The sequence below is a fragment of the Cupriavidus sp. U2 genome (assembly GCF_009663685.2).
Taxonomy (GTDB): Bacteria; Pseudomonadota; Gammaproteobacteria; order Burkholderiales; family Burkholderiaceae; genus Cupriavidus; species Cupriavidus necator_C.
Genome location: NZ_RCOG02000032.1, coordinates 111,887 through 168,435, shown reverse-complemented (window position 1 = coordinate 168,435; position 56,549 = coordinate 111,887). Strand labels below are relative to the sequence as shown.

General features: G+C 64.8%; 52 protein-coding genes (2 of these 52 running past the window's edge). 39 read left to right on the top strand and 13 right to left on the bottom strand.

What is annotated here, in order from left to right; all coding sequences use genetic code 11:
* From D9X30_RS25075 to map, 3 genes are all read right to left on the bottom strand, one after another.
* Nucleotides 1-689, bottom strand: partial view of a pseudouridine synthase gene (locus D9X30_RS25075; RefSeq protein ID WP_153947795.1) — the beginning only. The gene continues 1,069 nt to the left of window position 1, outside the view; 689 of the gene's 1,758 nt are visible here — the first part of the coding sequence; its start codon is at nt 687-689; the stop codon falls past the left edge of the window.
* A gap of 36 nt (nt 690-725) precedes the next feature.
* A complete protein-coding gene (locus tag D9X30_RS25070) occupies nt 726-3,299 on the bottom strand; it encodes a [protein-PII] uridylyltransferase (protein ID WP_153947794.1) in 2,574 nt (857 codons plus the stop codon).
* 82 nt (nt 3,300-3,381) lie between these two features.
* Complete coding sequence (gene map / locus D9X30_RS25065) at nt 3,382-4,200, bottom strand: type I methionyl aminopeptidase (RefSeq protein WP_153947793.1); 819 nt, start codon at nt 4,198-4,200, stop codon at nt 3,382-3,384.
* A gap of 340 nt (nt 4,201-4,540) precedes the next feature.
* Between map and rpsB the strand changes: the two genes are divergently transcribed.
* The 16 genes from rpsB to D9X30_RS24985 all read left to right on the top strand — a co-directional run bounded on the left by rpsB (nt 4,541) and on the right by D9X30_RS24985 (nt 20,523).
* Nucleotides 4,541-5,284, top strand: coding sequence for a 30S ribosomal protein S2 (gene rpsB / locus D9X30_RS25060; RefSeq protein ID WP_092600039.1), 744 nt, complete (start codon nt 4,541-4,543; stop codon nt 5,282-5,284).
* 167 nt (nt 5,285-5,451) lie between these two features.
* Nucleotides 5,452-6,330, top strand: coding sequence for a translation elongation factor Ts (gene tsf / locus D9X30_RS25055; protein ID WP_153947792.1), 879 nt, complete (start codon nt 5,452-5,454; stop codon nt 6,328-6,330).
* Nucleotides 6,331-6,634: 304 nt separating this feature from the next.
* Entirely contained in the window at nt 6,635-7,345 is a 711-nt protein-coding gene (gene pyrH / locus D9X30_RS25050; RefSeq protein WP_066735314.1) for a UMP kinase, read from the top strand.
* A gap of 108 nt (nt 7,346-7,453) precedes the next feature.
* On the top strand, nt 7,454-8,014 hold the full coding sequence (frr, locus tag D9X30_RS25045) for a ribosome recycling factor (protein ID WP_153947791.1): 561 nt from the start codon (nt 7,454-7,456) through the stop codon (nt 8,012-8,014).
* A gap of 52 nt (nt 8,015-8,066) precedes the next feature.
* The gene (gene uppS, locus D9X30_RS25040) at nt 8,067-8,837 is read left to right on the top strand and encodes an undecaprenyl pyrophosphate synthase (protein WP_153947790.1); all 771 of its coding nucleotides are present in this window, start codon (nt 8,067-8,069) and stop codon (nt 8,835-8,837) included.
* 39 nt (nt 8,838-8,876) lie between these two features.
* Nucleotides 8,877-9,698 carry a phosphatidate cytidylyltransferase gene (locus D9X30_RS25035; protein WP_153947789.1) on the top strand — a complete coding sequence of 274 codons (822 nt, stop codon included), beginning with the start codon at nt 8,877-8,879 and terminating at the stop codon, nt 9,696-9,698.
* A gap of 24 nt (nt 9,699-9,722) precedes the next feature.
* Nucleotides 9,723-10,901: a 1-deoxy-D-xylulose-5-phosphate reductoisomerase gene (gene ispC / locus D9X30_RS25030; RefSeq protein WP_153947788.1), complete on the top strand. Its 1,179-nt coding sequence runs from the start codon at nt 9,723-9,725 to the stop codon at nt 10,899-10,901.
* Between the two features lie 49 nt (nt 10,902-10,950).
* Nucleotides 10,951-12,348, top strand: a complete 1,398-nt coding sequence (gene rseP / locus D9X30_RS25025; RefSeq protein ID WP_153947787.1) for an RIP metalloprotease RseP — start codon at nt 10,951-10,953, stop codon at nt 12,346-12,348.
* Nucleotides 12,349-12,486: 138 nt separating this feature from the next.
* On the top strand, nt 12,487-14,817 hold the full coding sequence (bamA, locus tag D9X30_RS25020; RefSeq protein ID WP_368086169.1) for an outer membrane protein assembly factor BamA: 2,331 nt from the start codon (nt 12,487-12,489) through the stop codon (nt 14,815-14,817).
* A gap of 20 nt (nt 14,818-14,837) precedes the next feature.
* Nucleotides 14,838-15,368, top strand: coding sequence for an OmpH/Skp family outer membrane protein (locus D9X30_RS25015; RefSeq protein WP_092600018.1), 531 nt, complete (start codon nt 14,838-14,840; stop codon nt 15,366-15,368).
* Nucleotides 15,369-15,417: 49 nt separating this feature from the next.
* Entirely contained in the window at nt 15,418-16,524 is a 1,107-nt protein-coding gene (gene lpxD, locus D9X30_RS25010; protein WP_153947786.1) for a UDP-3-O-(3-hydroxymyristoyl)glucosamine N-acyltransferase, read from the top strand.
* The gene (gene fabZ / locus D9X30_RS25005) at nt 16,521-16,973 is read left to right on the top strand and encodes a 3-hydroxyacyl-ACP dehydratase FabZ (RefSeq protein ID WP_061958372.1); all 453 of its coding nucleotides are present in this window, start codon (nt 16,521-16,523) and stop codon (nt 16,971-16,973) included. Before lpxD ends, fabZ begins: the two co-directional genes overlap by 4 nt.
* A gap of 43 nt (nt 16,974-17,016) precedes the next feature.
* Nucleotides 17,017-17,820: an acyl-ACP--UDP-N-acetylglucosamine O-acyltransferase gene (gene lpxA / locus D9X30_RS25000; protein ID WP_153947785.1), complete on the top strand. Its 804-nt coding sequence runs from the start codon at nt 17,017-17,019 to the stop codon at nt 17,818-17,820.
* A 28-nt stretch (nt 17,821-17,848) separates the two neighbouring features.
* Nucleotides 17,849-19,042, top strand: coding sequence for a lipid-A-disaccharide synthase (gene lpxB, locus D9X30_RS24995; RefSeq protein ID WP_400394190.1), 1,194 nt, complete (start codon nt 17,849-17,851; stop codon nt 19,040-19,042).
* Entirely contained in the window at nt 19,042-19,728 is a 687-nt protein-coding gene (gene rnhB / locus D9X30_RS24990) for a ribonuclease HII (protein WP_153947783.1), read from the top strand. The genes lpxB and rnhB overlap by 1 nt, the downstream gene beginning before the upstream one ends.
* Before the next feature lie 12 nt (nt 19,729-19,740).
* A complete protein-coding gene (locus tag D9X30_RS24985; protein WP_153947782.1) occupies nt 19,741-20,523 on the top strand; it encodes a TrmH family RNA methyltransferase in 783 nt (260 codons plus the stop codon).
* Nucleotides 20,524-20,533: 10 nt separating this feature from the next.
* Here D9X30_RS24985 and D9X30_RS24980 read toward each other — a convergent pair whose 3' ends face one another.
* Together D9X30_RS24980 and ppsR are read right to left on the bottom strand one after the other, a co-directional pair.
* A complete protein-coding gene (locus tag D9X30_RS24980) occupies nt 20,534-21,100 on the bottom strand; it encodes a hypothetical protein (RefSeq protein WP_153947781.1) in 567 nt (188 codons plus the stop codon).
* Nucleotides 21,101-21,186: 86 nt separating this feature from the next.
* Nucleotides 21,187-22,119, bottom strand: coding sequence for a posphoenolpyruvate synthetase regulatory kinase/phosphorylase PpsR (gene ppsR / locus D9X30_RS24975; protein ID WP_153947780.1), 933 nt, complete (start codon nt 22,117-22,119; stop codon nt 21,187-21,189).
* Between the two features lie 258 nt (nt 22,120-22,377).
* Here ppsR and ppsA point away from each other — a divergent pair, with 258 nt between their 5' ends.
* The 3 genes from ppsA to D9X30_RS24960 all read left to right on the top strand — a co-directional run bounded on the left by ppsA (nt 22,378) and on the right by D9X30_RS24960 (nt 26,359).
* The gene (ppsA, locus tag D9X30_RS24970; RefSeq protein WP_153947779.1) at nt 22,378-24,762 is read left to right on the top strand and encodes a phosphoenolpyruvate synthase; all 2,385 of its coding nucleotides are present in this window, start codon (nt 22,378-22,380) and stop codon (nt 24,760-24,762) included.
* A gap of 179 nt (nt 24,763-24,941) precedes the next feature.
* Complete coding sequence (locus D9X30_RS24965; RefSeq protein WP_153947778.1) at nt 24,942-25,367, top strand: NfeD family protein; 426 nt, start codon at nt 24,942-24,944, stop codon at nt 25,365-25,367.
* A gap of 53 nt (nt 25,368-25,420) precedes the next feature.
* Nucleotides 25,421-26,359 (top strand): SPFH domain-containing protein, encoded by a 939-nt coding sequence (locus tag D9X30_RS24960; protein WP_153947777.1) that lies wholly within the window; start codon nt 25,421-25,423, stop codon nt 26,357-26,359.
* Nucleotides 26,360-26,415: 56 nt separating this feature from the next.
* Here D9X30_RS24960 and smpB read toward each other — a convergent pair whose 3' ends face one another.
* Nucleotides 26,416-26,865 carry an SsrA-binding protein SmpB gene (gene smpB, locus D9X30_RS24955; RefSeq protein ID WP_092599990.1) on the bottom strand — a complete coding sequence of 150 codons (450 nt, stop codon included), beginning with the start codon at nt 26,863-26,865 and terminating at the stop codon, nt 26,416-26,418.
* Between the two features lie 185 nt (nt 26,866-27,050).
* Between smpB and D9X30_RS24950 the strand changes: the two genes are divergently transcribed.
* Both D9X30_RS24950 and D9X30_RS24945 read left to right on the top strand, forming a co-directional pair.
* Complete coding sequence (locus tag D9X30_RS24950; protein WP_066735285.1) at nt 27,051-27,491, top strand: type II toxin-antitoxin system RatA family toxin; 441 nt, start codon at nt 27,051-27,053, stop codon at nt 27,489-27,491.
* Nucleotides 27,475-27,834, top strand: coding sequence for an RnfH family protein (locus D9X30_RS24945; RefSeq protein ID WP_153947776.1), 360 nt, complete (start codon nt 27,475-27,477; stop codon nt 27,832-27,834). Before D9X30_RS24950 ends, D9X30_RS24945 begins: the two co-directional genes overlap by 17 nt.
* Nucleotides 27,835-27,865: 31 nt before the next feature.
* On the opposite strand, the gene D9X30_RS24940 is transcribed toward D9X30_RS24945, so the two are convergent.
* A complete protein-coding gene (locus tag D9X30_RS24940; protein WP_153947775.1) occupies nt 27,866-28,408 on the bottom strand; it encodes a DUF4124 domain-containing protein in 543 nt (180 codons plus the stop codon).
* Between the two features lie 92 nt (nt 28,409-28,500).
* A complete protein-coding gene (locus D9X30_RS24935; protein WP_153947774.1) occupies nt 28,501-29,463 on the bottom strand; it encodes a DMT family transporter in 963 nt (320 codons plus the stop codon).
* Between the two features lie 115 nt (nt 29,464-29,578).
* Between D9X30_RS24935 and guaB the strand changes: the two genes are divergently transcribed.
* The 3 genes from guaB (at nt 29,579) to guaA (ending at nt 33,396) form a co-directional block, all read left to right on the top strand.
* Nucleotides 29,579-31,042 carry an IMP dehydrogenase gene (gene guaB / locus D9X30_RS24930; protein WP_092599978.1) on the top strand — a complete coding sequence of 488 codons (1,464 nt, stop codon included), beginning with the start codon at nt 29,579-29,581 and terminating at the stop codon, nt 31,040-31,042.
* A gap of 94 nt (nt 31,043-31,136) precedes the next feature.
* Complete coding sequence (locus tag D9X30_RS24925; RefSeq protein WP_153947773.1) at nt 31,137-31,802, top strand: hypothetical protein; 666 nt, start codon at nt 31,137-31,139, stop codon at nt 31,800-31,802.
* Nucleotides 31,777-33,396 (top strand): glutamine-hydrolyzing GMP synthase, encoded by a 1,620-nt coding sequence (gene guaA, locus D9X30_RS24920; protein ID WP_153947772.1) that lies wholly within the window; start codon nt 31,777-31,779, stop codon nt 33,394-33,396. The genes D9X30_RS24925 and guaA overlap by 26 nt, the downstream gene beginning before the upstream one ends.
* A gap of 125 nt (nt 33,397-33,521) precedes the next feature.
* On the opposite strand, the gene D9X30_RS24915 is transcribed toward guaA, so the two are convergent.
* The 3 genes from D9X30_RS24915 to D9X30_RS24905 form a co-directional block, all read right to left on the bottom strand.
* Nucleotides 33,522-34,697 (bottom strand): GGDEF domain-containing protein, encoded by a 1,176-nt coding sequence (locus D9X30_RS24915; protein WP_153947771.1) that lies wholly within the window; start codon nt 34,695-34,697, stop codon nt 33,522-33,524.
* Between the two features lie 129 nt (nt 34,698-34,826).
* Nucleotides 34,827-36,059, bottom strand: coding sequence for an amidohydrolase family protein (locus D9X30_RS24910; protein ID WP_153947770.1), 1,233 nt, complete (start codon nt 36,057-36,059; stop codon nt 34,827-34,829).
* A gap of 85 nt (nt 36,060-36,144) precedes the next feature.
* Nucleotides 36,145-37,668 (bottom strand): MFS transporter, encoded by a 1,524-nt coding sequence (locus tag D9X30_RS24905; RefSeq protein ID WP_153947769.1) that lies wholly within the window; start codon nt 37,666-37,668, stop codon nt 36,145-36,147.
* Nucleotides 37,669-37,878: 210 nt separating this feature from the next.
* On the opposite strand from D9X30_RS24905, the gene D9X30_RS24900 reads away from it, so the two are divergent.
* On the top strand, nt 37,879-38,922 hold the full coding sequence (locus tag D9X30_RS24900; protein ID WP_153947768.1) for an endonuclease/exonuclease/phosphatase family protein: 1,044 nt from the start codon (nt 37,879-37,881) through the stop codon (nt 38,920-38,922).
* A gap of 135 nt (nt 38,923-39,057) precedes the next feature.
* The gene (locus D9X30_RS24895; RefSeq protein WP_153947767.1) at nt 39,058-39,567 is read left to right on the top strand and encodes a DUF1993 domain-containing protein; all 510 of its coding nucleotides are present in this window, start codon (nt 39,058-39,060) and stop codon (nt 39,565-39,567) included.
* A gap of 92 nt (nt 39,568-39,659) precedes the next feature.
* On the opposite strand, the gene D9X30_RS24890 is transcribed toward D9X30_RS24895, so the two are convergent.
* Nucleotides 39,660-40,868: an MFS transporter gene (locus tag D9X30_RS24890; protein ID WP_153947766.1), complete on the bottom strand. Its 1,209-nt coding sequence runs from the start codon at nt 40,866-40,868 to the stop codon at nt 39,660-39,662.
* 256 nt (nt 40,869-41,124) lie between these two features.
* Here D9X30_RS24890 and queE point away from each other — a divergent pair, with 256 nt between their 5' ends.
* The 9 genes from queE to creD all read left to right on the top strand — a co-directional run bounded on the left by queE (nt 41,125) and on the right by creD (nt 50,353).
* Complete coding sequence (gene queE, locus D9X30_RS24885; protein WP_153947765.1) at nt 41,125-41,760, top strand: 7-carboxy-7-deazaguanine synthase; 636 nt, start codon at nt 41,125-41,127, stop codon at nt 41,758-41,760.
* Between the two features lie 3 nt (nt 41,761-41,763).
* Nucleotides 41,764-42,240 (top strand): 6-pyruvoyl trahydropterin synthase family protein, encoded by a 477-nt coding sequence (locus D9X30_RS24880; RefSeq protein ID WP_092599951.1) that lies wholly within the window; start codon nt 41,764-41,766, stop codon nt 42,238-42,240.
* Nucleotides 42,241-42,247: 7 nt separating this feature from the next.
* On the top strand, nt 42,248-42,844 hold the full coding sequence (gene tadA, locus D9X30_RS24875; RefSeq protein WP_228770892.1) for a tRNA adenosine(34) deaminase TadA: 597 nt from the start codon (nt 42,248-42,250) through the stop codon (nt 42,842-42,844).
* 45 nt (nt 42,845-42,889) lie between these two features.
* Nucleotides 42,890-43,810 carry a muramoyltetrapeptide carboxypeptidase gene (ldcA, locus tag D9X30_RS24870; RefSeq protein ID WP_153947764.1) on the top strand — a complete coding sequence of 307 codons (921 nt, stop codon included), beginning with the start codon at nt 42,890-42,892 and terminating at the stop codon, nt 43,808-43,810.
* A gap of 199 nt (nt 43,811-44,009) precedes the next feature.
* Nucleotides 44,010-45,632, top strand: a complete 1,623-nt coding sequence (locus D9X30_RS24865) for an ABC-F family ATPase (protein WP_249641082.1) — start codon at nt 44,010-44,012, stop codon at nt 45,630-45,632.
* 274 nt (nt 45,633-45,906) lie between these two features.
* Nucleotides 45,907-46,335 carry a hypothetical protein gene (locus tag D9X30_RS24860; protein ID WP_153947763.1) on the top strand — a complete coding sequence of 143 codons (429 nt, stop codon included), beginning with the start codon at nt 45,907-45,909 and terminating at the stop codon, nt 46,333-46,335.
* 281 nt (nt 46,336-46,616) lie between these two features.
* Nucleotides 46,617-47,366 carry a two-component system response regulator CreB gene (creB, locus tag D9X30_RS24855; protein WP_153947762.1) on the top strand — a complete coding sequence of 250 codons (750 nt, stop codon included), beginning with the start codon at nt 46,617-46,619 and terminating at the stop codon, nt 47,364-47,366.
* Between the two features lie 13 nt (nt 47,367-47,379).
* Entirely contained in the window at nt 47,380-48,819 is a 1,440-nt protein-coding gene (gene creC, locus D9X30_RS24850; protein WP_153947761.1) for a two-component system sensor histidine kinase CreC, read from the top strand.
* Between the two features lie 163 nt (nt 48,820-48,982).
* The gene (creD, locus tag D9X30_RS24845) at nt 48,983-50,353 is read left to right on the top strand and encodes a cell envelope integrity protein CreD (protein ID WP_153947760.1); all 1,371 of its coding nucleotides are present in this window, start codon (nt 48,983-48,985) and stop codon (nt 50,351-50,353) included.
* A 72-nt stretch (nt 50,354-50,425) separates the two neighbouring features.
* On the opposite strand, the gene D9X30_RS24840 is transcribed toward creD, so the two are convergent.
* Nucleotides 50,426-51,133 carry a hypothetical protein gene (locus D9X30_RS24840; protein ID WP_153947759.1) on the bottom strand — a complete coding sequence of 236 codons (708 nt, stop codon included), beginning with the start codon at nt 51,131-51,133 and terminating at the stop codon, nt 50,426-50,428.
* Between the two features lie 203 nt (nt 51,134-51,336).
* On the opposite strand from D9X30_RS24840, the gene D9X30_RS24835 reads away from it, so the two are divergent.
* From D9X30_RS24835 to D9X30_RS24820, 4 genes are all read left to right on the top strand, one after another.
* Nucleotides 51,337-52,767, top strand: a complete 1,431-nt coding sequence (locus tag D9X30_RS24835; RefSeq protein ID WP_153947758.1) for an aldehyde dehydrogenase family protein — start codon at nt 51,337-51,339, stop codon at nt 52,765-52,767.
* A 102-nt stretch (nt 52,768-52,869) separates the two neighbouring features.
* Nucleotides 52,870-55,335 carry a penicillin acylase family protein gene (locus D9X30_RS24830; RefSeq protein WP_153947757.1) on the top strand — a complete coding sequence of 822 codons (2,466 nt, stop codon included), beginning with the start codon at nt 52,870-52,872 and terminating at the stop codon, nt 55,333-55,335.
* 67 nt (nt 55,336-55,402) lie between these two features.
* A complete protein-coding gene (locus D9X30_RS24825; protein ID WP_153947756.1) occupies nt 55,403-56,122 on the top strand; it encodes a glutamine amidotransferase in 720 nt (239 codons plus the stop codon).
* Nucleotides 56,119-56,549, top strand: the 5' portion of a protein-coding gene (locus D9X30_RS24820) for an MOSC domain-containing protein (protein ID WP_502799686.1). The gene runs 301 nt beyond the window's last position; 431 of the gene's 732 nt are visible here — the first part of the coding sequence; its start codon is at nt 56,119-56,121; its stop codon lies off the right edge, out of view. Before D9X30_RS24825 ends, D9X30_RS24820 begins: the two co-directional genes overlap by 4 nt.

Below are 56,549 nucleotides of genomic sequence, written 5' to 3'. Positions count from 1 at the left end.
GAGCCTTGGCCTTCGAAGCGACGCGGGCGGTCTGAGCCCTGGCCTTCGAAGCGACGCGGGCGGTCGGAGCCTTCGCCTTCAAAACGGCGCGGGCGGTCGGAGCCTTGGCCTTCGAAGCGACGCGGGCGGTCCGTGCCTTGGCCTTCGAACCGACGCGCGCGGTCCGAGCCTTCGCCTTCAAAACGGCGCGGGCGGTCGGAGCCTTGGCCTTCGAAGCGACGCGGCCGATCCGAGCCTTGGCCTTCAAAACGGCGCGGGCGATCGGAGCCTTCGCCTTCAAAACGGCGCGGACGATCCGACCCCTGGCCTTCAAAACGACGCGGACGATCCGACCCTTGGCCCTCGAAGCGACGCGGACGATCCGAGCCTTCGCCTTCAAAACGACGCGGACGATCCGAGCCCTGGCCTTCGAAGCGACGCGGGCGATCCGAGCCTTGCCCCTCGAAGCGGCGCGGACGCTCGGTACGCTCGCCCTCGAAGCGCCGTGGTGCACCTTCGGCCGGCGCCGGCTTGCGCTTGTCTTTCTCGGCCGCGCGATCCTTGGCCTGCTTGATGCCGGTGACGACATCCTGCACGCGCTTGCGGTTCAGGTCCGACACGCGCACCGGGCGGTTCGCCTTGCGCGGTGCGCCGGTCGTGGAGGTCTTGATGCCCAGCGTCTTGCGGCCGGGGTTGTTGCTGTCTGTCATATCTTTCCAAGCGCCCGCGCGCCGGCCATCGGGGAATCAGATGGCCAGTGCGTCGAGCAAATCCTGTTCCACTTGAATCTGCAATCGGTTGTCGGCGGCCAGCGGCGAGCCGTCGACCAGGAACACGTCTTCCACGCGTTCGCCGAGCGTGTTGATGCGCGCCGAATGCACGGACACGCGATATTTGGCCAGTACGCGGGCCAGCGCGTAGAGCAGGCCGGTGCGGTCGTTGGCCGACACCGACAGCAGGTAATACTGGCCGCGTTCGTCGGGACGCAAGTCCACGCGCGGCTTGATCGGGAAGCTGCGCGACTGGCGCGACAGCCGGCCCTGCGTCGGCTCGGGCAGCGGGCACTCCAGCCGCACGCGCTCGGCCAGTTCATGCTCCACCAGCGCCAGGATGTCGCGGTAGCCGCCGTCCAGGCCGGGGTCCGTGATCTGGAAGGTGTCCAGCGCGTAGCCGTCGCGCGTGGTCTCGATCTTGGCGTCCTGGATCGAGAACGCCTTGCGCTCGAAATAGCCGCAGATGCGCGCAAACAGGTCGGGCTGGTCCTTCACGTAGACCACCACCTGCAGCCCTTCGCCGGCGGGCGACACGCGTGCCTTGACCACCGGATCGACGCTGTTCACCTTGTTGAACAGGTGCCGCGTCACCCAGGCGATGTCGCGCGCATCGTGCCGCATGAAGAACGACATGTCCAGCCGGCTCCACAGCGGCTTGGCGAGTTCGGGATCGAACGCCTTCAGCCGCAACTGCGCGATGGTGTCGTCGCGCTTCTGCGCCCAGAGCGAATGCTGGTCGATCTTGGCGCCGCCCAGCACGCGCAACGTGATGCGGTACAGGTCTTCCAGCAGCTTGCCCTTCCACGCATTCCACACCTTGGGGCTGGTGCCGCGGATATCGGCAACGGTCAGCAGGTAGAGCGCCGTCAGGTAACGCTCGCTGCCCACCAGCTGGGCGAACCCCTTCACCACGTCGGGGTCGGTCAGGTCCTGCTTCTGGGCCACATGGCTCATGGTCAGGTGGTTTTCCACCAGCCAGGCGATCAGGTCGGTGTCCTCGCGCGCAATGCCGTGCTGCTTGCAGAAGCGGCGTGCGTCGACGGTGCCGAGCTTCGAGTGGTCGCCACCGCGCCCCTTGGCGATATCGTGGAACAGCGCCGCCACCCACAGCACCCACGGCCGCTCGAAGCCGGCCATCAGCTGGCTGCAGAACGGGAACTCGTGCGTGTGCTCCACAATCGCGAAGCGGCGCATGTTGCGCACCACCATCAGGATGTGCTGGTCCACGGTGTACACGTGGAACAGGTCGTGCTGCATCTGGCCGACGATACGGCGGAAGTTGATCAGGTAGCGGCCCAGCACGCTGGTCTGGTTCATCAGCCGCAGCGCGTGCGTGATGCCCTGCGGTTCCTGCACGATCGCCAGAAACAGCTTGCGGTTGACGGGGTCGTTGCGCCAGCTGGCATCCATCACCGTGCGCGCGTTGTACAGCCCGCGCAGCGTGCGCGGCGACAGGCCCTTCACGCCCGGCGTGCGCTCGTACAGCAGGAACGTTTCCAGGATGGCGTGCGGGTTCTGCTCGTACAGGTCGTCGCTGGTGATCTCCAGCATGCCCTGGCGCTCCACGAAACGGTCGTTGATCACGCGCGTGACCTTGGACTCGCTCGGGAACAGCATCGCCTCGATGTTCAGCAGCAGCACGCTGTTGAGCTGCGTGACCGCCTTGGCGGCCCAGTAGTAGCGCCGCATCAGCTGTTCGCTGGCGCGCTTGTGGGCCGTCTGGCGATAGCCGAACGACTCGGCCAGCGCGGTCTGCAGGTCGAAGACCAGCACGTCCTGGCGGCGGCCCGCCAGCAGGTGCAGGCGCGCACGGATGGTGCGCAGCAGACGTTCGTTGCGGGCCAGTTCCTGTGATTCGCGCTCCGTCAGCAGGCCGCGTTCGAACAGTTCCTTCCAGCTGTCGCCCAGGTTCGCCGCCTTGGTCATCCACAGGATGACCTGCAGGTCGCGCAGGCCGCCGGGGCTTTCCTTGCAGTTCGGCTCCAGCGCGTAGGGCGTGTCCTGGTACTTGGCATGGCGCTGGCGCAATTCCAGCAGCTTGGCCTGGAAGAAGTCGGCCGCGTCCATGTCGGCCTGGTAGCGTGCCAGCAGCGACGCGAGCAGCGTCTTGCTGCCGGTCAGCAGGCGCGCCTCAAGCAGCGACGTACGGATGGTGATGTCGGCGGCCGATTCGCGGATGCAGTCGTCCACGGTGCGCACCGACGAGCCGATTTCCAGCCCCAGGTCCCAGCACAGGCCGATGAAGCGTTCCAGTTTGGCGGCCGTATCGCTGTCGGGCTCGGCCGGCAGCAACAACAGCACATCGACATCGGAATACGGGAACAACTCGCCACGGCCATACCCGCCCACGGCCACCAGCGCGGCGGAAGCCGGCAGTTCCAGGGCGGTCCAGGCCTCGATCAGCGCGGCATCGACGGCGCGACGCAGCTTTGTCACCAGGGGCGTGACCAGATTGTTGGCGTCGAACTCGGCAAACAGCGCCTGCTTGTCGGCCTTGAGCCTGTCGCGAATGCGCTGGCAGAGCAGCAGTTCCGGCGTGGTGTCCATGGGCGGCGGTTCGAGGGTGGGCGTGGGCACGGCTGGAAGAAGAAAGGGCGCCTTGGTGGGCGCCCTGGCGTTCGGTGCGGGATCAGGCCGCCACGGTGTCGGTGATGAACGCGGGCGGTACGGGCGAACCTGCCGACAGCGTCAGTACTTCGTAGCCAGTGTCCGTCACCAGCACCGTGTGCTCCCACTGGGCCGACAGGCTGCGGTCGCGCGTCTTGACCGTCCAGTGATCGGGCATCGTGCGGATATCGCGCTTGCCGGCGTTGATCATCGGCTCGACCGTGAAGATCATGCCCGACTTGATTTCCATGCCGGTGTTCGGGCGGCCGTAATGCAGGATCTGCGGGTCCGAGTGGAACACCTTGCCGATGCCGTGGCCGCAGTATTCGCGTACCACGGTGTAGCCGGCGGCTTCAGCGTGGGTCTGAATGGCGTGGCCGATATCGCCCAGACGTGCGCCATTGCGCACTTGCTGGATACCCTTCCACATGCACTCGTAGGTGATCTGCGCCAGGCGCCTGGCCAGGATCGATGCCTCGCCCACCACGAACATGCGGCTGGTGTCGCCGTAGTAGCCTTCCTTGGTGATGACGGTGATGTCCAGGTTGACCACGTCGCCGCCCTTGAGCACACGGTCGCCCGGGATGCCATGGCAGATCACGTCGTTGACCGACGTGCAGATGGCGCCGGGGAAGGGCGGGTAGCCCGGCGGCGCGTAGTTCAGCGGGGCGGGCACGGTGCCTTGTACATCACGCATGTAGGCGTGGCACAGGCGGTCAAGTTCGCCGGTGGTGACGCCAACCTTGACGAAAGGGGTGATGTAGTCGAGGACTTCGGAGGCAAGGCGGCAAGCCACGCGCATTTGGGCGATGTCTTCGGCGGTATTGATATGGATGCTCATGCTGCTTCGCCTGAAATGTGATGGCCCAGCCGCAGCTGCGCCTTTACTGTTCGCAAAGCGGGATTATCTCACCTTCGTGACGAGAAAGCAGGGAAATACGGTGGCAAGCCGGTCCGGCGCCGGCGGACGGGTCGTTCGCGTGCCCCGTGCGAAGGGGCTTGAGGGAAGGGCTGCTTTGTTGCTACAATCGCGGGCTGACTTGCTGATGGGCCGGAAACGGACCGCTGCGGGTCGGGAATTATCGCTGTTTTTTGTAAATCGCTGGTCCGCTCATCCGGGGTGTTCCTTTTCAGGAATGTCGGGGCGGACTTCAGAACCTAACCCTTTTGGAGTTATTCACATGTCCGTGACCATGCGCGAAATGCTGGAAGCCGGTTGCCACTTTGGCCACCAGACCCGCTTCTGGAACCCGAAGATGGCCCCCTTCATCTTCGGTCATCGCAACAAGATCCACATTATCAACCTCGAAAAGACCCTGCCGATGTTCCAGGACGCGCTGAAGTACGTGCGTCAGCTGGCAGCAAACCGCGGCACCGTGCTTTTCGTGGGTACCAAGCGTCAATCGCGCGAGATCCTGGCTGAGGAAGCCGGCCGCGCTGGCATGCCGTACGTCGACGCCCGCTGGCTCGGCGGCATGATGACGAACTTCAAGACCGTCAAGATCTCGATCAAGCGCCTCAAGGACATGGAAGCCGCCAAGGAAGCCGGCGCGCTGGAAACCATGAGCAAGAAGGAAGCCCTGATGTTCGAGCGCGAGATGGAAAAGCTGGAAAAGTCCATCGGCGGCATCAAGGACATGGGTGGCGTTCCTGACGCCATCTTCGTGGTGGACGTCGGCTACCACAAGATTGCCGTGACCGAAGCCAACAAGCTGGGTATCCCCGTGATCGGCGTGGTCGACACGAACCACTCGCCGGAAGGCATCGACTACGTGATCCCGGGCAACGACGACTCGAGCAAGGCTGTTGCCCTGTACGTGCGCGGCGTGGCCGACGCCATCCTGGAAGGCCGTGCGAACGCGGTGCAGGAAGTGGTGGAAGCCGTGCGTGGCGACGACGAATTCGTCGAAGTCCAGGAAGGCTGATTGCCCGCTGGCGCCTGAGGCCGGGACACACCGGCCGCCGGCGCCTGCCTGACGGCAACCAAGAAAAGGGGGCACATCTGGCGCCCCCTTTTTGCAAACAGATTCAGTTGTCATCCGCCGTGGATATGATCCGCCGCGGATGTAGCCAACCAATCAAGGAGTGACAAATGGCGGCAATTACCGCAAGCATGGTTGCAGAACTGCGCGCGAAGACCGACGCGCCGATGATGGAATGCAAGAAGGCCCTGACCGAGGCCGACGGCGACCTGGACAAGGCTGAAGAACTGCTGCGCGTCAAGCTGGGCAACAAGGCCAGCAAGGCCGCTTCGCGCGTGACCGCCGAAGGCATCGTGGCCACGTACATCGACGGCACCACGGGCTCGCTGGTCGAACTGAACTGCGAAACCGACTTCGTGTCGAAGAACGACGACTTCCTGGGCTTTGCCGCCAAGGTAGCCGAACTGATCGCCAAGCAGGCTCCGGCCGACGTGGCAGCCCTGTCGGCCCTGGAAATGGACGGTTCGACGGTTGACGCCGTGCGCTCGGCCCTGATCGGCAAGATCGGCGAGAACATGACGATCCGCCGCTTCGTGCGCTACGCCAACGGTGGCAAGCTGGCTTCGTACCTGCACGGCACCCGCATCGGCGTGATGGTCGAGTTCGATGGCGACGAAACCGCCGCCAAGGACGTTGCCATGCACGTGGCCGCCATGAAGCCGGTGTCGCTGTCGTCGGAACAGGTGCCGGCCGAGCTGATCGCCAAGGAGCGCAGCATTGCCGAGCAGAAGGCTGCCGAATCGGGCAAGCCGGCCGAAATCGCCGCCAAGATGGTGGAAGGTTCGGTCCAGAAGTACCTGAAGGAAGTGTCGCTGCTGGACCAGCCGTTCGTGAAGAACGACAAGCAGACGGTCGAGCAGATGCTGAAGGCTGCAAACACCAACGTGAAGGGATTCACCCTGTACGTGGTGGGCGAAGGCATCGAGAAGAAGCAGGACGACTTCGCTGCTGAAGTGGCTGCCCAGGTGGCTGCCGCCCAGAAGGGCTGATGTCCGGGTGGCCGGACGGGTTTCCCTGGCGGGATGCCCGGTCAGCCACCGTATAATGCCGAGGGGCGCCGCAAGGTGCCCCTCTGCACAAGTACGGTTGCCATGTGCGCCGTGCCAGTCAGTTTTCGCAGTCACCTGCAACAAGCGCGCCTTTAGCGGGGTGATGCCGGCAGATGACGGCGAAAACCGGCTTTCCAGCTGTCAAGCAGTCCAAATTCATGCGCGGCCGGTGCGCAGTTGCGTCGTGCCGCCCGCGCCCATCCATCCGTTCAAACGAGCGACTAGAACCTGCCCGAGGGTGAACATGCCAGCCTACAAGCGCGTCCTTCTGAAACTGTCCGGTGAAGCCCTGATGGGCGACGATGCCTTCGGCATCAACCGGGCCACTATCGAAGGCATGGTCAATGACATAGCCGAAATCGTGAAACTGGGCGTCCAGGTGGCGGTCGTCATCGGCGGCGGCAACATTTTCCGCGGCGTTGCCGGCGGTGCGGCCGGCATGGACCGTGCCACGGCCGACTACATGGGCATGCTGGCCACGATGATGAACGCCCTGGCGCTGCAGGACGCCATGCGCCACGCCAATATCGAAGGCCGCGTGCAATCGGCGCTGCGCATGGACCAGGTGGTGGAGCCGTATATCCGCCCGCGTGCCATCCGCCAGCTGGAGGAAGGCAAGGTCGTGATCTTTGCCGCCGGCACCGGCAACCCGTTCTTCACCACCGATACGGCCGCTGCGCTGCGCGGTTCGGAAATCGGCGCGGAAATCGTGCTCAAGGCCACCAAGGTTGACGGCGTCTACACGGCCGATCCCAAGAAGGACCCGAGCGCCACCCGCTACACGACAATCACGTTCGACGAAGCCATTTCGCGCAACCTGCAGGTCATGGACGCCACCGCGTTCGCGCTGTGCCGCGACCAGAAGCTGCCGATCAAGGTGTTCTCGATCGTCAAGCCGGGCGCCCTGAAGCGTGTGATCCTGGGCGAGGACGAAGGTACGCTAGTGCACGTTTAAGCAGTCCGGACCGCATCAAAATGCGGATTCGGTCTGGCCTGAGAGTAGAATGTTCCATTTTCGATCCCGCCTGACGGGATCCTGTCTGGCTGTTTTCCGGAGGTAATCATGACCGTCGCCGACACTAAGAAGAGCGCCGAGCAGAAGATGCAGAAGTCGATCGAAGCCTTCAGGGCCGATCTGGCGAAAATTCGTACCGGCCGTGCGCACACTGGCCTGCTCGACCACGTCCAGGTGGATTACTACGGCTCGCCGGTGCCGATCAGCCAGGTGGCCAACATTGGCCTGGGCGACGCCCGGACGATTACCGTGCAACCGTGGGAAAAGAAGATGGTGCAGGCCGTGGAAAAGGCAATCCGCGACGCCGACCTGGGCCTGAACCCCGCCACGATGGGCGACGTGATCCGCGTGCCGATGCCTCCGCTGACCGAAGAGCGCCGCAAGGAGCTGATCAAGGTGGTGAAGAGCGAGGCCGAAGGCGCCAAGGTAGCCGTGCGCAACCTGCGCCGCGACGCCAACGAGCAGTTCAAGAAGCTCGTCAAGGACAAGACCATTTCGGAAGACGACGAGCGCCGCGGTACGGACGACGTCCAGAAGCTGACGGACAAGTATGTCGGCGAGATCGACAGGCTCGTCGCCGAGAAAGAGAAGGAGATCTTGACGGTGTAAGGCCGTCCCGGCGGCCCGTCCGCCGGGGTTGTCCCACCCCGTCCGCGAATCCATGCAGCATATCAGTTCGACGCTCGGCGTTCCCGATACCACCTATGTGCCACGACACGTCGCCATCATCATGGATGGCAACGGCCGCTGGGCGACAAAGCGTCACCTGCCGCGCGTGGCTGGCCACACGCGGGGTCTGGACACCGTGCGCGAGATCGTGCAGGCGTGCGCCGCACGCGGCGTGCAGTACCTGACCCTGTTCGCATTCAGTTCCGAGAACTGGCGCCGGCCTGCGGACGAAGTCTCGTTCCTGATGCGCCTGTTCATGACCGCCTTGCGCCGCGAGGTGGTCCGGATGCACGCGAACAACATCCGCCTGCGCGTGGTGGGCGACCTGGCGCGCTTCAGCCCGCGCATCCAGCAGATGATCAAGGATGCCGAAGCGCGTACGGCAGGCAACACGGGCCTGACCGTGACCATCGCCGCCAACTACGGCGGCCGCTGGGATCTGCTGCAGGCCATGCGCAAGATGCTGGCGCGCGCGCCGATGCTAGACGGGGAATCGATCGACGAATCGATGCTGGCTCCGCACCTGGCGATGGCCTATGCGCCCGAGCCGGACCTGTTCATCCGTACCGGCGGCGAACAGCGCATCAGCAATTTCCTGCTTTGGCAGCTCGCCTATACCGAGCTCTATTTCACCGATACGTTCTGGCCCGATTTTGACGCCGCGGAACTCGACAAGGCCTTTGCGTCGTACCGCCAGCGAGAGCGCCGATTCGGCCGGACCAGTGCCCAGGTCGTGGCGCCGGGCCTGTCGGGAACGGCCTGAGGCCGGTCGTACCTTCATATCAACGGGAATCGCAGCCGCATGCTTCTGACCCGCGTTATCACCGCCGTATGCCTGTTGCTGTTGATCCTGCCGATCCTGTTCCTGGCGCCCCCCACGGCGCTGGCGGTGCTGGTGGCAGTCATCGTGCTGCTGGGCGGCTGGGAATTCGGTCGCCTGATCGGACTGCCGCGCCCGTGGCCATATGTCTATGCCGTGGCATGCCTGGTGGCGTTGCTGGCCTGGCATCTCGCGCCGTCCGGATTCGCTATCGACTGGCTGCTCGAGGCTTCGCTCGTGGCTTGGGGTGTGGCGCTGGTGTTGCTGGCGCGCGGCGTACGGAAGGCAACCCCCGGATTCACCGTACTGGGCGTCGTGCTCGGACTGATCATGCTGCCGGCGTTCGGCCATGCGGTCATGGCGCTGCGCGTGGCCGGCGTGGGTGTGCTGCTGACCGCCGCCGTGCTGGTCTGGGCCGCCGACATCGGTGCCTATTTCGTCGGCAAGGCCATCGGCAAGCGCAAGCTGGCGCCGACCATCAGCCCGGGCAAGTCCTGGGAAGGTGCGATCGGTGGCTGGCTGCTGGCGATGATCGTCGCGCTGGGACTGGCGGCTAGCCATGCCTTCGCCCCTACCTGGTATTCGCTGATCGCCGACAAGGTGGGCCTGGGCGTGCTGGCCATGCTGACCACGCTGCTGGTGGCGGCCAGCGTGGTGGGCGACCTGTTCGAGTCCTTGCTCAAGCGCCAGGTCGGCATCAAGGACAGCAGCCGGCTGCTGCCGGGCCACGGGGGCGTTCTCGACCGCATCGACGCGCTGATCCCGGTATTTCCGCTGGCGGCGCTGCTGCTGTCCTGGGTCTGATCACAACTGAATTCGTCTGGTTATATGCAACGCATTACGATTCTGGGCGCCACGGGTTCCATCGGCGAAAGCACGCTGGACGTGGTGCGCCGACATCCCGACCGCTACACGGTGCACGCGCTCAGCGCCCATCGTCAGGTGGACAAGCTGGCCGCTGCGTGCGCCGAATTCCGTCCGGCACGGGCGGTGGTGGGTTCGGCCGAGGCGGCGCGCGAGCTTGAAGGCAAGCTGCGTGCGGCCGGCGTCGCGACCGAAGTCGGCTACGGCCCGGAATCGCTCGAATCGATCGCCTCGGATGCACAGACCGATGCCGTGATGGCTGCCATCGTCGGCGCCGCGGGCCTGCGCTCGTCGCTGGCCGCGGCGCGGGCGGGCAAGCGCGTGCTGCTGGCCAACAAGGAATCGCTGGTGATGTCGGGCAGCATCTTCATGGATGCGGTGCAGCATCACGGCGCCACGCTGCTGCCGATCGACAGCGAACACAATGCCATCTTTCAGTGCCTGCCGACCAGCGACCCGCGCTATGGCGCAGGGGTATCGAAGGTGCTGCTGACGGCATCGGGCGGCCCGTTCCGCACCCGCGACCCGTCGACACTGCACGACATCACGCCGGACCAGGCCTGCGCGCACCCGAAGTGGGTGATGGGGCGCAAGATTTCGGTGGATTCGGCCACGATGATGAACAAGGGGCTCGAGGTCATCGAAGCCCACTGGTTGTTTGGCGCGCCGGCCGACAAAATCGAGGTGCTGATTCACCCGCAGAGCATTGTCCATTCGATGGTGGCCTATGCCGACGGTTCGGTGCTGGCGCAGCTTGGCAACCCCGACATGCGTACGCCGATTGCCTACGGCATGGCCTATCCGGAACGGATCGACTCGGGCGTGACCCCGCTGGACCTGACCGTGGCTGGCGGGCTTCATTTCGAGACGCCGGACCTGGGGCGCTTTCCGTGCCTGGGCCTGGCTTTTGACGCACTGCGCGCCGGTGATGTGGCCCCGGCCGTGCTCAATGCCGCGAATGAGGTGGCCGTGGAGGCGTTCCTGGCCGGCGGCATCCGGTTCACGGACATCGCGCGGGTCGTGGCCGGTGTGCTGGAGCAGCCCGCCGAAGGTGAAGCCGGGTCGCTCGACGGTGTGCTGGCCGCCGATGCCGCGGCACGCAAGGCCGCCCTAGCGCTGCTGAAACAACTGGCCGCCCGCTGATCGTCATCACGATCGCGGCGAGGCCCGGATCTGGAAAGAGGTGATTGCCATGCAAACCGTTATCGCGTTCGTTGTCGCCCTCTGCATCCTGATCTTCGTTCACGAGATGGGGCATTACCTGGCCGCGCGTGCGTGCGGAGTCAAGGTTTTGCGGTTCTCGATCGGTTTCGGCCGTCCGCTGGCCCGCTGGGTCAGCAAGGGGCGTGACCGCACGGAATGGACGCTGGCCGCCATCCCGCTGGGCGGCTACGTCAAGATGCTTGACGAGCGGGAGCGCGATCCGGACGCGGATCCGGCCATCGATGCGGCCGACTTGCCGCGTGCATTCAACCGTCAGCCGGTGGCCAAGCGGTTTGTCATTGTGGCCGCTGGCCCGCTGGCGAATTTCGCGCTGGCCATCGCCCTCTATCTGGTGCTGTTTGCCGGCGGCATGCGCGAGCCCGCCCCCGTGCTGGCCGCGCCGGCGGCCAGTACTGCGGCGGCCCAGGCCGGAGTCCGGGACGGCGACCGCGTGCTGTCGCTGAGCGCGAATGGCCAGACCGAGCCTGTCCGATCCTGGAACGATCTGCGGATGGCCGTGTTTGCCCAGGGTTTTGGCGAGACGCGTGCCGTCATGCACGTCCGTGGTGCCGATGGTGCCGAACGGGACGTCGCACTGGGCCGGCTTCCCGATACCGGCGGGAACCCCGATCAGGACCCGCTGGCCACGCTGGGCCTGGCCCTGAAGGGCGGGCCGGTCACCATTACCGAGATCGTCGCCGACTCGGCGGCACAACGGGCGGGTCTGCGCGCCGGCGACAAGGTGGTCGCCTGGCAGGGCCAGCCGCTGACGCAGGCCGGCGAACTGATTCGCGGCGTTCGGGCGCGCCCGGGCCAGGACGTCACGCTGGGGATCGAGCGCGCCGGCCAGCGCATCGACGTGACCGTCAAGCTCGATGCCGCACCGGGCGGCAAGGCTGGTGCCGATGGCGAGCCCGCGCCGCTGGTCGGCAAGCTGGGCGCCGCGCTGAACCAGGCCGTGCAGACCGAAATCGTGCGCTACCCGTTTACCCAGGCCCTGGCCCGTGCGGCCGATCAGGTCTGGAGCACCAGCACGCTGTCCTTGAAGCTGCTTGGCAAGATGCTCGTGGGCCAGGCATCGCTGCAGAATCTGAGCGGACCGCTGACCGTGGCCGACTATGCCGGCCGGGCCGCCAACATGGGCTGGCAGCCGTTCGTGAGCTTCCTCGCGCTGGTCAGTGTCAGCCTCGGTGTACTGAATTTGTTACCTATTCCGGTGCTGGATGGGGGGCATTTGCTGTATTATTGCGTGGAATTTTTGACTGGCAGGCCTGTACCAGACCACTGGCAAGCGATGCTGCAGAAGGTCGGCATCGCATGCATCTTGCTCCTGACCTCACTCGCTTTGTTCAATGACGTCAGCCGACTGTTTCTTGCGCGCGGCTAGTTTCGCGCAGCCGGAAGCGCCAGTCGGACGGGGGCGGTCGTATCCCGGGGGGATTTTCCCCGTCGGGAAGGATCGGTCGTGCCGGTATTGTCAGGCGCAGCGGCAATCGGCGCTGGAGCCACACCCTGCATGAAATCGATGAGGAAGAGGGGATCGACTTTGATCAGAAATAAGCGCATCTCGCTGGGCTTGCTGACGAGTGCCATTATTGCGGCCTGGAGCCCGGCGGGCTGGGCCGCAGATCCGTTTGTGGTCAAGGATATTCGCGTTGAAGGCCTGCAGCGTGTGGAGCCGGGTACCGTCTTCGGTTACCTGCCCGTGCGCGTCGGCGAAACCTTCACCGATGACAAGGGCGCCGACGCCATCCGTGCGCTCTACAATACCGGGTTTTTCAAGGACGTGCAGATCCGCGCCGAAGACGGCGTGCTGGTGGTGCAGGTCGAGGAACGCCCGGCGATTTCCCAGCTTGAATTCGTCGGCATCAAGGAATTCGACAAGGACACGCTGCGCCGGTCGCTGCGGGCCGTGGGCGTGGCCGAAGCGCGTTACTACGACAAGGCCCTGATCGACAAGGCAGAGCAGGAACTGAAGCGCCAGTACGTGGCCCGCGGCTACTACGCCGCCGAAGTCCAGACCACCGTGACGCCGGTGGACCGCAACCGCGTGTCCGTGGTGTTCAACGTGGAAGAAGGCCCGGTCGCGAAGATTCGCCAGATCAATATCGTCGGCAACAAGGCGTTCAAGGAAAGCACGCTGCGCGACGAAATGCAGCTGTCCACGCCCAACTGGCTGTCGTGGTACACCAAGAACGACCTGTATTCGAAGCAGAAGCTCACGGCCGACCTGGAAGCGCTGCGCTCGTTCTACCTGAATCGCGGCTATCTGGAATTCCAGATCGAGTCGACGCAGGTATCGATCACGCCTGACAAGAAAGATATCTACCTGACGCTGAATATCGCCGAAGGCGAGCAGTTCAAGGTCTCGGATATCCACCTGGCCGGCGAACTGCTGGGCAAGCAGGAAGAAATGCAGAAGCTGCTGCAGCTGAAGAAGGGCGATATTTTCTCGTCCGAAAAGCTGACGGCCAGCACCAAGGCCATCACCGATCTGCTCGGTACGTACGGCTATGCGTTCACCACGATCAACCCGCAACCGCAGATCGACAAGGAAAAGCGCGAAGTGGCGCTGACCCTGATGGTCGATCCGGGGCGCCGTGTCTATGTGCGCCGCGTGAACGTGGTGGGCAACAGCAAGACGCGCGACGAAGTGGTGCGCCGCGAAATGCGCCAGATGGAAAGCTCGTGGTTCGATAGCGAGAAGCTCCAGCAATCGCAGGCCCGTATCAACCGTACCGGCTATTTCACGGATACGAACATCACGACCGAGGATGTGCCCGGCGCGCCCGACCAGGTGGATGTGAACGTAAATGTGACGGAAAAGCCTACCGGCCAGATCAGCCTGGGTCTCGGCTTCTCGTCGACCGACAAGCTCGTGCTGCAGGCCGGCCTGCGCCAGGACAACGTGTTCGGCTCCGGTACCAGCCTTGGCCTCGATGTGAACACGGCCAAGTCGTTCCGTACGATCGCGCTGACCCAGTACGATCCGTACTTCACGGTGGACGGCATCAGCCGCTCGACCGATATCTACTACCGTACGTCCCGCCCGCTGTACTACACGGGTGACCAGGACTACAAGATCGTGTCGGCCGGTGGCGGCTTCAAGTTCGGCGTGCCGTTCTCCGAGAACGATACGGTGTTCTTCGGCATTGGCTACGAGCGTACCCAGGTCTATACCTCGGTCAACACGCCGAGCCAGTACACGGCCTGGCTGCAGAAGATCGGCAAGGCCAGCGGCGACCCGATCAACAACTTCCCGTTCACGGTCGGCTGGGCACGTGACCGCCGGGATAGTGCGCTGATCCCGACCAAGGGACCGTACACCCAGGCCAACCTGGAAATCGGTGTGCCGGGCGGCGATACGCAGTACTATCGCGCCAGCTTCCAGCAGCAGTACTTCTATCCGATCTCGAAGGCCTTCACGCTGGCCTTCAACGGCGAGGTGGCCTACGGCCACGGCTACGGCAATACGCCGTTCCCGGTGTTCAAGTACTTCTATGCCGGTGGTATCGGTTCGGTCCGCGGCTACCAGACCAGCACGCTGGGTCCGAAGGACCAGAACGGCAACCCGGTGGGCGGTGCCTCGAAGATGATCGGTAACGTGGAATTCGTGTTCCCGCTGCCGGGTTCGGGTGTTGACCGCACGCTGCGCCTGTTTACGTTCTTCGACTTCGGTAACGTCTATCAGGAAGGCGCGCCGATCACGGTTAGTGACCTGAAGTACTCGACCGGCTTCGGTATGTCGTGGCTGTCGCCGATCGGCCCGCTGAAGGTCAGCATGGGCTTCCCGCTGAAGAAGGACGAGAACGACAAGGTTCAGCGGTTCCAGTTCCAGATTGGTACCGCGTTCTGATCCCCAAAAGGATTTGTTTGATGAAACTCCACACTCCACTGATCAAATCCCTGAGCGCGGCCGCGCTGGCCGCTGCGGCCCTTTGCGCGGCGGCCCCGGCGATGGCTCAGGAGGCGCGCATTGCCGCGGTGAACTCGGAGCGTATCCTGCGTGACTCGCAGCCCGCCAAGGCCGCCCAGGTCAAGCTCGAGCAGGAATTCTCCAAGCGCGACCGCGAACTGCAGGACATGGCCCAGAAGATCAAGGCCATGGCCGACAAGCTCGACAAGGACACCGCCGTGCTGGCCGACGCCGACCGCCAGCGCCGTCAGCGCGAAGTGGCCGACCTCGATCGTGAATTCCAGCGCAAGCAGCGCGAGTTCCGCGAAGACCTGAACCAGCGTCGTAACGAAGAACTGGCCCAGGTGCTGGAGCGCGCCAACCGCGTGATCCGTCAACTGGCCGAACAGCGCAAGTACGACCTGATCGTGCAGGAAGCGGTCTACGTCAATCCGCGCATCGACATCACGGACGACGTGATGAAGGCGCTGAACGCCAGCTCCGGCAAGTAAGCGGCGGGCGCTCGCGCGCCGCTTTACGATTTTTCAAGGAAGTACCGCCATGCAGACACCCACACTGGGTCAGCTCGCCACCGAGAACGGCGCGCAGGTTGTGGGTGATCCCGACCTGGCCGTGGGCGGTCTGGCACCGCTCGACCAGGCCGGTCCCGGCGATCTGTCGTTTCTTTCCAATCCGCTCTACCTGGCGCAGGCACTGGCTTCGAAGGCCGGTGCCGTGATCGTGTCGCCGGCGGATCTGGAGCGCATTCGCGCGGATGGGCAGGCTGACGGCCGCAACTGGTTGGTGGCGCGCAATCCGTACGTCTGCTTTGCGCGCGTGGCCCAGCGTTTCGACCGCGCCGCCAATGCCGATCCGCGTACCGGCATCGACCCGCGTGCAACGGTGTCGCCCGACGCGGTCGTGCCGGCGTCGTGCTTTATCGGTCCGAACGTGGTGGTCGAGGCCGGAGCGCGGCTGGGCGAGCGGGTTCGCGTCCTGGCAAATGCCTTTATCGGCGCAGGCGCGCAGATCGGCGAAGATACGCTCATCTACGCCAATGTTTCTGTCTATCATCGTTGCGTGGTGGGTGCGCGCAACATCCTGCACAGCGGTGCGGTGATTGGTGCCGATGGCTTTGGCTTTGCGCCCGATATCGGGCCGGGCGGGGTCGAGTACGTCAAGATCCCCCAGGCGGGGCGAGCCGTGCTGGGCAACGATGTGGAGATTGGCGCCAATACCTGCGTGGACCGCGGGGCCATGGCCGATACCGTCATCGAGGACGGCTGCAAGATCGACAACCAGGTGCAGATCGCCCATAACGTCCATGTGGGCGCGCACACCGTGATTGCCGGCACGGCCGCGATTTCGGGCAGTACGAAGATCGGCAGGTTCTGCGTGATTGGCGGCGCGGCCAATTTTTCCGGACATTTGAATATCGCCGACCGGACCACAGTGTCCGGCGGTACCTCGATTACCAAATCGATTACAAAACCCGGTGGGCATTTCACCAGCGTGTTCCCGTTCACATCGCATGGCGAGTGGGAACGCAACGCGGCCATCGTGCGTGGCCTGTCGAAGCTGCGCGAGCGTGTGGTGCAACTGGAGCGCCGGCTGCGCGGCACGTCCGCCGGGGTTAATAGCAAACAAGACGAAGAGAAATCATCATGACAGCCTCCGATATCGACATCCGCAAGATCCTGAAGCTGCTGCCGCATCGGTATCCAATCCTGCTGGTCGACCGCGTGCTCGAGTTTGAACCGCAGAAGCGGATCAAGACCCTGAAGAACGTGACGATCAACGAGCCGTACTTCATGGGCCACTTTCCGGAACAACCTGTGATGCCGGGTGTCATGATTCTGGAGGCGCTGGCGCAATCGGCCGGCCTGCTGACCTTTGGCGCCGATATGGAGCGCAAGGAAGGCGCGCTGTATTACTTCGTCGGCATCGACGGCGCCCGCTTCAAGCGCGTGGTGTATCCCGGCGATCAGTTGCACCTGAACGTGACCGTGGAACGCTACATTCGCGGCATCTGGAAGTTCAAGGCCAGCGCCACCGTGGATGGCGAGGTTGCCTGCGAAGCCGAGCTGATGTGCACGGTCAAGCAGGCCGAGGCCTGATCTTCCCGATACCGAGCAGAACTGACAGCACAGGACAGTACGTATGACGCAAATCCATCCCACCGCACTGATCGACCCGAAGGCTGAACTCGCCGCCGATGTGGAAGTCGGCCCGTTCTCGATCGTCGGTCCGAATGTGCGGATCGGCAGCGGCACGCGGATCGGCTCGCATACCACGGTCGAGGGGCATACCACGATCGGCGAGGGGAACCGCATCGGGCCATATGCCTCGGTGGGCGGAGTGCCGCAGGACATGAAGTATGCCAACGAGCCCACCCGGCTCGAGATTGGCGATCGCAACACGATTCGCGAATTCACGACGATCCACACGGGCACCGTGCAGGATCGCGGCCTGACCCGCATCGGCAGCGATAACTGGATCATGGCGTACGTGCATATCGCGCACGACTGCAGCGTGGGTAACCACACGGTGTTTTCGAGCAATGCGCAGATTGCCGGCCACGTGGAAGTGGGCGACTGGGCGATTCTTGGCGGCATGAGCGGCGTGCATCAGTACGTGCGTATTGGCGCGCATGCCATGCTGGGCGGGGCTTCGGCACTGGTCCAGGATGTGCCGCCGTTCGTGATTGCCGCGAGCGACAAGAGCGGCAACAAGGCGACGCCGCATGGCATCAACGTCGAGGGTCTGCGTCGGCGCGGCTTCGATGCGGCCCAGATCGCGGCGCTGCGTCAGGCTTACAAGCTGCTGTACAAGTCGGATCTCAGCTTCGACGATGCCCGCAACGAAATTTCGACCATGCTGGGCCAGTCGGATGCCACCACGGCAGCGCCGCTAAAGGCCTTCGTCGAGTTCCTCGCCGCGACCCAACGCGGCATCGTGCGCTAGACGTCAGCCGGTCATGGTCGAGGCAGCCATGCAGGCCGTGCTTCCCGCTGACGCGGAAGCTCATGTAAACAAGCGTGGCACGATTGCCATGGTTGCTGGCGAGGCATCCGGCGATCTGCTGGCTTCGCTGTTGCTGGAAGGATTGCACGCACGGCTGGGCGAGTCGGTCGACTATGCCGGGATCGGTGGCCGCCGCATGATGGCGCAAGGGTTTGTCTCGCATTGGCCGATGGAGACACTCTCCGTCAACGGCTATGTGGAAGTCCTGGGGTCGCTGCGTGAGATTCTGGCCACGCGGCGGGCCATTCGGGACCAGCTGCTGGCCCAGCCGCCACTGTGCTTTATTGGTGTCGACGCTCCGGATTTCAACTTCGGTCTCGAAGTTCCGCTGCGGCGCGCCGGCATACCGGTCGTCCATTTCGTCAGTCCCTCGATCTGGGCCTGGCGGGGCGGTCGCATTCGTACCATCGCGCGTGCGGTAGACCATATCCTCTGCCTGTTTCCGTTCGAGCCGGAGATCTACGCCAAGGCGGGTATCCCGGCAACATACGTCGGTCATCCTCTTGCTGATGTGATTCCGATGGTGCCCGATGTGGCCGGCGCCCGCGCCAAGCTGGGCCTCCCCGAAAACAAGCGCATCGTGGCCGTGCTGCCGGGCAGCCGGCAGTCCGAAGTACGGAATCTCGGCGCCACTTTCTTCGAGGCCATGGCGCGCATGCACCGTATGGACGGGAATCTGGCATTCGTGTTGCCCGCCGCGTCGCCGGCCCTTCATGCCATTGTGGAAGGTCTGCACGCGCAGCATCCCGAGATCGACTTGACCATTGTGGATGGCCAGTCACATCTGGCGATGGAGTCAGCCGATGTGATCCTGTTGGCGAGCGGCACGGCCACGCTGGAGGCTGCGCTGTACAAAAAGCCGATGGTGATCTCGTACAAGGTGCCCTGGCTGACTGCGCAAATCATGAAACGACAGGGTTATCTGCCGTACGTCGGACTGCCTAATATTCTGTCGGGACGCTTTGTGGTGCCCGAGCTGTTGCAGGACGATGCCACGCCAGAGGCGCTGGCGCGCGAAACGCTGTTGCAACTCAATGACGAAGGCAATATTGCATTCCTGCGTGAACATTTCACGACCATGCATGAAACGCTAAAGCGCGATACATCAAGGCTGGCGGCCGGTGTGGTGGCGGATCTGCTCCACACTCGGGGGGCCGTGTGATGCCGCGCATCAAGGCAGCCAATGTTGGCCAGATGGGGCTCGCGCTGACGCAGACGGTCGCCGTGGTCCAGCGCCTTTGTGGCGTGGACGAAGCAGGCCGTGGCCCGCTGGCAGGCCCCGTCTACGCGGCGGCTGTCGTGCTGAATCCGGACCGCCAGATCCGCGGGCTCGCCGATTCGAAGATCCTGACCTCGGACAAGCGAGAGGTCTTGTTCGACAGGATCTGCGAGCGGGCGTTGGGCTGGCATATCGCCTTCGCAACGGTCGAGGAAATCGATTCGATCAATATCCTCCATGCCTCGATGCTGGCCATGCAGCGCGCCGTTCAAGGGCTTGCCGCCAATGGCGTGATTCCCGATCTGGTCCAGGTGGACGGCAATCGTTGCCCGCAGGTCGCTTTTCCTGTGGAAGCGATCGTCAAGGGGGACGCCAAGGTGCGTGCCATTTCGGCCGCGTCGATCCTGGCAAAGGTTGCGCGTGACCGCAATCTCCGGGAATTGCACGCGCAGTATCCCGATTACGGCTTCGATTCGCATTTTGGCTATCCGACGCCTCAACATTTTGCTGCGCTGGATCGGCATGGTCCCACACCGCATCATCGGCGGTCGTTCGCGCCGGTCCGCCTGGCGCTGGAACGCGTCAATGGCATGACCCAGGCCCAAGCCCAGGAAGCGCCGCCTTTCTAAGACACCACCCCCTTGAAGCACGTCACTTCGCGCGATAACGCGCTGTTCAAGCACCTGAAGGCCCTTATTGGGTCTACGCATCAACGTCGCAAGGCCGGGCAATCGGTGCTGGACGGCGTGCATCTGGCGCAGGCCTACGTTGCCGCATTGGGTCAGCCGGTCTCTTGCGTCGTAGGCGAACGTCATGTTGACCACGCCGAAGTGCGGCCCCTGCTCGACCAGGTGGAGCCGGAACGCGTCGTCGTGCTGGCCGATGCGTTGTTCAGCCAGATCAGCAATGTGGCGAACGGCATCGACCTGCTGTTCGTGATCGAGACGCCGGCGGGTCATCTGCCAGCGCAGATTGCGACAGACTGCATCATCCTCGATGGCGTCCAGGATGCGGGCAACGTCGGCTCGATCCTGCGCAGTGCCGCGGCTGCTGGTATTCCTCACGCGTTCCTGACCACCGGCTGTGCATTCGCCTGGTCGGTCAAGACACTGCGTGCCGGCATGGGTGCGAATTTCCATCTCAATATCGTCGAGCACTGCACACTCGACATGCTTGCGTCCCGGCTGGCCGTGCCGCTGCTTGCGACGTCCTCGCATGCCGACGCCACTGTGTTCGATACCGACCTGCGCCAGCCAGTAGGTTGGGTCGTCGGCAACGAGGGCGCGGGCGTAAGCCAGGCGTGGATGGCACGCGTCTCGCGCAAGGTCGGCATTCCGCAACCCGGTGGCCTGGAATCTCTGAACGTGGCCGCCGCGACCGCCATCTGCCTGTTTGAAGCGGTACGCCAGCGGCGGACAGGCTGAGCGAGCGCCGTTAGCGAGGGCGGCTGCCAAGTTTTTGACCGGGTTCCGTGGCGCCTGAAGTGGCCTTCTGTTCGACCAGGAGGTGCAGGACGTCCGCGATCTGACCGATCTTCCCGTCGATCTGGTCGAACCTCTGGTCGATCTGGGTGAATTTCCGGTCGATCTGGTCGAACTTCCTGCCGAGCCCGACTTCGAGGTTGTTGAAGCGTTCGTCCATCTTGTCGAGGCGCCGGTCGACCTTGGCGAAGCCTTCGTCAACCTTCACTTCAAGCCTGTCGATCCGGCGGTCGATGCCATCGAATCGCTTGTCGGTTGCCTGGGACTGGCGGTCCATTACGCCGAGCCGCTCATCCACCATATCGAAGCGGTAATAGATGTTGTCGGTCGTCTTGTCGGATTGGCGCCCGGAGTAATCGAGGATGGCGAAGATCCCTCCAAGGGCGACGAAGACTGCAGTGAAGATGGTGGCGGCCATGCGCCAGTCGTGGCGCGGCGGGTGGCGGTGCTGGCGAGCGCGGGTGGGATCGGCCGCGTCGGGGAGGCTGGAAAGCTGATCAGCTGACATGGTGATGGACATGGTTCATGAAAGAAAACGTTCGATGACGTCATCTTTCACCTCCAGCCATCACCCGCCAAGAAGACGATTCTCAAAAATCGCGCGTTTCAATAGTTATCGCGGTCGACCTTGATTTCCTGCAGGATCGTCGTTGCGATTTCCTCGATCGACTTGTGGGTCGACGACAGCCACTTGATCCCTTCCCGGCGCATCATCGCCTCGGCCTCGTTGACCTCGTAGCGACAATTCTCAACCGCCGCGTACTTGCTGCCCGGCCGGCGCTCGTTGCGGATTTCGGTCAGCCGCTGCGGGTCGATCGACAGCCCGAAGATCTTGGACTTGAACGCGTAGAGCGCCGAAGGCAGACGTCCGCGCTCGAAATCGTCGGGGATCAGCGGATAGTTGGCCGCCTTGAGGCCGTACTGCATGGCCAGATACAGGCTGGTTGGCGTCTTGCCGCTGCGCGACACGCCCACCAGGATCACATCGGCGTCCTCGAGGTTCTTGTGTGACTGACCGTCATCATGTGCCAGCGAGAAGTTGATCGCCTCGATCCGGTTCTTGTACGCCTCGGTATCGGCGTTCTGGTGAAACCGGCCGATCGCATGGGTGGACTTCAGTCCCAGTTCTTTTTCCAGCGGTTCGATAAACGTCTGGAACATGTCCAGAATCATGCCCTTGGCGCGGCGCATCGCCTTGTTGGACTCGGCGTTGACCAGCGTGGTGAAGACAATGGGCGGCACGCCCTCGTTGTAGAACGCCTCGTTGATCTTGCTGACGGCCACATGCGCCTTCTCGGGCGTGTCGACGAAGGGCATGCGCACCTTGCGGAAGCGCATCTCGAACTGGGCCAGGATCGAGTGGCTGAACGTCTCGGCCGTGATGCCTGTGCCATCCGACACAATGAAAACCGTACGCACGGCAGGGCGATCCGCAGGTGCCGTCGCAGCCGCAGGCTGGGCGCCGGCAGCGGATGAAGAAGACTGGGAAGTCAGGGCTGGCGCGGGTTGCGACGCGTCAGGCGCTTCGGGCAAGGACATGTCTGAACAATTATTTTGGAGCGGCCGCCGAGCGAAAGTGCGGTGCGGCACGGTAGAATAGCGGCGATCTTTTGGCTAAGCAATTCCGCCAATCCCGGCCAGGCAACGATTTGGGGCCGAATTGTCGACAATGTGCATTGCAGCATCGGAAGCGTCCGATGTCACACGGAATTGCTCAGCCAAGCGATCCGCCGGGGCCAGAACTCCAACAACATACCGGTCGGTGCAAAAGATTTCTTACTTTGTTTTGAGGCTTTTATGACCAACCAGGTAAATAACGGCGCCTACGTGCTGCCGTTCGAAGAACTGCGCATGCAGGACGTGGAGACCGTCGGCGGCAAGAATTCGTCGCTTGGCGAGATGATCTCGCAGCTGGCCGGCGCCGGTGTGCGCGTCCCCGGCGGTTTTGCCACCACCGCGCTGGCATTCCGCGACTTCCTCGAACACAACAACCTGACCGCCCGCATTTCCGAACGCCTGAAGACGCTCGACGTCGATGACGTGAAGGCCCTGGCCGAAGCCGGTGCCGAGATCCGCAACTGGGTGGCCTCGGCGCCGTTCCAGCCGCGTCTCGAGGCCGAAATCCGCGAGCACTATGCACGCGTGTCGGCGCGCGAAGGCGCCGAGGCATCGTTCGCCGTGCGTTCGTCGGCCACCGCTGAAGATCTGCCCGACGCTTCGTTCGCAGGCCAGCAGGAGTCGTACCTCAACGTCAGCGGTATCGACGACGTGCTCGACAAGATCAAGCACGTGTTCGCGTCGCTGTACAACGACCGCGCCATTTCCTACCGCGTGCACAAGGGCTTTGCCCATGACGTGGTGGCCCTGTCGGCCGGCGTCCAGCGCATGGTCCGTTCGGACCTGGCAGCCTCGGGCGTGATGTTCACGATCGATACCGAGTCCGGTTTCCCGGACGTGGTGTTCATCACGTCGAGCTATGGTCTTGGCGAAACGGTGGTGCAGGGTGCCGTGAACCCGGACGAGTTCTACGTCTTCAAGCCGACGCTGCAAGCCGGCAAGTACCCCATCATCCGCCGTTCGATCGGCTCGAAGCTGATCAAGATGGAATTCACCAAGCCGGGCGAAGCCGGCCGCGTGAAGACCGTGGACGTGCCGCCCGAGCTGCGCAACCGTTATTCGATCAGCGATGACGATGTGAACGAGCTGGCCCGCTACGCGATGATCATCGAGAAGCACTATGGCCGCCCGATGGACATCGAATGGGGCAAGGACGGCAAGGACGGCAAGATCTATATCCTCCAGGCGCGTCCGGAAACCGTGAAGAGCCAGTCGGCCGGCAAGGCCGAGCAGCGATTCAAGCTGAAAGGCACGTCTGCGGTGCTGACCAGCGGCCGTGCAATCGGCCAGAAGATCGGCACGGGCCCGGTCCGCGTGATCAACGATCCGTCCGAGATGGAACGTGTGCAACCTGGCGATGTGCTGGTGGCCGACATGACCGACCCGAACTGGGAGCCGGTGATGAAGCGTGCCGCGGCGATCGTCACGAACCGTGGCGGCCGTACCTGCCACGCCGCGATCATCGCGCGTGAACTGGGTGTGCCGGCCGTGGTCGGTTGCGGCGATGCCACCGACGTGCTGAAGGACGGCACGCTGGTGACGGTGTCGTGCGCCGAGGGCGACGAAGGTCGCATCTACGACGGGCTGCTCGAAACCGAGGTCACCGAGGTCATGCGCGGCGAAATGCCGGAGATCGAGACCAAGATCATGATGAACGTCGGCAATCCGCAGCTGGCGTTTGATTTTGCGCAGATCCCGAACCACGGTGTTGGCCTGGCTCGCCTGGAATTCATCATCAACAACAACATCGGCGTTCACCCGAAGGCAATTCTCGACTATCCGCAAGTCGATGCCGACCTGAAGAAGGCCGTGGAATCGGTGGCCCGTGGCCACGCCGGCCCGCGTGCCTTCTACGTGGACAAGCTGGCCGAAGGCATGGCCACGATCGGCGCGGCGTTCTATCCGAAGCCTGTAATCGTGCGTCTGTCGGACTTCAAGTCGAACGAGTACAAGAAGCTGATCGGTGGTTCGCGCTACGAGCCGGACGAGGAAAACCCGATGCTGGGCTTCCGTGGTGCTTCGCGCTACATCGCCGACGACTTCGCCGAAGCGTTCGAGATGGAATGCAAGGCCATGAAGCGCGTGCGCGACGAGATGGGCCTGACCAACGTCGAGATCATGGTGCCGTTCGTACGGACGCTGGGCCAGGCCGAGCGCGTGGTCGAGCTGCTGGCCAAGCACGGCCTGAAGCGTGGCGAGAATGGTCTGCGCATCATCATGATGTGCGAGGTGCCGTCCAACGCGATTCTGGCCGAAGAGTTCCTGCAATTCTTCGACGGTTTCTCGATCGGCTCGAACGACCTGACCCAGCTGACGCTGGGCCTTGACCGCGATTCGGGCATGGAACTGCTGGCGAAGGACTTCGACGAGCGCGATCCGGCCGTCCGTTTCATGCTGCAGCGCGCCATTTCCACGGCGCTGCGCTTGGACAAGTACGTCGGCATTTGCGGCCAGGGCCCCTCGGACCATCCGGACTTTGCAGCCTGGCTGGCCAAGGAAGGCATCAAGTCGATCTCGCTGAATCCTGATTCGGTCGTGGAAACCTGGCAGCAACTGGCTTCCTGAGGCATTTCGCGTCACAATAGCGACGTACCCGAACAAGCGGCGTCCGGCCTGATGGGCCGGCGCGCCGTGTGGCACCGGCCCTGCGGTCAGGTGTTCCAACTGCCCCCGCAGACGCCGCAGGCGTTTGGCGGGGGTTTTGTTTTTTCGGGCTGGTGACTGGCTGGCTGGAAAGGAACGGGATGACGTCGTACTACTTTTGGTTTGCCGCGTCCGTGGTGCTGTTGATCGCGGAAATGGCCACCGGCACGTTTTATCTGTTGATGGTCGCCTGCGGCGTGACAGCCGGCGGCATTGCCGCACTGCTGGGTGCCGAGGTACCCGTGCAGACGGTTACCGCGGCAGTGGTTGCCATCGTGGCCATCGTGGCCATGCGGCGCACACGCTTCGGCAGGCTGCGCCGTAGCGATGCCGCGACCAACCCGGACGTGAATCTCGATATCGGACAGGAAGTCGAAGTGTCCGCCTGGGATGCCTTCCGTCGCGCTCGCGTGCCCTATCGCGGCGCTGACTGGACCGTGGAGCTGGCTCCCGGGACCGACCCCTCCCCGGGGCGCTACACAATCATCGAAGTTCGCGGCGCCACGCTTATCGTGTCGCCGCGCTAGCCTGGCGCTTGCCTCTGCCTTGCAGGTTTTTTTCTCTTTGACGGGAGTCGTACATGCTTGCCTATCAGCTCGGTCTGTTTCCGCTGATTCTGCTCATTGCCGCCATCGTACTGATTGCGAAGTCCATCAAGATCGTGCCACAGCAGCACGCCTGGGTGCTGGAGCGGCTGGGACGCTACCACGCGACGCTGACGCCAGGCCTGTCGATTGTCGTGCCGTTTATCGACCGCGTGGCCTACAAGCACATCCTCAAGGAAATCCCGCTCGATGTGCCGAGCCAGGTTTGTATCACCAAGGACAACACGCAGTTGCAGGTCGACGGGGTGCTGTACTTCCAGGTGACGGACCCGATGAAGGCCTCGTACGGATCGAGCAATTTCGTGGTGGCTATCACGCAGTTGTCGCAGACGACGCTGCGGTCAGTCATCGGCAAGCTCGAGCTGGACAAGACGTTCGAGGAGCGCGAATTCATCAATCACAGCGTGGTCAACGCCCTCGACGAGGCGGCGGCCAACTGGGGGGTGAAGGTGCTGCGCTACGAGATCAAGGACCTGACGCCGCCGAAGGAAATCCTGCACGCGATGCAGGCCCAGATCACGGCGGAGCGCGAAAAGCGGGCGCTGATCGCGGCATCCGAGGGCAAGCGCCAGGAGCAGATCAACCTGGCCTCGGGCGCGCGTGAAGCGGCCATCCAGAAGTCCGAAGGGGAAAGGCAGGCGGCCATCAACAAGGCGCAGGGCGAGGCCGCGGCCATTCTGGCCGTGGCGGAAGCCAATGCGCAGGCGATCGAGAAAATCGGTCACGCCATTCGCGGAGAGGGCGGTACGGAGGCGGTCAACCTGAAGGTGGCCGAGGAATACGTGGCGGCCTTTGGCAACCTGGCGAAGCAGGGCAATACGCTGATCGTGCCGGGCAATCTCGGGGAGATGAGCTCGATGATTGCTTCTGCGCTGCAAATCGTGAAGGGTCAGAAGGTCGAGAAAGTGCTCTGACGCCATCTGGCATCGCTGAACACCAAAACGAAAACGGAGGCCGAGGCCTCCGTTCTTCATTCCTTCTCGCTTTTCATCAGACGCGCCTTCTCGCGCTGCCAGTCGCGGTTCTTTTCGGTCTCCCGCTTGTCGAACTGCTTCTTGCCCTTGCCCAGGCCGATTTCGCACTTGATGCGGCCGCGCGTGTAGTGCAGGTTCAGCGGCACCAGCGTATAGCCGCGCTGCTCCACCTTGCCGATCAGTTTCCTGATCTCGTCGGCCTTGAGCAGCAGCTTCCGGGTGCGTACCGGATCGGGAGTGACGTGCGTGGAGGCGCTTTGCAGCGGGCTGATGTGGGCGCCGATCAGGAACATCTCGGCGTTGCGCACCACAACATAACCTTCCTTGATCTGCACGCGGTTCGCCCGGATCGCCTTGACTTCCCAGCCTTCCAGCACGATCCCGGCTTCATAGCGTTCTTCGATGAAGTAGTCGAAAAAGGCCTTCTTGTTGTCAGCGATCGTCATGCGGGAGGTGATTTCCTAAATTTGACCGGCGCGGCCCGGCAGGCCGGCGGCAGTGAGGGTGCGCAGCAACATGACTGCGGCCGAGCGCGCCAAGGCGTGCCGTGTTCGCGGCTGTCGGCTAAAATCCTGATTTTAGCAAACCGCTCCGGCCCGGCCCAGTCCCGAGGTGCCCGCAACCCGTATACATGGCAGACGTCCATAAATCCGTCCTGCTCGGCTTCTCGGCCGAACAGATGTACGACCTGGTCACGCGCGTGGAGGACTATCCCAAGTTCCTGCCATGGTGCGGTGGCGTGGAGGTCTTCGAGCAAACCGACACGCTGCTCGATGCCAAGATCCATATCCATTTCAGCGGCATCAAGCAGTATTTCCACACGCGCAATACCCAGGAGCGTCCAACTCGTATCGATATGACGTTCGCGGACGGTCCTTTCAAGACCTTCAACGGTTCCTGGCGGTTCACGCCATTGCGCGCCGATGCCTGCAAGATCGAATTTCACCTGCATTACGAATTTTCGAGCGTCATTCTCGAAAAAATCATCGGTCCGGCGTTCAGCGTGATCGCCAACACGTTTGTGGATGCCTTTGTCAAGCGGGCCGAGGTGGTCTATGCCAAGCAAGGCTGAAGCATCGGCCACCGTCCGCGTTTCGGTCTGCTATGCCCGTCCGGATGCGGTGTTCCTGAAGGAAGTTGCCGTCCCGGAGGGCACGACCATCGTCGGCGCCATTCAATCCAGCGGGTTGACCGGGGCGCACCCGGAAGTGGATCCCACGACGATGCGCGTGGGAATCTACGGCAAGCTGAAAACGCTGGATACCGTGGTGCGCCAGGGTGATCGGGTGGAAATCTACCGTGTCCTGACGGCGGATCCGAAGACCGCCCGGCGCAAGCGCGTGCAGAAAACCCGGGCATCCGGGATGCGCGAGGGCCAGAAATGGCTGCGCGGCGGAGGCGGGCAGGGCGCCTGAGCAGGGTCCCTGCCTTCAGGGCATCAGCCTGTCAGCCGCTGCACTGCTGGTTGATCGAATCGTTGGTGCGGGCCAGTTCGGCCGTGCGCTCGTCGTCGTTGAGGCGCATCGGGGCGCCGTCGGCACCCGATCGGGACACCCGCACGCCGGCACTCAGGCCGGTGGCGTAGTTGCGCAGCTGCTGGCACCGTTCGTCGCGCGCCAGCTGGGTGCGTTCCTTGGCGGCAGCTTCCAGATCGGCCTTGATGCGGGCATCGCGGCGCTCGCGGAATGCCTCGTCGGCATCGACGGGCTTGTCGGCCTTGGCCTTGGCGCTGACCTGCTGCATGCGCGCGCTGCCGGTCGGCGCCGGGTTCCCGTCGGCCTTGGCGGTTTCCATTTCCAGCGGTCGATAGGCACCGGCTACCCGGCCCGGCGCGGCCAGGATGGCCCGTTCAGGCACCGATGGCGACGGCGGAACATCGCTGTAGACCGTGCGGCCGTTGGCGTCCTTCCATTGCCACTGAGAGAAGGCGGTGCCGGGAATGGCCAAGCTTGCGGCAATCAGCAGGTACAGCGCGGACGATCGTTTCATGGCGAAATCGTGAGCGGGTCGAGCAGGTTGTGTTGGCATCAGTCGCCAGTGGGGTTGACTTTCGTGTGACCCACCCGGCATTGGTCGCTAGTCTACTGAGACTTGTCCGTCGCATGCAAGCGGACCGACCAGGCTACGCCGGCCATCAGCAAGACAATTGCGGCGATTTCCAGCGGTCGCGGCCAGCGGTGATCGAACACGAACCCGTATGCCAGCGCGAACAGCGTCTCGAAGACGATCATCTGACCGGACAGCGTGAGCGGCAACCGGCGGCTCGAAATGTTCCAGAGATTGTTGCCAATTAGCGACGCTCCCAACGCAACCGCCGCATTGACGGTCCAGAACCACTGCCAGTCCCGGGCGCTGCCTGGGGCCGTCAGCGCGTCGCCGAACGCGAGCCAGCCGGCGATTGCCAGGATCAGCGACACCAGCCCGGTGGACAGCCCATAAAGTGCCGACCACTCGTTGCCGCTGAAGTGCGGGTGCCGCTGCAGGTAGCGCGCGTTGTCCACGGCATAGAGCGTCCAGCAGACCAGCGCCCCAGCCGCACAGAGCACGCCGGCGATTTTCTGCCACACGGGGCGGATCGTTACGTCCGCCACGGCCGCGCCATGTGCGCCGCCGCCACCGCCGAACAGGTCGACGTTGATGCAGGCGATGCCGGCCGCCACTACCAGCAGCGGCAGCGTCAGGCGGCGCAGCGGCACGGCGCCATGGTCGCGCCGGCCCATCAGCGTGACCGAGATGGGCAGGATGCCGATGATCAGCGACGTGGGGCCCACGCCGGCCAGTTGTACGCCGAACGCCAGCAGCACGTAGTAAAGCAGGTTGCCGGTAAAGGCTTGGCGCAACAGGGCCACGCAGTCGGGGCGTGTCAGCTTGCGGGCAATGCGGCGCATCAGCGGCAGGGCGGCGACCAGGGCCACCAGGCCGTACGCCAGATAGCGGCCGATCGCCAGTTCCCAGGGAGAAAATGCCGGCAGCAGCTTGGGGGCGATGAATACCATTCCCCAGAATGCGCCCGCCAGCAGCCCGCACAGTACGCCGATTCCCATGGTCTCCCGATGCCTTGTTTGAAAAAGGTGGCCGAGAATAGCAAACGGCTTGCAACAACGCATCAGCAAATCCTGCATTCCTGTATAATCTGCTTTTGCGCCTAGAGGATTCGCTATGCGTCTTGTCCAGAAAGCACTCACATTCGATGACGTGCTGCTCGTCCCGGCCTATTCGGCCGTCCTGCCCCGGGATGTTTCCCTCCGCACCCGACTGACCCGTTCGATCGAACTCAACATTCCGCTGCTGTCCGCCGCCATGGATACGGTGACGGAAGCGCGCCTGGCCATTGCCATGGCGCAGGCTGGCGGTATCGGTATCGTTCACAAGAACCTGAAGCCCGCCGACCAGGCTCGTGAAGTGGCGCGTGTAAAACGCTACGAATCGGGTGTGCTGCGTGATCCGATCACCATTTCGCCGGACATGAAGGTTCGCGATGTGATTGCGCTGTCGCAACAGCACGGCATTTCGGGTTTCCCGGTGCTCGAGGGCAAGACCGTCGTCGGCATCATCACCAACCGCGACCTGCGTTTCGAAGAAGAACTGGACGCACCTGTGCGTGCGAAGATGACCCCGCGCGAGAAGCTCGTGACGGTGGCCGAAGGCGCGCCCCTGGAAGAAGCCAAGCGCCTGATGAACCGCCACCGCCTTGAGCGCGTGCTGGTGGTGAACGCGGCGTTCGAGCTGCGCGGCCTGATTACGGTAAAGGACATCCAGAAGGCCGTGGACAATCCGCTGGCCAGCAAGGATGCGCACGGCCAGCTGCGCGTAGGCGCCGCAGTGGGCGTGGGCCCGGACAACGATGAACGCGTGGAACTGCTGGTCAAGGCCGGCGTCGACGTGATCGTGGTGGATACCGCGCACGGCCACAGCCAGGGCGTGCTGGACCGCGTGCGCTGGGTCAAGCAGAACTTCCCGCAGGTGCAGGTGGTGGGGGGCAATATCGCCACCGGCGCCGCCGCGCTGGCGCTGGTCGAGCATGGTGCCGATGGCGTCAAGGTCGGGATCGGCCCTGGCTCCATCTGCACCACACGTATCGTGGCCGGTGTCGGTGTGCCGCAGATCACGGCCGTGTCGAACGTGGCCGAGGCGCTCAAGGGCACGGGCGTGCCGCTGATCGCCGATGGCGGCGTGCGCTATTCGGGCGACGTGGCCAAGGCCCTGGCGGCTGGTGCCCACACCGTGATGATGGGCGGCATGTTCTCGGGTACCGAGGAAGCCCCGGGCGAGGTGTTCCTGTTCCAGGGCCGCTCGTTCAAGAGCTACCGTGGCATGGGTTCGGTCGGTGCGATGAAGGATGGCGCGGCTGACCGCTACTTCCAGGAAGACAACACCGCCAACGTCGACAAGCTGGTGCCGGAAGGCATCGAAGGCCGGGTTGCGTACAAGGGGCCGGTGCAGGCAATCATCCACCAGCTGACGGGCGGCATCCGCGCGTCGATGGGTTACTGCGGCGCCAGCTCGATTCCGCAGTGGCACGAATCTGCCGAGTTCGTGCAGATCACGGCAGCGGGCATGCGCGAATCGCATGTCCATGACGTGCAGATCACCAAGGAAGCGCCGAACTACCATATCGATTGATGTCGATCTGGCCTGCCCTGACGGGCACCACGGCCGCGCCGGTTCTGTCGAGGTTGACGGGGCCTGCGCGGCCGCGCCGCAATAAGGAGCGACCATGAAGGTATTGCTGCGAGCCGTGCTGTTTTTCGATGCGGTGCTCGACTTGCTGCTTGGCCTGCTGCTGCTGATGTCGCCGTTCACCACGCTGTACGCCGCGCTGCAACTGCCGGTGCCGGAGCCGGCCCTGTTCGGGCAGCTGCTGGGCGTGGCCACGCTCGGCATGTCATGGCTGCTGTTTACGGCCACATTCAATGGACATATGACGGTGCCCGTGGCGCGCGTCGCCGGGTTGATCAACCTGGCCAGCGCGATACTGGTGGCCGGCTGGACGCTGTTCCTGGACATGCCCGTCCAGCCGGCCGGCAAGGTCTGGCTGCTGACGATGGCGGCCATGCTGCTGTTCTTCGCCATCGTGCTGATTCCGTCGGCCAAGAAGGTGCGGCTGCGTGAACGCGCGCTGGCCGACCAGGCCAAGGCCGACCGCGACGCGCGTGCCGCCGGCGTTCCCTATCCGACCGACGTTACCGACGTGACGGATGTCGCCGACAGCGGCATTGGCCGCCCGGCGCGCCCGGCGACGTCCCCCGCATCCCCCGAATACCGGCGCGAGCCGGTCATCACGCCGCCGCCCGGCTATGGCCCGGGCACCGAAGTCATGACCGAACCCGATCCGGATGCACTGCCCACTGCCAATCATGCACGACAAAATCCTCATTCTTGATTTCGGTTCGCAAGTCACGCAGCTGATCGCCCGCCGCGTTCGCGAAGCGCACGTCTACTGCGAAATCCATCCGAACGACGTGACCGATGAATTCGTCCGCGAGTTCGCGCCAAAGGGCGTGATCCTGTCGGGCAGCCACGCCAGCACCTACGAAGACCACCAGCTGCGCGCGCCGCAGGCCGTGTGGGATCTGGGCGTGCCGGTGCTGGGCATCTGCTACGGCATGCAGACCATGGCCGTGCAGCTGGGCGGCAAGGTCGAATGGAGCGATTCGCGCGAGTTTGGCTACGCGGAAGTCCGCGCCCATGGCCATACGAACCTGCTCAAGGGCATCGAGGATTTCAGCACGCCCGAAGGCCACGGCATGCTGAAGGTCTGGATGAGCCACGGCGACAAGGTGACCGCGCTGCCCGAAGGCTTCAAGCTGATGGCATCGACGCCGAGCTGCCCGATTGCCGGCATGGCCGACGAGGCCCGCGGCTACTACGCCGTGCAGTTCCACCCGGAAGTCACGCATACGTCGAAGGGCCGCGAGATGCTCGATCGATTCGTGCTGCAGATCTGCGGCGCGAACCCGGATTGGGTGATGGGTGACCACATCGCCGAGGCCGTGGCCAAGATCCGCGAGCAGGTGGGCGACGAAGAGGTGATCCTGGGCCTGTCCGGCGGCGTTGATTCGTCGGTGGCGGCTGCGCTGATCCATCGCGCCATCGGCGACCAGCTGACCTGCGTGTTCGTCGATCACGGCCTGCTGCGCCTGGACGAAGGCAAGATGGTGATGGACATGTTCGCGGGCCGCCTGCACGCCAAGGTCATCCATGTCGACGCATCGGACCAGTTCCTGGGCCACCTGGCCGGCGTGACCGATCCGGAGCAGAAGCGCAAGATCATCGGCCGCGAGTTCGTGGAAGTGTTCCAGGCCGAAGCAAAGAAGCTGACCAATGCCAAGTTGCTGGCGCAGGGCACGATCTACCCGGATGTGGTGGAATCGGGGGGCACCAAGACCAAGAAGGCGACCACGATCAAGAGTCACCATAACGTGGGCGGACTGCCCGAAACGCTGGGGCTGAAGCTGCTGGAACCGCTGCGCGACCTGTTCAAGGACGAAGTGCGCGAACTGGGCGTGGCGCTGGGCCTGCCCCCGGAAATGGTCTACCGCCATCCGTTCCCGGGTCCGGGCCTGGGTGTTCGTATCCTGGGCGAGGTCAAGCGCGAGTACGCCGATCTGCTGCGCCGCGCCGACGCGATCTTCATCGAGGAACTGCGCAAGACCATCGCCACCGAGCAGGATGCCGCCGCCGGCCTGTGCGAACCGCATCAGGTGGGCAAGAGCTGGTACGACCTGACCAGCCAGGCATTCGCAGTGTTCCTGCCGGTGAAGTCGGTTGGCGTGATGGGCGATGGCCGCACGTACGACTACGTGGTGGCGCTGCGCGCCGTGCAGACCACGGACTTCATGACCGCTCACTGGGCGCACCTGCCGTACGCGCTGCTGGGCCGTTGCTCGAACCGCATCATCAACGAGGTGCGCGGGCTGAATCGCGTGGTGTACGACGTTTCGGGCAAGCCGCCTGCAACGATCGAGTGGGAATAATCCCCGGGCCTTAGGCCGTCCGGCGCCTGGCGGGGCCGGATGCGCCGGTTCCGATCCCGGATCGGGCGGATGCCAGCAGGTATCCGCCTGCCGGACCTCCGCTCACATGGCGTCCCCCGGCCAACTCAAACCGTCGCCGACCGCTCCTCGGTTTGCGCGATTTCCAGACGATTCCCACCCAGCGCCTTGGCCCGGTACAACGCCTGGTCAGCTGCGACCAGTGCGTCACTCAGCACTGGCGTTTCCCGCTCGAATTGCGCCAGCCCAATGCTGACTGTGGCCGGAATGCCGACGCCCCCGATACGGCCCGCGATATTTTGGGCGAACTGCGCCGCCACGGTCGCGCCGAGCGTGCCGGCGCGCTGCGCGTCTGCGCCATATAGCAATGCAGCGAATTCCTCGCCGCCGATGCGTGCGAACAGGATGTCCGGCCCCATGACGCCCCGGGCGATCTCCGCGAACGATTTCAGCACCTCGTCGCCGGCCTGGTGACCGTAGCGGTCGTTGATGGCCTTGAACTGATCGAGGTCGAACGCCAGGACGGCTACCGGTCGGCGGTGGTCTTCGGCCGCCAGAATGCGTTGGCCCTGTTCGAAAAACCACCGGCGGTTGCCAAGGCGGGTCAGGTAGTCGGTCTGGGATTCTTTCAGCAACTGCGTGTGGCTGTCTTCGCGGATCAGCTTCAGGATCGTCATCGGGAGGATCACCGAATACAGGACCCCCTCGTACATCGTGATCTTGCTCGCGATGCCCTGCATGGCAGGCCCGTACGCCGACACGAGCCAGGGCAGCGCAAAGGCACGGCCGGCGTAGAGCAGGGCGTGGATGCCCGCCACGGCCACGACGATGTGACGCGCGAAAAATGGCTTCAGTGCCTCACACCGCAGCATTTCGCGTGCAGTCATGGCGCTGATGATGGCAATGGGGAACGCGCTGACGTAGTTCCAGACAGCATCCAGCCATCGTGTGCCGGAAACTGCCCAAACGACTGCCATGCCGCACAGCACGACGCCGACGGTGATGCGGTAGCGCCGGCTACTGAGCGCCGCAACGCCATTGAGGATCAGCAGGTAGCCGCACAGCATCACCAGGTTCGCGAGTGCCGACCCGAGCACACCGGGCACGGCGCGCCGGAAGAGCACCGTCACGCAGCCGACGGCAAGCGTCGCAAATGCCGCGGACAGAATGCGCAGGGCCTTGCCGTGCCGAGGATTGGCCAGGTGTTCCCAGAACATCATGCCCGCACTGGCGAGCAGCGTTCCAATAGCCAGAAGGTAAAGGGTAAGGAGATCGACGTACATCCGGATGACATGACATTGCGCCGGGGCTGCGCGCCGGCTTGCGAATTCTACGTTGGAATTACGGCATGTCGTGGATGCTTCCGAAGATCTCCGGCAGGTGTTTCGACGATTCCCGGGCTGTGGGCGTTTTCAGCCCGGCAGGTCGAGATCGCCAAATCGGTAAATGCGTCCGCCGCGCATGACAAAGTCCACCTGGGCGGTGGCCGCGATGTCGGCCAGGGGATCGCCTGGCATCGCCACGATGTCGGCCTGGCGTCCGACTTCAAGCACGCCGATGTCGGTGCGCTGCAGGAGGGCTGCGGCCACGCTGGTGCCCGCGCGCAGCGCCCGGGCCGGCGACAGGCCGGCCGCCACCATCGCCTGGAATTCTAGAATGCCGCGCGAGAACGGGAACATGCCGCAGTCGGTTCCCAGCGCGATGTGGGCGCGGCTGGCGGCCATGCGCCGCTGGGCCCGCTCGATCTCGGGCAGGTCCCGCGTGAACTTCCAGACCGCCTGCGGCGGCAGCGTGTTGGCCGCCAGCATGTCCTTGTCTTCCTGCGTCATCTGCATGGTTGGCACCAGGAAGGCGCCCGACGCCTCGGCCAGCGCAATGCCTTCGTCGTCGATCAGGTAGCAATGTTCCAGGCTGCGCGCGCCGGCACGCAGGGCCTGCTTGCAGCCTTCGGCGGCGCCCGTGTGCACGGAAACCGGAAGGCCCAGCTGATGCGCGGCGGCTGCTGCGGCCTCCATTTCTTCGTCGAACCACGTCACGCGCGCCGGGTCGTCGCCAAAGCTCATATAGCCGCCGGTGTTCATGGTCTTGATCCAGTCGGCGCCGTGCGCGGCCTGGCAACGCACCTGCTTGCGGATATCGGCGGGCGAGTCGGCCGTTTTCGACAGCCCCAGATGGCAGCGGCACGGCAGCGCGCCCTGCATGTCGCCATGGCCACCCGATCCGCTGATCATATGCGGCGCCACGAACAGGCGGGGCCCGGTCAGCCGGCCCGCGTTGATCGCGTTGCGCAGCTCCAGCCCCGGCCAGTCATCGTCGAACGTGCCAAGGTCGCGCAGGGTGGTGAAGCCATAGCGCATGTACTGGCGGGCCAGGCTCAGGCCGGCCAGCGCCTTGCCGGCGCTGGACTGCAGGATCTGCTGCTTCAGGTTCATCCCGTCCAGGAACAGGTGAACGTGCGTGTCGATAAAGCCCGGCGCGATCGTGCGATGGGACAGGTCGATCACGCGGGCATTGCGCGGCCGCGCCACCGACGGCCCGATGGCGGCAATCGTGTCGTGTTCGATCAGGATTTCGGTGGGTCCCTGCAGGGTGTCGCCGAGACCGTCGAACAGGTTGCCGCAGATAAGAACGATGGATGCAGACATGGAACAGGCCTCCTTGATGAGGACATCAGTACGGAAGACATAAAAGCCGCAGTTGCAGGCGTTACCGTGCGCGGATGCCGGCCCATCACCGGGCAGGCACACCGGGTTTGGCGCGCGGGATGGTTGCCATGATCGAAATGGCCGCCACGACGACCATGCAGAGGTTGAATGCCAGCGCCAGGATGGCCGCCGTACGCACGGCCACCTGGTCCTGGGCGCCCTGGAAGTCGATCAGGCCGTCGAGCATCTGCGCGCCTTCGGCATGGGTGCGCACGGCCGTGAAGATCGTGGCCGAGATGGCCACGCCGAACGCGCCGCCCAGCGACGATGCCATCTTGTAGATGCCGGCGCCGGAGCCCGCCTGGTCCGGCGGCAGTGCGGACAGCGCGGCATCGGTGGACGGGGTGGCATAGAACGCCAGGCCGATGCCCTGCAGGGCAAAGCCGATGGTGGCGACAACCTTGTAGTCGGCCAGCGTCAGCTGCGTCATCGCCAGGCAGATCACCGACGCGCCCGTCAGCGCGCAGCCCCACAGCATCGGCTTGCGGGCGCCAAACCGCTGCAACAGCTTTTCGCCGACGCGGATAAACGCAATGATCGTGATGGCGAAGCCGATGGTCAGCACGCCGGCCTGCTGGGCTGTCATGTTCCCGCCAAGCTGCGCCAGCTGCATGACCACGATCAGCGTGCCGGCCACGCCGTTGAGCATGAAGTTGGAAATCGTCGCGCCGGTGTAGGTGCTGCTGCGGAACAGGCGGAAGTCGATGAACGGGTCTGCGGCGCGGGCCTCGTGGCGCAGGAACACGAAGCCGAAGATCACCACGGCTGCCACCAGCAACAGCGTGCTGACGCTGGTCCAGCCGAACCGGGCACCCTGCGTGACCACCACCTGCAGCGCGATCATCGCGACCATGAAGGTGAAGATGCCCTTGCGGTCGATCTTCGCGTCGTGCCGGTCCTCGGCCCGGCTTTCGGGCGTGCCCCGGATCATCAGCAGGCCGGCCACGGCCGCCGCGATCGACAGGAAGAAGATCGAGCGCCAGCCGAACTGGGCCGCGATGGTGCCGCCAAAGATCGCGCACACGCCCGAGCCGCCCCACGATCCGATCGACCAGATGCTGATGGCGCGCTGGCGTGCCTTGCCGGGCCAGTACGTCTTGATCAGCGCCAGGCTCGACGGCATGATGCACGCCGCCGACAGGCCCTGCAGCGCGCGGCCCGCCAGCAGGCAGGGAATGGCCAGCGGGCCGGCCGGCGCGATCGCCACCAGCAGCGAGCCCGCGATGCTCAGGCAAAAGCCGAGCTGCAGGATGCGGTAGCGCCCCACGCGGTCGGCGATGCCGCCCATGAACACGATGAAGATGCCGGAGAACAACGCGGTGATGGCCACGGCGATGTTCATCGTGGTGGGCGACAGGCCCAGCGTGGCGCCCATGTCCGGCGCAATGTTCAGCGTGGTCTGCGCGAACAGCCAGAACGTCAGCACACCCAGCACGATGCCGAACAGCACCCGGTCGTTCCCGGCGAAGTTCGGCGGCTGCGCGCGCTCGGAGGCTGGCGAAAGGCCAGCTTCAGGATTCCCTGCGGTGGTACCTGTAGCGTGATTCATGGCGTCTATCCCTCGATGGCCGTTGTGTTGTCAACGATGCGAGCCATCGTATTTCCGGGGGGAGCCGTGGACGTTGACGCGGATCATGGGTGGCGGCGCGGCATCGTAGTCCGCTGGAATTGGCGTTATCCAGCCGCGCGTTTGATGCAGACCAATGCAGCCGCCACGGGCGGCCCCGACGATGGCCGGCTTTCAACGTGGCGCCCTCCAATGACCCACTACGACTTCCTCGCCGATATCGCCGACGCGCATGCGCGTGCCCGCACCATCGAAGGCCTGACACGCTTGCGCCAGGCGCTGGCCAACCAGATCCCGGCGCGCACGGCCACCGATACGCTGCTGCTGGCCACATGGAATATCCGCGAGTTCGACAGCGGCAAGTACGGCTACCGTTCGGAAGAGTCCTACCTTTACATCGCCGAGGTGCTGAGCCGCTTCGACCTGATCGCCATCCAGGAAGTCAGGGACGGCCTGTACCCGTTGCAGCGGCTGCAGCGCATGCTCGGGCCGTGGTGGGGCTATCTGGTGACCGATGTCACGCTGGGCACGTCCGGCAATGCCGAGCGCATGGCCTATCTGTACGACCGCCGCAAGGTGCGCTTTACCGGGCTGGCTGCGGAACTGGTGCTGCCCAGGGCGGGCAGGGCGGGGCCGGCCCCCGTGCAGCTGGCGCGCTCGCCATACCTGGCCGGCTTCCAGGCCGGATGGGCGTACCTGACGCTGGCCACGGTCCATATCTACTACGGCACCGGCAAGCCCGACGACGCGCGGCGGCTGGCGGAGATCACCGCCTTCAGCAAGACCGTCGCCAGGGCGGCCGGCAAGCTGTCGGCCGCGCCGCAGCCGGCGCCCGGCGTGAAGGCCGACCCGGGCAACCTGATCCTGCTGGGCGACTTCAATATCTTCAACCGGCGCGACGTGACGATGGAGGCGATCACCCGGGCGGGGTTCGTCGTGCCCGAGCCGCTTCAATCCTTGCCCGGCTCGAATGTGGACAAGAACCGGCACTACGACCAGATTGCCTACTTCCGGCGGCTGTCGCGCATGGCGCCGACCGGCCGCGCCGGCGTGTTCGACGTGTACGAGCACGTCTACCGCCTGGCCGACGCCGATGCCTACGCGTCCGAACGCCAGACCCGGCCGGGGCGAAGCTTCAAGGACTGGCGCACCTATCGCATCAGCGATCACCTGCCGATGTGGATCGAGCTCGGCATCGACGACGCGGATGCATGGCTGGCGGGGCTCGGTGGCTAGCCAGCAGATCCGGTGGTTCCAGTCTATGCTCTGGCCTGCGACACTGGCAGGCGTCAGCCCGCGGCACACCGCGCGCCACGCGCCGCCGGACCACGCAGTCACACGACATCCCACGACCCATGCAAGGAGCCCCCCATGGCCCTCTCGATGTACGACGTATCGATCCCGGTGTTTGTCCGGGCCCTGACGAACCTGTCCGCCATCCTTGAAAAAGGCGCGGCCCACGCGCAGGCGCAGGGCATGGACGCCGCCGAGCTGCTTCAGACGCGTCTGATTGCCGACATGGACGCGCTGCCCGCGCAGGTGCAGCGGGCCAGCGACTCGGCCAAGGGCTGCGCGGCGCGGCTGGCCGGGATCGACATCCCGTCGTATCCAGACAACGAGACCACGTTCCCCGAACTGCAGGAGCGTATCGCCCGGACGGTGGGCTTCCTGAAGTCGATCCGCCCCGAGCAGCTTGAGGGCAGCGAAACGCGCGTGGTGGAGCTGAAGTTGCGCAACGGCCCGGTGACGTTCGATGGCAAGAGCTACACGCTCGGGTTTGCGCTGCCGAACTTCTACTTCCATGTGACCACGGCCTACGACCTCCTGCGTCACAAGGGCGTGCAGATCGGCAAGATGGATTTCCTGGGCGCGCCTCGCTAGACGGCGATGCCATCAGCAAACGGGCCTGCGAGGCCCGTTTTGCTTTGGATGCGCAAGCTGCCGCGCTCGATGGTGGAAATCGAGGGTGGAGATCAGTGTTGCATGGCCCCGGCCTGCATGCCACCGGCGCGCACATCGATGCCCGCGGCACGGTCGAGCCGGCCGCTCAGCTCGGTCAGGGCCCAGGCCACCAGCACCACCAGCGCGCCGATCCATGGCGTATGCATCAGGCCGAAGTGCTCGACAACCAGCCCGCCCGCCCATGCCGCGCCGGCAATGCCGAGGTTGAAGGCGGCGATATTGAGTCCCGACGCTACATCCACGGCCTGCGGCGTGTGGTGCTCCGCCTGCTTGACCACATAGACCTGCAATCCCGGCACGTTGCCGAAGGCAACCGCGCCCCAGGCCAGTACCGTGACCAGCACCAGCCACCGATGCGGGGCGGTGAAGGTCAGCACGAACAGCACGGCCGCCAATAGTAGAAATACGATGCGCAGCGCCGCGATCGGGCCATGGCGGTCGGCCAGGCGGCCACCCCAGATATTGCCGATGGCGACCGAGACGCCATACACCAGCATCACCAGGCCCACGGCGCCGGCGCTGAAGCCCGACACATCCTGCAGGATCGACGCCAGGAACGTGAAGGGGATAAACGATCCGCCATAGCCGATGGCTGTCTTGGCATAGACCAGCAACAGGCGCGGCTCGGCCAGCACGCGTGCCTGTTGCAGCAGCGAGGCCGGCGCGGCGTGGCGGATCGTCGATGGCACGAACAACAGGCTGCCGACAAACGCGATCACACCGAGCGCGGAGACCGCCAGGAACGTCTCGCGCCATCCGAAGTGCTGCCCGATGAATGTTCCCAGCGGCACCCCGGTGACCAGTGCGACTGTCAGGCCTGTAAACATGATGGCGATGGCGCTGGCCGCCTTTTCGCGCGGCACCAGGCTGGTGGCGATAGTCGATCCGATCGAAAAGAACACGCCGTGCGCCAGGCCGGTCAACACGCGCGCGGCCACCAGCGATTCGTAGCTCGGCGCCTGCCAGGCCAGCAGGTTGCCGGCGGTGAACAGCGCCATCAGCGACAGCAGCAGCGCCTTGCGCGGCAGGCGGCCGGTCAGCGCGGTCAGCACCGGGGCGCCCACGGCCACGCCCAGCGCATAGAGGCTGACCAGTAGTCCCGCCGATGGCACGCTGATGTGCAGGTCGGCGGCGATGGTCGGGATCAGGCCGACAATCACGAATTCGGTGGTTCCGATGGCAAAGGCACTGATTGTCAGCGCCAGCAGGGCAACGGGCATGGCAAGCTCCGGTATTCAAGGTTGGAGCGCAGTGTGCCAGCGCCTTTGTTGCCGAAAAAGCCGTCGATCTGCAGAAGATATTTGATTTGAAATCAAGAAAAGTGGCAGGTGCCTGCGAAGCAGGCGCGGATACGGCCGATTTCGATGGACTTAGCAGAAACCCTAGGTTCTTGATACAATCGCCGGTTGCTCGCGCCTCGGCTTTTGCCTAATTTTTGAGCAGGAACTCCCCACGCACCCCAACCGTCGCATTCGCATGACATACGCCGTCAAGGAAATCTTCTATACGCTGCAGGGCGAGGGCGCCAACGCCGGCCGCGCGGCGGTGTTCTGCCGCTTCTCGGGTTGCAACCTGTGGACCGGCCGCGAGGAAGATCGCGCCCGCGCCGTGTGCCAGTTCTGCGATACCGATTTCGTGGGCACCGACGGCACGCGTGGCGGCAAGTACAAGACGGCCGAGGAACTGGCAGCCGTGGTGGCATCGGAATGGCCGCAGGGCGCCGGCGGCACGCCGCTGGTGGTCTGCACGGGCGGCGAACCGCTGCTGCAACTTGATGCGCCGCTGATCGACGCACTGCACGCGCAGGGCTTCGAGATCGCCATCGAGACCAATGGCACGATCGAAGTGCCCGATGGCATCGACTGGGTTTGCGTGAGCCCGAAGATGGGTTCGGAACTGGTCGTGAAGAAGGGCGACGAACTGAAGGTGGTGATGCCGCAGGCGGGTCAGGACTTCGCGGCATACGAGCAACTGGATTTCCGCTATTTCCTGGTGCAGGCCATGGATGGCCCGCTGGCGCGGCAGAATGCGGCCGCCGCGGTCGACTTCTGCCAGCGTCATCCACGCTGGCGCCTGTCGCTGCAGACCCACAAGCTGCTGGGCATTCGCTGACACATGAGCAAACAAGTTTCCATCACACGCCGGCTCGAATTCGATGCCGGCCACCGCATCCCGAGCCACGGCGGCCAGTGCCGCAATATCCACGGCCATCGCTATCGGCTGGACCTGACGCTGTCCGGCGAGGTGCTGCGCCAGGAAGGCGCGTCCGACGACGGGATGATCCTGGACTTCGGCGATATCAAGACGCTGGCCAACGAGCACCTGGTGTCGAAGTGGGACCATGCGTTCCTGATCTATCGCGGCGACACCGCGCTGCTGAACTTCCTGCAGTCGATGGACAACCACAAGACCGTGGTGATCGACAGCATCCCGACCGTCGAGAACCTGGCGCAGGAAGCGTTCGACATCCTGGCGCCCGTGTTCAAGGACTGCTTCGGCCATCATCTGCAGCTGACGAAGCTGGTGCTGTTCGAAACGCCGAACTGCTGGGCCGAAGTCAGCGCGCCGTTCGCGCTGCCGGCGCAGGACTGATCTGCCCATGTCCGGCGCGCCCCAGTTTCAGGACGAAGCCACGCGGGACCGTTTCTATATGACGGCTGCGCTGGAAGAGGCGCGCCTGGCCGAGGCGGCCGGCGAGGTGCCGGTGGGCGCCGTGGTGGTGTGGAACGACCAGATCATCGCGCGCGGCCATAACCTGCCGATCCGTTCGGTCGATCCGTCCGCCCATGCCGAAATGCAGGCGCTGCGCGCGGCGGCCAAGGTGCTGGGCAACTACCGCATGCCCGAGTGCGAACTGTACGTGACGCTGGAGCCCTGCGCGATGTGCAGTGGCGCCATCCTCCATGCGCGGCTCAGGCACGTGGTGTTTGGCGCCACCGATCCCAAGACCGGTGCGGCGGGCAGTGTCGTCGACCTGTTCGCACAGGCCACGCTGAACCACCAGACCACGCTGGCGCGCGGCGTGATGGCCGATGAATGTGGCCAGATGCTGCGCGATTTCTTTGCCGCACGGCGCCGGGCCCAGAAGGCGGCCCAAAAGGCAGCGCAGCAGGCAGCGGGGGCCGCCGGGGAGCAGCCGCTTGCCGAAGGGCCGGTCGCACCACCTTCGCCGCCCTCGCCAGCGGCAGCCGATTAGGCGAGAATTCCTGCTTCCGAGCGTCGTACCCTCAACATCCGAAGCATGCGCCAACCCATCGAAGTCCGACTGATTGCCTCATCCGGCTACCCGCACGACGTGGCCATTGCCGCGCGCGGCTGCGCCTGGCTCAAGCAACACGGGTACCACGTCAACAATCCCGATATCCTCGCGCGCCGCTACCTGCGCTTTGGCGGCACGGACGCCGAACGGCTCGCCGATCTGCACGCCATCGGCACCGGCGGGCGCGGTGAACTGACGCTGGCGGTCCGTGGCGGCTACGGCCTGGCGCGGCTGCTGGACAAGATCGATTTTGCGCGCATTGCCGAGCAGGCCCGCGTCAGCGGTACGCCGATCGTGGGCCATAGCGATTTCACGGCCTTCCAGCTGGCCTACCTGGCTGCCACCGGCGGCGTCACGTTTGCCGGGCCGATGCTGCTGGCCGATTTTGGCGAGGAACACGTCGATCCGTTCATGTGGCGGCACTTCGAGGCCATCCTGCGCGACCCGGCCTGCAAGATCGAGGTGGCCGCGCCGCAGGTGGTGACGGCAGGCACGGCGGAGGGCACGCTGTGGGGCGGCAACCTGGCAATGCTGTGCAGCCTCCTGGGCACCCGCTACGTGCCGAAGGTGCCTGGCGGCATCCTGTTCCTGGAGGACATCAACGAGCCGCCGTACCGCGTGGAGCGCATGCTGCTGCAGTTGCTGCAGGCTGGCGTACTGACAGGGCAGCAGGCCATCGTGCTGGGGGATTTCTCGAACTACCGCACCACCGATTACGACAACGGCTACAACATGGATGCCGTATTCGACTATCTGCGCGAACAGCTCGATATCCCGGTGCTGACCGGCCTGCCGTTCGGCCACTGCCCGCGCAAGCTGACGCTGCCGGTGGGCGCCCAGGCGCGGCTGGAAGCCCGTGGCGACGGCTTCAGCCTGGCACTGGCCGGGTACCCGACGCTGTAACCAACATCGGGCAGGCCAGGGCCGGTCGATGTCGGGACCGTGACCATGGCTGACGAATGCCCCCCGCAAGTGGTAAAATCACGGGTTATTTCCTCATTTTCGCTGCGCCGGGCACGCCAATCGGGTGCGTGCCGCCACAATCCGGCTGCCAGCAGGTGGTGCCCACAGGGCACACCCATATTCCAGACAAGGTTCAGACGTGCTTTCTACCGCAAACATCACCATGCAGTTCGGCCCCAAGCCGTTGTTCGAGAACATCTCGGTCAAGTTCGGCGAGGGCAACCGCTACGGCCTGATCGGCGCGAACGGTTGCGGCAAGTCCACCTTCATGAAGATCCTCGGCGGCGACCTTGAGCCGTCGGCGGGCACCGTCATGCTGGAACCGGGCATCCGCCTGGGCAAGCTGCGCCAGGACCAGTTCGCGTATGAAGACAACCGCGTGCTCGACGTGGTGATGATGGGCCACGTGGAAATGTGGGCCGCCGCCAGCGAGCGCGACGCCATCTACGCCAACCCCGAGGCCACCGACGAAGACTACATGCGCGCCGCCGAACTCGAAGCCAAGTACGCCGAGTACGACGGCTATACGGCCGAGGCGCGCGCCGGCGAACTGTTGCTGGGCGTGGGCATTCCGACCGACCAGCACCAGGGCCCGATGAGCGACATCGCGCCGGGCTGGAAGCTGCGCGTGCTGCTGGCCCAGGCGCTGTTCTCGAACCCCGATGTCCTGCTGCTGGACGAACCGACCAACAACCTGGACATCAACACGATCCGCTGGCTGGAAGACGTGCTCAACGAGCGCAACTCCACCATGATCATCATTTCGCACGATCGCCACTTCCTGAACTCGGTGTGCACGCACATGGCCGACATGGACTACGGCACGCTGAAGGTCTATCCGGGCAACTACGACGACTACATGCAGGCGTCGATGCAGGCGCGCGAGCGCCAGGTGGCCGCCAATGCGCGCGCCAAGGAACGCATCACCGAACTGCAGGATTTCGTGCGCCGCTTCTCGGCCAACAAGTCGAAGGCCCGCCAGGCCACGTCGCGCGCGAAGCAGATCGAAAAGATCAAGGTCGAGGACATCAAGCCGTCGTCGCGCCAGAATCCGTTCGTGCGCTTCGAGTTCGAGAAGAAGCTGCACAACCTGGCCGTGGAAGTCGAGGACATCACCAAGACGTACGACCGCAAGATCATCAACAACCTGTCGATGGCCGTCCAGGCCGGCGAGCGCGTGGCCATCATCGGCGAAAACGGCGCGGGCAAGACCACGCTGCTGCGCAGCCTGCTGAACAACGTCGTGCAAACCGGCGTGCAGCGCGGCGTGGAAGTGGATCGCGGCACGGTCAAGTGGGCCGAGAACGCCAACGTGGGCTACATGCCGCAGGACACGTACGAGGAATTCCCGAACGACGTGACCGTGATGGACTGGATGAGCCAGTGGACGCAGGCCGGCGACGACGACCAGTCGCTGCGCGGCACGCTGGGCCGCCTGCTGTTTTCGGCCGACGACATCAAGAAGAACGTCAAGGTGCTGTCCGGTGGCGAGAAGGGCCGCATGATCTGGGGCAAGCTGATGCTGGGCCGCCACAACGTGCTGGCCATGGACGAGCCGACCAACCACATGGACATGGAGTCGATCGAATCGCTGCAGATCGCGCTGGACAAGTTCGCGGGCACGCTGATCTTCGTGTCGCACGACCGCGAACTGATCAACGGCCTGGCCACGCGCGTGATCGAGGTGCGCCCCGACGGCACGATCACCGACTACCTGGGTACGTACGACGAGTACCTGCAGTCGCAAGGCATCGAGGCGTAATTTCGGCGGCATCGCCGCATCGTCATTTCGCCAGAAAAGCCGGCCCGCCATCAGGCGCGCCGGCTTTTTTCATTGTTGCGGCGCCTGTCGACAGGCGGGAAGCCGGATTTGATGCCGCCTCTGTCACCAGGAATTTTCTCTCGTTACGTCTTGCCGGTTCACTGACGAACACTGTATATTTATACAGTTATTGCCGCCGTCCGAAGACGCTGCGTCCCGCAGTCAAGCCGGTGCGGCGCCCGCGCTTTCCATCCCTCCACCTCGAAAGGCAATCATGTTCGTGGATCGCACCGAAATCATCAACGCCGCCAAGGCCCTGCGCGCCAGTCAGGAAGAATCCCGGTACAGCAAGCTCGTCGCGCTCGCGAACAAGCAGCTCAAGGCCATGCAAACGGCGATCCAGAAGGGCAAGGAAGAATTCGAGACCACACTGGTACTCGACATCAATGATGAGAATCCGCAGGCGGCGCTGGAGCCGCGCGCGCGGCGGCTGGCCGACGACCTCAGGGCGCAGGGCTACACCGCGACCGTGACCACGTTCGCCGAGGTCAGCACCGACCGCCAGAACTGGACACCGAATATCACGGTCGCCATCGGCCTGGGCGACATCGCTTCCGAAGCCGACAGCGCGATGGCGAAAAGCACGGTGGCCGAAGCGCCGGAAGTCGCACTGGCCGGCGAAGCGGCTTTTGAAATGGCCTGACACATCGGCGCGGGTCGATCTTGCCGGCGGCGCGAGTGTGGTGGTGAAGCGCGTCGGTGATCGTGTCGGGCGACCGCTTCACTTCGGCCTCACCGTGCCTTCACCGCTCGCCGCGACACTGGGCGCTCTTTCCCCCGGAGCCCGCCATGCACCGCCGCCGCCAGATCGATATCCCCGCTTTTCTCGGCCGACTCCGCCAGTTGCTGGGCGTGCCAGAGCAATCGACAACCGCGCAGCGCGATGGCGGATAATACACACCGTCCATCCTGCCGCGCCCGCCCATGAAACAACCGTCAATCCTGGTGGTGGAAGACGAATCCGCCATTGCCGATACCATCCTGTACGCGCTGCGGACGGACGGCATGCTGGCCGAGCATTGCACCTTGGGTGGCGACGCGCTGGAGCGGTTGCGCGCGGATCGGCCCGATCTGGTCGTGCTCGACATCGGCCTGCCGGACATCAACGGCTTCGAGGTCTGCCGCACGCTGCGTACGTTTTCCGATGTGCCGGTGATCTTCCTGACCGCGCGCCATGAGGAAATCGACCGCATCGTGGGGCTGGAGATTGGCGCCGATGACTATGTGGTCAAGCCGTTCTCGCCCCGGGAACTGGCGGCGAGGGTGCGCGTGATTCTGCGTCGTACCCGGCCTCCAGCCGAACCGGCAGCCTCCGCAGCCCTGGCGGCGACCATCCCGGTGCCGGACAGAGCCGGGCGGCCCAGCGGCTTCCGGCACGACGCGGAAGGCGCGCGGGTGTCCTACCGAGGCCAGTGGCTCGATCTCACGCGATACGAATACCGGCTGCTTGCGCTGCTGGTGCAGCATCCTGGGCGCATCTATGCGCGTTCCCAGTTGATGGACCTGATCTGGCACGACGCCCTCGACACGGTCGATCGCACCGTCGATACCCATATCAAGACCCTGCGCGCCAAATTGCGCGACGTGGACCCGGCAGGCGACCCGATCCGCACCCATCGCGGCATGGGCTATTCGCTCGAAGCGCCAGACGGGCGCCAGGCGCCCGACGTCTGAATCGGCCCCGTCCATGCACATCGGCCTGCGAATATTCTTCGGCTTTTTCCTGGTGGTCGGCCTGGCGACGTTCCTGACGCTGCGGGTGTTCGTCCAGGAGGTCAAGCCCGGGGTGCGCCAGGCGATGGAGGACACGCTGGTCGATACCGCCCATGTGCTGGCCGTGCTGGCGGCGGACGACCTGAAAGCCGGCCAGATGGCCCATGGGGCGTTCGCCCGGCGTCTGGCGCAACTGCGCCAGCAGCCGGTGGATGCCAGCGTCTGGGGCATGCACAAGGACGCGGTGGGCTACCGCATCTACATCACCGACGACCGCGGCATCGTGCGCTTCGATACGGCGGACCAGGCGGTGGGCGCCGACTATTCGCGCTGGAATGACGTCTACCTGACCCTGCAGGGCAAGTACGGCGCGCGCAGTACCCGCTCGGACCCTGCCGATGAAAGCAGTTCGGTGATGTATGTGGCGGCGCCCATCCGCGATGGCACGCGCATTATGGGCGTGCTGACCGTGGCCAAGCCAAACCAGGCAGTGGCGCCCTTTATCGCGCGCAGCCAGGGCGTGATCCTGACCTATGGCCTGCTGCTGATTGGCGGCGCGGCCGCGATTGGCGTGCTGTGTACGCTCTGGCTTGTGTTCGGCCTGCGCAAGCTGCAGCGCTATGCCCGCGCGGTGGCCGCCGGCGAGCGTGCCGAGATGCCGCTGCGCGGCGCCAGCGAGCTTGCCGAACTGGGCCGTGCCGTGGAGACCATGCGCCTGCGGCTGGAAGACAAGCAGTATGTGGAGCACTACATCCACACGCTGACCCACGAAATGAAGAGTCCGCTGGCGGCCATCGGCGGCGCGGCCGAGCTGTTGCAGGAGGACATGCCGGCCGCCGACCGTCAGCGTTTTGTCAGCAATATCCGAGGCCAGGCGCAGCGGCTGGACCTGCTGATCCGCAAGCTGCTGACGCTGGCCGAAGTGGAGCAGCGCCAGCACCTGGAAAAGCCCGAGCCGGTAATGCTGGGGCTGGAAATCGGGCAGGTCGTGCAGTCGCTGGAGCCCAGAGCGCGGCAACGGGCCGTGCAGTTGCGATGGCAGCCGCCCGACGCCGTGCCGGCAATCACTGGCGATGTGTTCCTGCTGCGCCAGGCCATCGTCAATCTGCTGGAAAACGCGCTCGATTTCGCGCCGGCGGGTTCCGCCATCGACATTTCGCTGGCGCGCGCGCCCGGCCCCGGGCAGATCGTGCTCAGGATCGACGATCGCGGGCCGGGCATTCCCGACTATGCCATGCCACGGCTGTTCGAGCGCTTCTATTCGCTGCCGCGTCCCGATGGCCGCGAGCGTGGTACCGGTCTGGGCCTGTGCCTGGTGCGGGAGGTGGCCCTGCTGCACCGGGGAACGGTTGCCGTGATCAATCGCGAGGGCGGCGGGGCGCGCGCCGAACTGGCGCTGCCGGTGGCGGTCTGAGGTGCCGGCCGGCGCGTGATGCTCGCGGCCGGCCCTGCCAGTTTCTCCCGATACCGGGCGACTTCACAGGCTTGGGGCTCACTTCACGCCGGCTACCCACCGGCCCCATCTTGCGCCCACATGCGCTGGCTAGTCTTGCGGCATCTCCACTCGCAAGACTCCCATGAACAAGGCCCTGTTTTACCGAATCGCGATCATTACTGGCGTCATCCTGCTGTTGTGGTTCGCGCTGCAGATGGTGCTTGGCATCGTGCGCGAACGCAGCCAGTACCGCGACGCCGCCGAGCAAAGCATCTGGCAGAGCTATGCCGGCCCACAGACCCTGACGGGCCCCATCATCGTCGTGCCCTACAAGGAAGTGGTGACCGTGGCGGTGGCCGGCGACGCCCCGCAGCGGAATCGTGAGGAAAGCCGGCGGCTGCTGGTGTTTCCCAAGACGCTGCAGGTGCGTGCCGACGTGACGCCGGGCGAGCGATATCGCGGCATTCACAAGACGATCGTCCATGAGACGGCCACGCAATGGCAGGGCACGATCGCATTGCCGGACCTGACCTCGGACGAAGACCTGGCGAAATCCGTCGGCCATGTCCGCTTCGAGATGGGCCAGCCTTATGTGGTGCTGGGGGTGGGCGACATGCGCGGCCTGGTGTCGCAGCCTGTCCTGCAACTCGACGGCAAGCCCGTTCCGCTGCAGCAGGGCGCGCGGCTCGAAAGCCTGCCGCAGGGCCTGCACGCGCGGATCGACGTGGACAGCGCCGCCGGCAAGCCGCTCGATGCCCGCACCGTGCCGTTCAGCCTGACGCTGGCCGTGCTTGGCGCGCGGTCGATGGCGCTGGTGCCCGTGGCCGACCACAACCGGTTCACGATGCGCTCCGCGTGGCCGCATCCCAGCTTCGACGGCGATTTCCTGCCACGCCTGCGTACGGTGACAGACGACGGCTTCACCGCCGAATGGTCTGTCACGGCTTTCAATACCCATGTGCGCGACCAGCTGGCCGGCAATCCCGGGGCAGGCAGCCGTATGTCGCTGGAGGCGGCCTCGGTCACGCTGATGGAGCCCGTGAACATCTACGTCAAGGCCGAGCGGGCCGTCAAATACGGGCTGCTGTTCGTGCTGCTGACCTTTGCCGGCCTGTACCTGTTCGAGCTGGTCAAGACGCTCCGCATCCACCCGATCCAGTACCTGCTGGCCGGGCTGGCCCTGGCAATGTTCTTCCTGCTGCTGGTCAGCCTGTCGGAGCACGCGCCGTTCCTGGTGGCCTATCTGGCGGCAAGCGCAGCCTGCATCGGCCTGCTGGGCTTTTATCTCACCTTCGTGCTGCGCAGTTGGCAACGCGGCGCGGGCTTCGCGGGGCTGCTGACCGCGTTGTACGGGGCGCTGTATGGGCTGCTGGTGTCGGAGGACAACGCGCTGGTGCTGGGCTCACTGCTGCTGTTCGTGATACTGGCCGGCATCATGGCGATCACGCGCAAGGTGGATTGGTACTCGGTGGGCAGCCCGGCGCAGGCATCGCGCCAGGAGGGCGGCGCGTAACCGGGACACTGCCGCGCCGAGCGAGGCCGGATCGATCGGGGCCAGATGGATCGGTCCAGCGGTATTGCCGGCTCAGCGAGATCGCCTTGCCGCCGCCGGTGCCACGCCCATTTCCGCCAGCAGATCGTCGAGCTGGTCGATAATCGCGTGCGCGGTGATCTCGCCCTTGGACTTTTGCAGCGCCGCGCCCAGCGTGTCGCGCAGCGCCGCCAGTTCCACCACGGTGGACGCCTTTTCCACCTTCACCTGCAGCACGTAGCCGCGCAGTCCCAGGTGGTTGCCGATCACGTCGGTATAGAAATGGTAAAGGCGCTGGTAGCCACTGGCGCCGGCCGGGGTGCCGGCGGCGACGGGCGCCATCGCGGGCGCGATCGTGGTGTCGGCGAGCACGTCGCGCTCTTCCACGCGGTCGTCGATCCCCTTGCCGCCCGCCGTATTGAAGCCCGAATAGGCGGCGAACAGATTGGTGTCGGCGGGTTTGCGGGCGCTGGCCTGCCTTCCGGACCGCCCGGCAGACGTCCCCGACGCCCCCGACCCCCCGGACGAAGGCGATGCCTGGCCGGCGGGATCGGACATTGGCGCGATCAGCCCCAGCGCCAGCAGGGTGTCGAATGCCTCCTCGGCCACCCCCATGCCGGCAACTTGCGCCATCAGCGCCGATCTGGTGCGTTCTCCGTTCACGATCAGCAGCAGCGCCCGCAGTTTCTGGTCCAGCTTGCGGGCGCGGGTGCGGATTTCCTCCTGACCAGCCTCCGTCTTCTGATAGATCGGGTCGACCATGTCTCGCTCCTTTTGTTTTGGATCGGCCGCCCGCGGCGAGAGCCCTCGGATCAAGTGTCTGCGCGGCCGATTATCGCCATCTTGTTGTCCGGACCAGCCCGCGTCGATAAAAATCCGAATCCGCAAACCGGCCTACAATGTGGTGCTCCATAAAAGTAACAAAAATTTTGCAATTGCCGATCCACCTGATGAGGGCTGTGGCCATGCAACAACGAGACAAACTGTTTATCAACGGCAAGTGGGTGGCACCCCACGGCACTGGCAGCATTGAAGTGATCCATTCCGCCACCGAGGCGGTGATGGGCAAGATCCCCGAGGGACACGCGCGTGACGCCGAGGACGCCATCGCGGCCGCCCGGGCCGCATTCGATGGCTGGGCCGCCACGCCGCCGGCCGAGCGTGCGCGCTATATCCGCAAGATTGCCGAAGGCCTGAAAGACCGCACCGAGGAACTGGCGCAGCTGATCGCGGGCGAAGTGGGCATGCCGATCAAGCTGGCGCGCGCCATCCAGGTGGGTGGCCCGGTCTACAACTGGGGCCAGGCCGCCACGCTGCTGGAAGGCTTTACCTTCGAGGAGCAGGTGGGCAATTCGCTGGTGGTGCGCGAGCCCGTGGGCGTGGTCGCGGCCATTACCCCGTGGAACTACCCATTGAACCAGATCACCCTGAAGGTGGCCCCGGCGCTGGCGGCGGGCTGCACCGTGGTGCTCAAGCCGTCGGAAGTGGCACCGCTCAATGCCTTCGTGCTGGCCGAGGTGATCGAGGCGGCCGGTCTGCCGCCGGGCGTGTTCAACCTGGTGACCGGCTACGGGCCGGTGGTGGGCGAGGTGCTGGCGAGCCATCCGGAGGTGGACATGGTGTCGTTTACCGGTTCCACCCGGGCCGGCAAGCGGGTGTCCGAGCTGGCCGCGCACACGGTCAAGCGCGTGGCGCTGGAACTGGGCGGCAAGTCGGCATCGGTGATCCTGGACGACGCGGACCTGCCGGCGGCCGTCAAGGGCACCATCAGCGCCTGCTTCCTGAATTCGGGCCAGACCTGCTCGGCGCATACCCGCATGCTCGTGCCGCGCAGTCGCTATGACGAGGTCAAGGCCATCGCCGCCAAGGTGGTGGAAGGCTTTACCGTGGGCGACCCGCTGGCCGATACCACGCGCCTGGGACCGCTGATTTCCGCGGTGCAGAAGGAACGCGTAACCGGCTATATCCGTCGCGGCCTGGAAGAGGGCGCCGAACTGGTGGCGGGCGGCCCCGAAACCCCGGCCGGCTTCGAGCGCGGCTTCTTCGTCAAGCCCACCGTGCTGGGCAATGTCGATCCGAAGGCGACCGTTGCCCAGGAAGAGATTTTCGGGCCGGTGCTGTCGGTGATCTGCTATGACACCGAGGAAGATGCGATCCGCATCGCCAACGACAGCGTCTATGGGCTGGGCGGCGGTGTCTGGTCCGGCGACGAGGCGCGGGCGATCAAGGTGGCACGCCGCATCCGTACCGGCCAGGTGGATATCAACGGCGGCCCGTTCAATATGAACGCGCCGTTCGGGGGCTTCAAGCAGTCGGGCAATGGCCGCGAAGGCGGCAAGTTCGGGCTGGAGGAATTCCTCGAATACAAATCGCTGCAACTGAAGAAGCCCGCCTGACGGGGCTTCGAACGACGCCACTGCAATGCCCGGCCAGCCCGGGCATTCTTGTCTGCGCGGAAATCTGCGATGCTTGCGTCTTTCCACGGGGAGATACGTCGAATGCGCTGGTTTAAACGGGTGGGCTGGATACTGGCGGGCGTGCTGCTGATCGGGCTGACGGGCGCCATCGGCGGCTATATCTGGTATCGCCAGGCCTCGCAGCCCGATACCGCCGGCACGATGCACCTGCCCGCACTGCGCGACCGCGTGGTGGTGGTGCGCGACCGCAACGCCGTGCCCCATATCCAGGCCGCCAACGCGCTGGACGCCTACTACGCCCTGGGCTACGTCCATGCGCAGGACCGGCTCTGGCAGATGCAGATGAACAAGCGCATCGTGGCCGGCCGGCTGGCCGAGATCCTGGGCCCGAGCGCGCTCGATACCGACCGCTTCCTGCGCACCATGGGCGTGCGCCGCAACGCCGAAGCCGTGCTGGCCCAGACCTCGCCGGAAACACGCGCGGTGCTGCAGGCCTATGCCGATGGCGTCAATGCCTATATCGATACCCGCAAGGCGGCGCTGCCACCCGAGTTCCTGATTCTCGGTACGAAGCCCGAGCACTGGGAGCCGGCCGACACGCTGGGCTGGCAGACCATGATGGCCTGGGACCTCGGCGGCAACTGGCGGCAGGAGGTGCTGCGCATGGGCCTGGCCCAGCAACTTCCCACGTCGCGTATCGCCGAGATCCTGGCGCCGTACCCCGGTGACAAGCCGCTGCGGACGATGGACTACGCCAGCTTCTATCGCAAGCTGGCGCCCGTGGCCACGGCCATGGCGCAGCTGTCAGAGCGCGCGCCGGCCGGCTATGTCGATGGCATGGGATCGAACAACTGGGTGGTGTCCGGTGCGCACACGCGCAGCGGCAAGCCGTTGCTGGCGAACGATCCGCACCTGGGGCTGCAAGCGCCCGGGCTCTGGTACTTCGCGCACCTGCAGGCCCCGGGGATGGATCTGACCGGCGCCACGCTGCCTGGCGCGCCGCTTGTCGTGCTGGGCCATAACCGACGTATCGCCTGGGGGTTCACCAATACCGCGCCCGATGTGCAGGACCTGTATATCGAGCGGATCGACCCGGCGAACCCGAATCGCTACCAGACGCCCGATGGCTGGGCCGAGTTCGAGACGCGCCAGGAGGTCATCCGCATCAAGGGGCAGCCCGACCTGACACTCAATGTCCGGACAACGCGACATGGCCCGGTGATGTCGGACGTGGCCGAGCCGATCAGCGCGGCGGCCAGGCCGCTGGGCGCGCAGTATGTGGTGTCGTTCCAGTGGACGGCGCTGCGGCCGGACGACCGCACCTTCCAGGCCAGCCTGAAGATGGGCATGGCCACCGACTGGAAGAGCTTTGTCGCTGCGTTGCGTGAGTTCCATTCGCCGCAGCAGAACATCGTGTACGCCGATGTGGACGGCAATATCGGCTATATCGCGCCGGGACTGGTGCCGATCCGCCGGGCCGACAACGACCTGAGGGGGCTGGCGCCCGCGCCGGGCTGGGACGCGCGCTACGACTGGCAAGGCTTCATTCCGTTCGACCAGTTGCCGCGGCGCTTCAATCCGCCGTCGGGGACGATCGTGACGGCCAACCAGAAGATCGTCGACAACGACTATCCGTTCTACATCACCAGCGAATGGAGCGTGCCGTACCGCGCCCAGCGCATCCAGACCCTGCTGGACGCCGAGCCGCACCATACGCCGGAGACCTTCGGCACGATCCAGAAGGACGTGGTGTCGCTGGCCGTGCGCGACGCCTTGCCGCTGCTGCTGGCCGCACCCGTGGCCAGCGATGCCGCCCGTCCGGAACGCGAGCGCCAGCTGTTCGATGCGTTGCGCAAGTGGGATGGCACGATGGCCGCCGATCGCGCCGAGCCGCTGGTGGTGACGGCCTGGCTGCGCGAACTGTCGCGCCTGCTGTTCGAGGACAAGGTCGGCGATCCGATGTTCAACAGCCTCTGGGACCAGCGCAACGTACAGTTGCCGATGCTCAATGCCATGCGCGATCCCAAGGGTCTCGGCGCATTCTGGTGCGACAACTCGCGCACCACGGCGCGCGAGACGTGCGCGGTCACCATTGGCCTGGCCTGGCAACGCGCCATTGCCGACCTGGATCAGCGTTATGGCGACGACCCCGCCAAATGGCGCTGGGGCAAGGCCCATGCGGCGCGCTCGGAGCACAAGCCGTTCGGCAAGGTGCCATACCTGGCCAACCTGTTCAATATCCGCGTCCGCACCGGCGGCGACACCTATACCGTGGATGTGGGTCGGCACAACCTGCGCGACGAAGCGGCGCCGTTCGAGAATACCCATGCGGCCAGCCTGCGCGCGATCTACGATCTCGCTGACCTGTCCGACTCGCGGTTCATGTCATCGACCGGGCAATCGGGCAATGCGCTGTCGCCGCACTATCGAGACTGGACCGATAAATGGGCGGCGGTGCAGTTCATCACGATTGGCGGGCACCGGCGCAACCCGGCTGGTGACAGCTTCGACACACTCGTGTTGCAACCTGTGAAAGACAAGCGATGATGCGGTGCGGTATCGTATGGGGCCGCATTCAAGTCCGAGCCACATTTTCCAGCAGGAGTGTCAGTCGATGAGCGAACCCAGGCGCCAGTTGCGTACCGATGTCATCCAGCACGTTGCTTTCGAGCATGCGGGCGTGATTGCCGATGTGGCGCGCGACCGCGGCCATGACATCCGTATCTACCAGGCGGGCGTGGACGACCTGACGCTGGTGCAGACGGACCCGGCCGATCTGCTGGTTGTGCTTGGGGGCCCGATCGGCGTTTACGAGACTGAAGCCTACCCATGGCTGGAGGCCGAGATCGGCGTGATCCGCCAGCGCCTGGCAGACGAACTGCCGATCATCGGCGCCTGCCTGGGCGCGCAGCTGATTGCCGCCGCATCGGGCGCGCGCGTCTATCCGGGCACGCGCGAAATCGGCTGGGGCCAGATCCAGCCGACCGACGCCGGGCGCCGTTCGCCGCTGGCGGTGCTGGCCAATGCCGACTGGGAAGTCCTGCACTGGCACGGCGACACCTTCGACCTGCCGGAAGGCGCCGAACTGCTGGCATCGACGGCGGCCACGCCGAACCAGGCCTACGCCATCGGCAAGCATGTGCTGGCGCTGCAGTTCCACCCCGAGGTGAAACCCGGCGACATCGAGACCTGGCTGATCGGCCATACCGTTGAACTGGCCAGGGCCGGCATCGATCCGCGCACGATCCGCCGCCGTACGGCCGAGATTGGTGCCACGGTGGCCAGCGCCGGCGAACTGATGTTTGCGCGGTGGATGGAGGAAGCGGGGCTGTGAGCAGAGGGAGCTCCCACGATATCGACGTGCGGCTCGACGTCCGCATCGATGCGCTGCTGGCAGGCCGCGTCCGGCCGTTCGGGCCCAAAGGCGTGCCCAGCGGCATCGACAAGACGGCAATCGACGGGCCGGTACGTGTGACCACCATCGGGCTGGACGTCGACGAACAGGGCGATCCGAAACACCATGGCGGGCCGGAAAAGGCGATCCACCACTATCCGCGCGACCACTATGCTGGCTGGCGCGGCGAACTGGCCGGGCACGGTGGCAACATCGACGTACTCGAACGCGCCGGCGCATTTGGCGAAAATCTGAGTACAACGGGTTTGACGGAGGCCGATGTCTGCATCGGCGACCGCTTCCGGCTGGGCACGGCACTGGTGGAGGTGTCGCAGGCCCGCCAGCCTTGCTGGAAGCTCAATCATCG

What these genes read in the sequence shown, in the direction of transcription:
- D9X30_RS25070 (WP_153947794.1), bottom strand. Translation starts at nt 3,299, where the DNA reads ATGGACACCACGCCGGAACTGCTGCTCTGCCAGCGCATTCGCGACAGG.
- map (WP_153947793.1), bottom strand. Translation starts at nt 4,200, where the DNA reads ATGAGCATCCATATCAATACCGCCGAAGACATCGCCCAAATGCGCGTG.
- rpsB (WP_092600039.1), top strand. Translation starts at nt 4,541, where the DNA reads ATGTCCGTGACCATGCGCGAAATGCTGGAAGCCGGTTGCCACTTTGGC.
- tsf (WP_153947792.1), top strand. Translation starts at nt 5,452, where the DNA reads ATGGCGGCAATTACCGCAAGCATGGTTGCAGAACTGCGCGCGAAGACC.
- pyrH (WP_066735314.1), top strand. Translation starts at nt 6,635, where the DNA reads ATGCCAGCCTACAAGCGCGTCCTTCTGAAACTGTCCGGTGAAGCCCTG.
- frr (WP_153947791.1), top strand. Translation starts at nt 7,454, where the DNA reads ATGACCGTCGCCGACACTAAGAAGAGCGCCGAGCAGAAGATGCAGAAG.
- uppS (WP_153947790.1), top strand. Translation starts at nt 8,067, where the DNA reads ATGCAGCATATCAGTTCGACGCTCGGCGTTCCCGATACCACCTATGTG.
- D9X30_RS25035 (WP_153947789.1), top strand. Translation starts at nt 8,877, where the DNA reads ATGCTTCTGACCCGCGTTATCACCGCCGTATGCCTGTTGCTGTTGATC.
- ispC (WP_153947788.1), top strand. Translation starts at nt 9,723, where the DNA reads ATGCAACGCATTACGATTCTGGGCGCCACGGGTTCCATCGGCGAAAGC.
- rseP (WP_153947787.1), top strand. Translation starts at nt 10,951, where the DNA reads ATGCAAACCGTTATCGCGTTCGTTGTCGCCCTCTGCATCCTGATCTTC.
- bamA (WP_368086169.1), top strand. Translation starts at nt 12,487, where the DNA reads ATGAGGAAGAGGGGATCGACTTTGATCAGAAATAAGCGCATCTCGCTG.
- D9X30_RS25015 (WP_092600018.1), top strand. Translation starts at nt 14,838, where the DNA reads ATGAAACTCCACACTCCACTGATCAAATCCCTGAGCGCGGCCGCGCTG.
- lpxD (WP_153947786.1), top strand. Translation starts at nt 15,418, where the DNA reads ATGCAGACACCCACACTGGGTCAGCTCGCCACCGAGAACGGCGCGCAG.
- fabZ (WP_061958372.1), top strand. Translation starts at nt 16,521, where the DNA reads ATGACAGCCTCCGATATCGACATCCGCAAGATCCTGAAGCTGCTGCCG.
- lpxA (WP_153947785.1), top strand. Translation starts at nt 17,017, where the DNA reads ATGACGCAAATCCATCCCACCGCACTGATCGACCCGAAGGCTGAACTC.
- lpxB (WP_400394190.1), top strand. Translation starts at nt 17,849, where the DNA reads ATGCAGGCCGTGCTTCCCGCTGACGCGGAAGCTCATGTAAACAAGCGT.
- rnhB (WP_153947783.1), top strand. Translation starts at nt 19,042, where the DNA reads ATGCCGCGCATCAAGGCAGCCAATGTTGGCCAGATGGGGCTCGCGCTG.
- D9X30_RS24980 (WP_153947781.1), bottom strand. Translation starts at nt 21,100, where the DNA reads ATGTCCATCACCATGTCAGCTGATCAGCTTTCCAGCCTCCCCGACGCG.
- ppsR (WP_153947780.1), bottom strand. Translation starts at nt 22,119, where the DNA reads ATGTCCTTGCCCGAAGCGCCTGACGCGTCGCAACCCGCGCCAGCCCTG.
- ppsA (WP_153947779.1), top strand. Translation starts at nt 22,378, where the DNA reads ATGACCAACCAGGTAAATAACGGCGCCTACGTGCTGCCGTTCGAAGAA.
- D9X30_RS24965 (WP_153947778.1), top strand. Translation starts at nt 24,942, where the DNA reads ATGACGTCGTACTACTTTTGGTTTGCCGCGTCCGTGGTGCTGTTGATC.
- D9X30_RS24960 (WP_153947777.1), top strand. Translation starts at nt 25,421, where the DNA reads ATGCTTGCCTATCAGCTCGGTCTGTTTCCGCTGATTCTGCTCATTGCC.
- smpB (WP_092599990.1), bottom strand. Translation starts at nt 26,865, where the DNA reads ATGACGATCGCTGACAACAAGAAGGCCTTTTTCGACTACTTCATCGAA.
- D9X30_RS24950 (WP_066735285.1), top strand. Translation starts at nt 27,051, where the DNA reads ATGGCAGACGTCCATAAATCCGTCCTGCTCGGCTTCTCGGCCGAACAG.
- D9X30_RS24945 (WP_153947776.1), top strand. Translation starts at nt 27,475, where the DNA reads ATGCCAAGCAAGGCTGAAGCATCGGCCACCGTCCGCGTTTCGGTCTGC.
- D9X30_RS24940 (WP_153947775.1), bottom strand. Translation starts at nt 28,408, where the DNA reads ATGAAACGATCGTCCGCGCTGTACCTGCTGATTGCCGCAAGCTTGGCC.
- D9X30_RS24935 (WP_153947774.1), bottom strand. Translation starts at nt 29,463, where the DNA reads ATGGGAATCGGCGTACTGTGCGGGCTGCTGGCGGGCGCATTCTGGGGA.
- guaB (WP_092599978.1), top strand. Translation starts at nt 29,579, where the DNA reads ATGCGTCTTGTCCAGAAAGCACTCACATTCGATGACGTGCTGCTCGTC.
- D9X30_RS24925 (WP_153947773.1), top strand. Translation starts at nt 31,137, where the DNA reads ATGAAGGTATTGCTGCGAGCCGTGCTGTTTTTCGATGCGGTGCTCGAC.
- guaA (WP_153947772.1), top strand. Translation starts at nt 31,777, where the DNA reads ATGCACGACAAAATCCTCATTCTTGATTTCGGTTCGCAAGTCACGCAG.
- D9X30_RS24915 (WP_153947771.1), bottom strand. Translation starts at nt 34,697, where the DNA reads ATGTACGTCGATCTCCTTACCCTTTACCTTCTGGCTATTGGAACGCTG.
- D9X30_RS24910 (WP_153947770.1), bottom strand. Translation starts at nt 36,059, where the DNA reads ATGTCTGCATCCATCGTTCTTATCTGCGGCAACCTGTTCGACGGTCTC.
- D9X30_RS24905 (WP_153947769.1), bottom strand. Translation starts at nt 37,668, where the DNA reads ATGAATCACGCTACAGGTACCACCGCAGGGAATCCTGAAGCTGGCCTT.
- D9X30_RS24900 (WP_153947768.1), top strand. Translation starts at nt 37,879, where the DNA reads ATGACCCACTACGACTTCCTCGCCGATATCGCCGACGCGCATGCGCGT.
- D9X30_RS24895 (WP_153947767.1), top strand. Translation starts at nt 39,058, where the DNA reads ATGGCCCTCTCGATGTACGACGTATCGATCCCGGTGTTTGTCCGGGCC.
- D9X30_RS24890 (WP_153947766.1), bottom strand. Translation starts at nt 40,868, where the DNA reads ATGCCCGTTGCCCTGCTGGCGCTGACAATCAGTGCCTTTGCCATCGGA.
- queE (WP_153947765.1), top strand. Translation starts at nt 41,125, where the DNA reads ATGACATACGCCGTCAAGGAAATCTTCTATACGCTGCAGGGCGAGGGC.
- D9X30_RS24880 (WP_092599951.1), top strand. Translation starts at nt 41,764, where the DNA reads ATGAGCAAACAAGTTTCCATCACACGCCGGCTCGAATTCGATGCCGGC.
- tadA (WP_228770892.1), top strand. Translation starts at nt 42,248, where the DNA reads ATGTCCGGCGCGCCCCAGTTTCAGGACGAAGCCACGCGGGACCGTTTC.
- ldcA (WP_153947764.1), top strand. Translation starts at nt 42,890, where the DNA reads ATGCGCCAACCCATCGAAGTCCGACTGATTGCCTCATCCGGCTACCCG.
- D9X30_RS24860 (WP_153947763.1), top strand. Translation starts at nt 45,907, where the DNA reads ATGTTCGTGGATCGCACCGAAATCATCAACGCCGCCAAGGCCCTGCGC.
- creB (WP_153947762.1), top strand. Translation starts at nt 46,617, where the DNA reads ATGAAACAACCGTCAATCCTGGTGGTGGAAGACGAATCCGCCATTGCC.
- creC (WP_153947761.1), top strand. Translation starts at nt 47,380, where the DNA reads ATGCACATCGGCCTGCGAATATTCTTCGGCTTTTTCCTGGTGGTCGGC.
- creD (WP_153947760.1), top strand. Translation starts at nt 48,983, where the DNA reads ATGAACAAGGCCCTGTTTTACCGAATCGCGATCATTACTGGCGTCATC.
- D9X30_RS24840 (WP_153947759.1), bottom strand. Translation starts at nt 51,133, where the DNA reads ATGGTCGACCCGATCTATCAGAAGACGGAGGCTGGTCAGGAGGAAATC.
- D9X30_RS24835 (WP_153947758.1), top strand. Translation starts at nt 51,337, where the DNA reads ATGCAACAACGAGACAAACTGTTTATCAACGGCAAGTGGGTGGCACCC.
- D9X30_RS24830 (WP_153947757.1), top strand. Translation starts at nt 52,870, where the DNA reads ATGCGCTGGTTTAAACGGGTGGGCTGGATACTGGCGGGCGTGCTGCTG.
- D9X30_RS24825 (WP_153947756.1), top strand. Translation starts at nt 55,403, where the DNA reads ATGAGCGAACCCAGGCGCCAGTTGCGTACCGATGTCATCCAGCACGTT.